A 55235-nucleotide genomic window follows, 5' to 3' on the forward strand; every position below is an offset into this window, starting at 1 on the left:
TACAAAGTCTAGTGATGATGGCAAAGAGGTCACACCCGTTCCCATACCGAACACGGAAGTTAAGCTCTTTAGCGCCGATGGTAGTTGGGGGCTTCCCCCTGTGAGAGTAGGACGTCGCTAGGCAAATAAGTAACCACTGAGAACTCAGTGGTTTTTTTGTTTATATAGAAACCTATAAAATGTTAAAGTTTAATAGAGCGATAAAAATAAACAAAGGGGTGCAATAGAGTGGCAACAGGACAATGCAGTAAGGAAATCAATATACAAAAAGAAAAATTAGAGAATTTTATTCAAAATAGAGAACAATGGGCTGTTTTAATACCAGGTTATTTACATCACGAATTAATAAATGAAGTCGATATGATCTGGGTCTTCCAAGGAGACTTTGGCATAATTCAGAAAGCTGTTAAAGTAAAACTTAAAGTAAAAAAATCTGATGCTCATCAAATACAGTTTGATTTAGAGGGTTTATCTGATCCGATAATTGGTAATGGTTCTTTTGAAATAATACAAAATCAAAATGAATCACCACAACTGATTGGTAATTTAACAATGAAAGCTAGTGGATTTTTAGCAGGAATGATGAATCCTGTATTAGATAATTTTGTACCTCGACTGATAGAGCAATTAGTGGAAGCAATGGCCATTCAAGCATTACAAGACTAGTGATATGAAAATAAGTGGTGAACCGATTATTACAGATAACAGCAATAATCGGTTTTATTTTAATAAGCAACTCTTACTGCTGCAAAAAAGATGGTTTAGGTATAGATGACTCTATTTTTGGATGAAGCGTCAACGATAATGACATCAAGCTGTGATTAATTTTGATGAAAAGGTTGTTTACTAAATAAAGTGGATTACCTGTGAAAGGATAGCTTTTTTCTCTCCTTATAATTTCGTATAATTAAACGAGAATCTAACGAAAATGGGTGTTTGTTTTGCAAAAGAAAAAACCAATTATAGAAGGGTTAGAACGTTTTCGACAGCAACAAAATATTTCTTTTCATGTCCCAGGTCATAAGCATGGCGAACTGTCCCATCTTCCTCAAGCATTTAAGGATGTAATGCGTTATGATGTAACTGAATTATCGGGATTAGATGATCTACATTACCCTGAGGAAATGATATTAGAAGCCGAAAATTTATTGGCAGATACATATGGAGCAACGAAGAGCTTCTTTTTAGTAGGAGGGTCTACTGTTGGCAATTTAGCAATGATTTATGCTACTTGTAACAAAGGTGATACCATTATTGTTCAGCGTAATGCACATAAATCAATTTTCCATGCTATTGAACTTGTTGGGGCTAAGCCAATTTTTGTGTCGCCGCTATGGGATGAACGGACAATGTCGGCGACACATGTAACTTATAGAGATTTAAAAGAAGCCGTAGAAAATTATTCAGAGGCGAAAGCAGTAGTTTTAACATATCCTACTTATTATGGGATGACTTCGAATGAAATACAGCAACAAATTGCTTATTGTCATGAGAAGGGAATACCTGTATTGGTGGATGAAGCACATGGCGCTCATTTTAATGCATGTACGCTATTTCAGCCATCTGCATTGACACTTGGAGCAGACGTTGTTGTTCAATCAGCCCATAAGACTCTACCTGCTATGACGATGGCTTCTTTTATGCATGTTAAGTCGCAATTGATAGAGGCTGACAAAATACATCACTACTTACGCATGTTACAATCTAGTAGTCCATCTTACTTATTATTAGCATCATTAGATGATGCTCGCTATTATGTACAGACATATATGGAGAGTGATGGGGCATATATAATAGAAAAAAAGAATCAATGGGTAGATGCATTACGAGCAATTGGATCATTAGAAGTAATTGAAGTAGATGATCCACTTAAAGTATTGTTACGTGTTAATGGTTATAGTGGCTTTCAATTACAGGAGGCATTAGAGGCAAAGCATGTGTATGGGGAACTGGCAGATGCCAATCAGGTTTTATTTGTGTTACCTTTGCTGAAGCAAGGACATACCTACCCATTTGCTGAAATCAGGGTTCGTATAAAAGAGGCTATATCAACGCTATTAAACACAGCTAAAACAGATAGCATAACGGCTTCTCAAACAGCCTATCATTTTGTACCGATTACTGAGCCTCTATATACCTTTAATGAGGTTGCATCATTAAAGAAAGAATGGTTACCATATATGCGTACAATGGGGCGAATTTCAGCAAATATGATCATTCCTTATCCACCTGGGATACCATTATTAGTACCAGGAGAAAGAATAACAGTAGCTAAGTTAAGTCAATTGGAAGAGCTACTAGCAGCAGGTGCAACATTCCAGGGGAATCATCGTTTAGCAGAAAAAATGATTCAGGTTATTAAATAGTTGGAGGCAATCACAGCATGAATAGCAATTTATTTATTACATTTGAAGGACCAGAGGGAGCAGGAAAAACAACGGTCATTCAAATGATAGCAAAGCGATTAAAAGAAAAAAATATTGAAGTTCTAGCAACAAGAGAACCAGGTGGAATTGAGATTGCAGAAAAAATAAGAACGATTATTTTGAATCCTGCACATACTGCTATGGATGAACGAACAGAGGCATTGTTATATGCTGCAGCAAGAAGCCAGCATTATTTTGAAAAAGTACGTCCTGCATTAGATGCAGGGAAGTTAGTGATATGTGACCGTTTTATCGATTCCTCTTTAGCCTATCAAGGATATGCAAGAGGTATAGGTGTCAATGAGGTGCTTTCTATTAATGAATTTGCTATTGGGAAGAAATTACCTGACGTGACCATACTATTTGATCTTGCTCCAGAGGTTGGCTTAGCGCGTATTCATGCAACTGGCAATCGGGAAGTAAACCGCTTAGACGTTGAAAGCTTGCCGTTTCATCAGAAGGTACGTGAAGGATATTTACAATTAGTAGAGCAGTATCCAGAGCGAATACGTGTAGTCAACGCAGATCAAGATATTGAAAGTGTTGTGGAAGATGTATGGTTATTATTATTGGAAGCAATGCAGTAAATGCATGAAGTTGTCTACAACAATGTGATATAATGATACTATCCATTAATTTATCTTCACTAAGAGGGCATCATTTGTGGAAGTACCTATTAGGTCTGACACACCTTTGTGTAGATACATTATGTGTTTAGGGAACCTTGTAGATGTCTCTTTTAAAACTTTCTTATAGAGTTTTTATGTCAACATGCTGATGTTCCTCTAGTTCAACAGTAGTTTAAACTTCCGATGAACTAAGATAATTATTTATAAGTTAAGGCTTAAGAATAGAATTGAAATCTATCTAGTGAATTTTATAAAAGGGGTGAGTGCGAATGAAGTTAGTCGTAGCTGTAGTGCAAGATCAGGATAGCAGCCGCTTATCAAATGCTTTAACGAAAAATCAGTTTCGCGCAACTAAATTAGCGAGCACAGGAGGATTTTTACGTTCAGGAAATACGACATTTCTTATAGGAACTGAAGACTCTCTCATACCCAAACTTTTAGATATTATTCGGGATAATTGTCGGGCAAGAGAGCAAATGGTTGCACCCGTTTCTCCGTTAGGAGGAAATGCTGATTCCTATATACCTTACCCTGTGGAGGTAGAGGTGGGAGGAGCTACCGTATTTGTTTTACCGATTGAACAATTCCATCATTTTTAAAAAGTAGCCTCCGAAGCTAAATCATTAATTATTTGTTACTATTAAACATTTTATTTAAAAACGATTATGCCTAGGAGAAATAGATAAAACTGTGGGGGCGAAACTAGCTTGAAGATTAATCAAGATATACGTGTCGGGTTAAATACAAATCGCAAAGAGCCACTACAAAATAATAATCAAAATAACCGATTTGGAGATATGGTCGTCAAGCAAGGTAATAAGCTGCAAACAGAACAACTCACGCGTTTGTTAGGGGATATATCTACTGCAGGGGACCGAGTAGCTAGATCACGTAATTTACGAGAACTTGCTAGGTTTAAAATGCTTGTTAAACGATTTCTACAAGAGACAGTAGAACATGGTATGGAGTTAAAACAATCACATACTTGGAATCGTTTTGGTGAAGGAAGACGTCTGAAAATCATTGAAACCATTGATACACGTCTTGTCGAACTTGCACAGGATCTTTTAGACGAAGAAAAGGAAGCAATAGATCTTCTTGATAAAATCGGTGAAATTAAAGGCTTACTAATTAATTTATATATGTAAAACCCGTGTCTCGTTCTCATTTAGGCGCGGGCTTTTTTCAAATGTTGATGTGGCTACTCGTCATTAAAGTAAACAACTGCAATATTTCTTTACAAGAGTGCAAGAAAGTATCACTTTTTGTTGTAGAGACAGGAAGGAATTTAAATGTATGGCCAAGAATGTTGAAGAGCTACTCACACTGCAGCCAGTCGTAATGAAGCAGCTTCAAACAATATTTGACAAGAATAGATTAGCACATGCATATATTTTTGATGGCGAAAAAGGGACAGGCAAGGCAGATATTATGCACTTTTTTGTCAAATTAATGTTATGCGAGAAACCAAATGGAAATGTTCCATGTGAAACATGTCGAAATTGCAAACGTGTAGATTCGGGAAATCATCCAAATATTCATCAAATTTATCCAGATGGTCAATTCATAAAAATTGATCAGATGCGAGAGCTCATCGGAGAAATGAAAATGGTGGGTGTAGAAGAAGGACGTAAGATTTATGTGCTTCATCATGCAGACCGTCTTAATACAGCCTCTGCAAATATGATACTTAAATTTTTAGAGGAGCCAGAAGGAGAAGTAACTGCCATATTACTAACAGAGCAAATGCAGTCAATACTTCCAACTATCCGTTCTCGTTGTCAACATATCAAATTTCAAAAAATGCCACGTCATGTTTTGTTGAAGCATTTACAGGAAAATAATATTTCTCATTCAATGGCTTCAACAGTAAGCATGATGACAAACGAGGTAGAAACAGCGATATTTTTAGCAAATGATGAGCAGTTTGCACTCGCTCGAAAAACAGTGTTAAAATTAGTAGAGGCCATTCGGCAAAATGTACACGAAGCATTGCTTATTGTGCATGAAGAGTGGTTGCCTCACTTTAAAGAAAAAAGCGAGATGGAGCAAGCATTGGATTTACTACTATTTGCTTACCGTGATATAGTGTCAATAAAAGCTAATCCCGAGGCAGCTTGTACTTATCCAGACATGTTACCACTATTTAAAGAAGTTGCGCTATATTCCACTTATGAGAGATTATCAAATCAGATGGAATCTATTTTACAAGCTCGCGCCTCTTTACAGCGTAACATGAATAGGACGTTATTGATGGAGCAGTTAATGCTAAATCTGCAGGAGGGATATACATTTGTATAATGTAGTAGGAGTCCGCTTTAAAAAGGCGGGTAAAATATATTATTTTGATCCGGCATCATTTCTACTAGAAGATAGTCAATATGTTATTGTAGAGACAGCCCGCGGTGTAGAGTATGGAAAAGTAGTTGTCCCTCAAAAGGTAGTGGGTGATAATGATGTTGTATTACCACTAAAACAAGTACTTAGACCAGCAGATGATCGTGATCGTATACAAGTAGAGGAAAATGCAGCGGAATCAAAGCGTGCATTTGAGCTCGCTAGTACGAAAATTATAGAGCATAATTTAGAAATGAAACTTGTAGATGTTGAATATACATTTGATCGTAATAAAATTATTTTTTACTTTACAGCTGAAGGACGAGTTGATTTTAGGGATCTAGTAAAAGATTTAGCCTCGGTTTTTAGAACACGTATTGAACTTCGTCAAATCGGTGTGCGTGATGAAGCCAAGCTTTTAGGTGGTATCGGTCCATGTGGTAGAATGCTTTGCTGCTCCACATTTTTGGGTGATTTTGAGCCTGTTTCTATTAAAATGGCTAAAGATCAAAACTTATCATTAAATCCTTCAAAAATATCTGGCCTTTGTGGACGTTTAATGTGTTGCTTAAAGTATGAAAATGATGAATATGAAGAAGCAAAAGAGGGCATGCCAGATGTTGGTGAGATAACAATGACACCAGATGGCCGTGGGAAAGTAGTAGGGCTAAATGTGCTGGAAAGACTTATTCAAGTATATTTACATGAGCAGGAACGCACAGTTGAGTATACACTAGAAGAACTGCTAGCATGCGAAAAAAATCTTATTTAAGATAGAGAATTTAACGAGGTGGCTTGGGTGAAGGACCGTAATTTCTTAGATACCGTTATGGAGTTCGAACAACAGCTCGAAGCAATGCAGGAGCAATTTGGTGCATTGAAACAATTTGTAGCGTTAATGATGGAAGAGCATAAGGCGCTTGAAACAGAGAATCATCACCTACGTACACGTCTAGAAGAACTACTTTCTAATACAAACTCCGTACAAGCTGCTGAAGTAAAGAAAGAGAGTCCGCTAGATATTGGTGAGGGATATGATAACTTAGCTCGCCTCTACCAAGAGGGCTTCCATGTTTGCCATGTTCATTTTGGAAGTTCACGTAAGGGTGAGGATTGTCTGTTTTGTCTATCATTTTTAAATAAACAAAATGTGTAATAAAAGGCTGATTCCCGCTACGGTGGTGTCAGTCTTTTGTTTTGTAGTGTAGGAGGAGTAAGCATGGAAAAATGGCTAAAAGGTGACGAGCGGTTAGATTATTTGTTGGCTGAGAATTTACGTATTATTCAAAGTCCCTCTGTCTTTTCGTTCTCATTAGATGCAGTACTGCTTTCGAAGTTTGTCAGTATTCCTTATCATAAAGGAAAAATGGTTGATTTATGTTCAGGAAATGGTGTGATACCACTTTTTTTAAGTGCACGTACAAAGGGACAGATAACGGGAGTAGAAATTCAGCCACGTTTATTTGAGATGGCAGAGAGAAGTATCCGTTACAATCAGCTAGAACAGCAAATTCAAATGATTCTTGGAGATGTTAAAGAAATACCGAAACAACTTGGCATTGAAAAGTATGATGTGGTTACCTGTAATCCACCCTATTTTTTAGCACATGAAGCAAGTGATAAAAACCTTAGTGAGCATCATGCCATTGCACGCCATGAATTGTATTTAACATTGGAAGAAGCAATTCAATCAGCAAGTAAATTATTAAAGCAAGGGGGCAAGGCCGCATTTGTCCACCGACCAGGGCGATTATTAGATATTGTGACAGCTATGCGAGCAAATCGCTTAGAGCCTAAACGGATGCAGCTCATTTATCCGAAGGAAGGGAAAGAGGCGAATACATTATTAATAGAAGGAATAAAAGATGGAAAGCCTGATTTAAAAATTCTGCCGCCGTTGTATGTTTATGATGCTAATAATGAATACACGGCAGAAGTGAGAGAAATTCTTTATGGAAAAGAGCAATAATCACTACTTTTATGTGTTAGAGTGTGCTGATCAAACTCTTTATGCAGGGTATACAAATAATATAGAAAAACGTGTTGCTGTACATAACGCTGGTAAAGGAGCAAAATATACAAGAGCTAGAGGTCCAGTGAAATGTATTTATAAAGAAATATTTGAGACAAAGCAAGCAGCAATGCGTGCTGAATATGCCTTTAAGCAATTAACAAGAACACAGAAAATTAATTATATAAGGAGGGGCGAATCGTGAAATCACAAAAAAGTACAATACACGAACAGACAGGTTGTTTATATCTGGTAGGAACACCTATTGGTAATTTAGAAGATATGAGTGTGCGTGCACTTCGCATTTTAAAAGAAGCCGATATTATCGCGGCAGAAGATACTAGAAACACCAAAAAGCTGTGTAACTACTTTGAGATTGAAACACCGCTAATCAGCTACCACGAACATAATTTAGCCGTAGGTGGAGAAAAATTGTTAACATTACTACAGGAAGGAAAAACAATTGCATTAGTAAGTGATGCAGGTTTACCTTGTATTTCTGATCCAGGTGCAGATATAGTTGAAAAAGCAATTGCTCAAAACTTTTCTGTTGTACCAGTGCCAGGGCCTAATGCAGCGATTTCAGCATTAATTGCATCTGGGTTATCGCCACAGCCATTTTTCTTTTATGGATTTTTGAATCGCGGAAAAAAGGAACGTCGCCAGCAATTAGAACAATTAAAAAAACGCCAAGAAACGATTTTACTATATGAGGCACCACATCGCTTAAAGGATACATTAAAAGATATGGAAGCTATACTGGGGGAACGTCGTATTGTTTTAGCTCGAGAGCTGACAAAGAAGTTTGAAGAGTTTTTAAGAGGTACTTTGTCTGAAGCTATAGAATGGTCACAAACAGAGGAAATACGAGGAGAGTTTTGTATTGTTCTTGAAGGTAATAGCTGTGTAGAAGAGGAAGATCATGAAGAAGCCTATTGGCAAAACATGTCCATTGTTGAACATGTTGATTTCATTATCAATCAATCGAATGTATCTTCAAAAGAAGCCATTAAAGAAGTAGCTAAGTTAAGGCAAGTGTCAAAGCGAGATGTTTATAATGAATATCATAGTGATTAATAGTAAAGAGTTACCTTAATAGGGTAGCTCTTTATTTTTATTTAGTTAATGACTTCGAAACTTAAAAGTTGAAAAGTAATAATTTTGAGACACAATTTTAAATTGATAATAATTGTAAATAATAGTAACCTAAAATAGAAAGGTCTGACATGGACATTATAAGGGATTAAGAAATTGGTTATATTAATAAACAGAAACACCTAAATCACTGTTTTGATTTAGGTGAGTAACTAATTATTTTTTTAAGTTAGATTGAATTTCTTTAACTAACATTTCAGCGCCTTCTGGACTTAAAATTAATTTGCCTCCAACTAGACGGAAGTTATCATCTGAAACTTCACCAGTAACAGCACATGTCATATTAGGCATATATTTTTTTAAGATGATTTTATCATCATCCACATAGATTTCTAAAGCGTCCTTTTCAGCAATACCTAGCGTACGGCGTAACTCGATAGGAATTACTACACGACCTAACTCATCGACTTTACGAACAATCCCTGTTGATTTCATAATAGATTTCCTCCTAATTTATAAAAGTTATATTGGTATTTCGTCAAATTTCGACATTATTTCTTTGTCTGATAGTTATCATACCAAGTAATGCCATAAACGTCAATTAATTAATGCACTAATATTATGGTTTTTAAAAAAATTTTTTGAGAAGAATGCTGGTATTTTAATTTTTTTAAAAGGTTTTTAATAAATATTTTTGTTAATAGTAAAAAAGGTTCTTATTTAAGTCATTTAATGGATTAAATATATTATTCGACAATTTTCGCGTTTAATAAACTTTCATTGAAACGAATTTCGTACTTCGTTAGAATAGAAAGTATATTGTAAAACAATGGAGGCAGTTCTAGTGAGTGAACAACAAAAAACATTCTATATAACAACACCCATTTACTATCCAAGTGGGAAATTTCATATTGGTACGGCATATACAACAGTAGCATCTGATACTATTGCACGCTATAAACGTTTAAAAGGTTATGATGTACGCTTTTTAACAGGAATGGACGAACATGGCCAAAAAATTCAAGAAAAAGCAGCAGAAGCGGGTAAACATCCTCAAGATTATGTAAATGAAATTGCAGATGCTGCGAAAAAACTTTGGGGGTTAATGGATATTTCTTATGATGACTTTATTCAAACAACCCAGGATCGACATACGAAAGCTGTCGAAAAGATTTTCCAAAAGTTTTTAGATAATGGTGATATTTATAAAGGTGAGTATGAAGGCTGGTACTGTACACCGTGTGAATCATTCTTTACTGAGACTCAACTAGTTGACGGGAACTGTCCTGATTGCGGTCGTCCGGTGCATAAGGTTAAAGAAGAATCGTACTTCTTTAATATGAAGAAATATGCAGATCGTTTATTAGCTTATTATGAAGAGAACCTTGAATTTATTGAGCCAGAATCACGAAAAAATGAAATGATTAACAACTTCATTAAACCAGGACTAGAGGATTTATCGGTATCAAGAACATCCTTCGACTGGGGAATTAAAGTACCAGGAGATCCAAAGCATGTTATTTATGTGTGGGTTGACGCATTAACGAATTATATTACAGCCTTAGGATATCTATCAGAAGATGAATCATTATTCAATAAATATTGGCCAGCAGATGTACATGTAGTTGGGAAGGATATTGTTCGTTTCCATACGATTTATTGGCCAATTTTCTTAATGGCACTAGATTTGCCATTACCGAAAAAGGTATTTGCTCACGGTTTTATTATGATGAAAGACGGTAAAATGTCTAAATCAAAAGGTAATGTAATTTATCCTGAAATGTTAATCGAGCGTTATGGTCTAGATGCGACACGTTATTTCCTATTACGAGAATTACCATTTGGCTCTGATGGGGTATTTTCACCAGAATCATTTATTGAACGTACAAACTTTGATCTGGCTAATGATTTAGGGAACTTATTAAATCGTACAATTTCAATGATTAATAAATATTTTGATGGTATTATTCCGACAGAAAATCTTCAACCGACAGAATTTGATGCAGCTTTAAAAGAGCAAGCTGAGTCGGTACGTATTAAATATGAAGAAAGTATGGAAAAAATGCAATTTAGTGTTGTTCTTGCAGACTTATGGACGCTTGTTTCCCGCACAAATAAGTATATAGATGAGACACAACCATGGGTGTTAGCAAAAGAGGAGTCAGACAAGCCAAAATTAGGTGCAGTTATGCGAAATTTGGCAGAAAGCTTACATCAAATCGCTGTCATGTTGCAACCATTTATGACAACAACTCCGAAACGTATGATCGATCAGTTAGGATTAGATGACAAATTCTTAGCATGGGATACAATTGAAACATTCGGCAATACTATTCCAGCAAACATTAAAGTGGTAGAAAAAGGGATACCGATTTTCCCACGCTTAGAAAATGAGGTTGAGATTACTTATATTCGTGAGGAAATGCGTGGCTCTGTGAAAACACCACAGGATGAAGAAATTAAAAAGGTAGCAAAAACTGAAGAAAATCCAGAAATTCCTGAAATTACTATCGATGATTTTATGAAAGTTGACTTGCGAGTAGCTACTGTGACTGCATGTGAAACTGTTCCGAAAGCAGATAAATTATTAAAGCTTCAAGTTGATCTAGGATATGAGCAACGTCAAGTAGTTTCAGGTATTGCGAAATTCTATACACCAGATGATTTAATAGGTCAAAAAGTAATTGTCGTAGCAAATTTAAAACCAGTGAAATTACGTGGTGAAATATCACAAGGAATGATTTTAGCTGGTGAGAAAGATGGAATTTTAAAATTAGCATCAGTTGATCCTAAACTCGAAAATGGTGCAAAAGTAAAGTAATGAACTTAAGGAAGGCCTGCTGAATATGAATTATTCAGCAGGCTTTTCAAATCTGTTAGAGAAAATGGGATTAAATTATTTTGAAATAATTTATGGTGCGTGAAAAATATACTTTTATGGGTTTAAAGAACTACTTTAGGTAATGTCGATTAAGTGGAATGTCACAATGTCGAATAGTTTGTAATGAAATTGTAATGACCACGAAAAATATGAAATAATAAATTTTAATAAAATCAATGTTAGGAGAATGAAGATGTTTATAGATACACACGTACATTTAAACGCAGATCAGTATGAGGAAGATCTTCAAGAAGTGATTGATAGAGCTCTTGAAGCTAAAGTAGAAAGAATGGTAGTTATTGGTTTCGACCGTAAAACCATTGAGAGAACAATGCAATTAATAGAGCAATATGATTTTGTTTACGGTGTCATTGGCTGGCATCCAGTAGACGCGATTGATTGTACTCAACAAGATTTAGAGTGGATTGAGCAATTAGCTTCACATCCAAAAATAGTTGGCATTGGTGAAACGGGATTGGACTACTATTGGGATAAGTCTCCAAAAGACGTTCAACAGGAACTTTTTCGCAAGCAAATTCAATTAGCTCAAAAGATCAATTTACCAATCGTTATTCATAATAGGGATGCAACAGGTGATGTTGTACAAATTTTACGTGAAGAAAATGCTGCATCCGTAGGGGGTGTTATGCACTGCTTTAGTGGAAGTGTAGAAACAGCGCGTGAATGTATAGCTATGAATTTTATGATTAGTCTTGGGGGACCAGTGACATTTAAAAATGCACGTCTACCAAAGGAAGTAGCGACAGAAATAGCTCTTGAGCACTTGATGATTGAAACAGACGCTCCTTATTTAGCTCCACATCCACATCGAGGTAAGCGCAATGAACCCGCTTTCGTGCCTTTAGTTGCTGAGGAAATCGCACGTTTGAAAGGGTTGACAATTGAGGAAATTGCACAAGCAACTACAGCCAATGCGAAAAATTTTTTTGGGATTGACAATTAACTAGCTTAGATGCCTCCAATACAGGGTTTGTGGTTGGCAAAAAACAAGAAGTCAATTTTCAGAGAAATACTTTCGGGTTGACAGTGCCAAAACTAGTCCGTATAATCCAACCTTGTATTAAGGAGGCGTTTTTTCATGTCAAATAATTCCATGAAAAACTTGTTCTTAGGATCATTGAGGAGTAAGCAAACAGTGATAAGAATTATTTCACTTGTCCTGTTTGTGTCTGTAATCTCTTTCGTGCTTTATCAGGGTACGAAAAAATCCGTTAAGCTTGAAGCAAATGGAGAAACAATCGAAGTATCAACACATGCCAAAACTGTAGAACAATTATTACAAAATCAAAATATAGATATAGCAGAGCATGACAAAATTTCACCCTCTCTGAACACCAAAATTGTTAATGGATTAGCAATTACATGGGAACAGGCAAAAGAAGTAACTATTTCAGTTGATGGAAATCAGTCAAAAGTTTGGACAACTGAAACACTTGTGAAGGACATTTTGAAGGAAGCAAATATTAAAGTATCTGAACATGACTCTTTAGCGCAAGGTCTAGATACTGAACTAGGAGCAGAAAACAAAATCGATATTCAAAAAGCGTTTCAAGTAGCGCTTGTCGATGGCGTAAATAAAAGACAAGTATGGTCCACTTCGACTACGGTCGCTAACTTTTTAAAACAACAAGGAATTCAGCTAAATGAATTCGATCGTGTCGAAAATAACCTGGAGAACGTTATTACTCCGGAGAGTAAAATCACAGTAGTTCGCGTAGAAAAGGTTATCGATGTAGTGGAAGACTCTTTAGATTTCGCAGTTGAAAAGAAGCAGGATGCTTCATTGCAAAAGGGGAAACAAAAAGTAGTAGCAACGGGCGAGAAGGGTTCGGTTTCTCGTACGTATGAGGTTGTCAAAGAAAACGGTAAGGTTGTGGCAAAAAACCTGCAATCTGAGAAAGTATTAAAAGAGCCGAAGAAACAAGTGGTTGCAGTAGGCACAAAAACAATCGTTGCAAGTGCAGCAACTGTGTCACGTGGTTCTGCAGAGCCTGCTAACGGTAAAGAATTTTACGTAACGGCAACAGCATATACACCATATTGCAACGGTTGTACTGGTACATCAGCAACTGGTATAAACCTACGTTCAAATTCTGGCTTGAAGGTGATAGCAGTTGACCCTTCTGTTATTAAGCTAGGATCAAAGGTTTGGGTAGAAGGCTATGGAACTGCTATAGCTGGGGATACTGGTGGGTCAATTAAGGGTAATAAGATTGACATACTTGTACAAACAGATGCTCAAGCACGTAACTGGGGACGTAAGAAAGTGCGCGTTAAAGTATTAAATTAAAAAAATTGTAAAATTAATCAAAATGTTTTTCACAAATGGAGCTTTCCTGTTTTGACTGGCGGGAAGGCTTCTTTATTATTTTTTAGCAAATGATGCTGTAAGGTATGTAGAGAGTAAGTTGAATAAGATAAGCTCATCTGGACCTTGTATTCCTGTACAAATCGTATAGAGCAGTTGTAAAATGGTCAGAAGATAAGGTAGATAGAAAAGAGGAGCCTTTTTGCAAATTAAAGAAATTATTGTTGTTGAAGGAAAAGATGATACGACAGCTATTAAACGTGCTGTACAAGCAGATACTATAGAAACAAATGGATCTGCAATTTCTGAAGAAACGTTAAAGCGAATTCAGCACGCCCAAGAAAAACGTGGAGTTATTGTATTTACTGATCCAGACTATCCAGGACGTCGAATACGGGCCATTATCGAGGAGCGTGTAAAAGGGGTGAAGCATGCCTTTTTACCAAAAGCGAAAACGATTGCTAAAAACGGTAAAGGGTTAGGGATTGAGCATGCTGCTGATGAGGATATACGTGAGGCATTACAACATGTCTATACCCCTATACATGAGGTGCTAAACAAAGAGGTAATTACACTGGAAGATTTAATGACTGCTCGTTTAATTGGACATCCACAAGCAAAGCAGCGTCGTGATAGACTAGGGGAAATCTTAAATATAGGTGCTACAAACGGTAAACAACTTCATAAAAGATTGAAAATGTTTCAGATTACAGAGGAGCAATTTGGTGCGGCTATCGCACAGTTAGATCAGGAGGAAAATGATGCATAAGGATATTGCGACACCAATTCGAACACAAGAAATTTTAAAAAAGTATGGGTTTTCATTTAAAAAAAGTTTAGGTCAAAACTTCTTAATTGACCCGAACATTTTGAGAAATATAGTGAGTCACGCCAATTTAACTGAGAATAGTGGCGCAATTGAAGTTGGTCCTGGGATTGGGGCATTAACTGAGCATTTGGCGAGAAGCGCTAAAAAGGTAGTTTCCTTTGAAATTGACCAACGTTTATTACCTGTACTAGAAGATACGCTTAGTCCATATAATAACGTGTCTATTATTCATTCTGACATACTTAAGGCAGATGTGGAGAAAGTAATTGCAGATGAGATGCCAGGTATTGATGATATTATGGTTGTAGCAAATTTACCGTATTATGTAACGACTCCAATTTTACTGAAATTACTCAATGACAGATTACCGATCCGTGGTTTTGTTGTGATGATGCAGAAAGAGGTAGCAGACCGTATAACGGCTAAGCCAGGGACGAAAGAATATGGTTCTTTATCAATTGCAATACAATATTACGTGAAAGCAGATATTGCGATGACAGTGCCAAAAACAGTTTTCATGCCTCAACCTAACGTCGACTCTGCAGTAATTCGCCTTATCAAGCATGAGGAACCACCGGTAAAAGTAATAGATGAGGATTTTTTATTTGTTGTAACGCGTGCCTCATTCGTTCAGCGAAGAAAAACAATCTATAATAACCTGCAATCTGGTTTACCAAATGGAAAGGCACAAAAGGATCACATTTTACAGGCATTAGAGCTAGCGAAAATTGAGCCAACTCGCCGTGGAGAAACACTTTCAATTCAAGAGTTTGGGAAATTAGCCGATGCACTGCATCCTGTTTTTGCAAAGTGAAAATTTTTGTTAACAATTTTTCGGATATGTAAAAAAATATATATTTTTTTATAAAAAATAAGTTGACAAGATTTATAAGAGGCTGATAAAATATTATATTTTGTTGACATTTTTGGGCCATTAGCTTATACTTGTTATTAGTGAGGTGTAAGCGAAAATGCCAAAAACTTTAGCGGACATTAAAAAGTCGTTGGATTGTCATTTGGGTAAACGTTTGCAATTAAAAGCAAACGGTGGTCGCAAGAAAACGGTTGAGTGTGCAGGGATACTACGTGAGACATATCGCGCCATCTTTGTAGTAGAGCTCGATCAAGAAGACAATACGTGCAAGCGCGTATCGTATAGCTACACAGATATTTTAACTGAAGCAGTAGAGATTACATTTTTAGACGAAGCAAAGGCTGCTGTCGCAAAATAGTTTCTAGTACTTATTTCTATATTTTAGAAACACTCATGTATATTTAAAATACATGAGTGTTTTGCGTTTTCACGGGCATACTAAATTCGTCAGTTGTTAAAGGAGGAGTTTATATGCCTAGAAAAGGTATCATGTCACCTCGTTTAAAAGAAGAGATCGCAAAAGAACTTGGATTTTATGATGTTGTGCAAAAGGAAGGCTGGGGCGGCATAAAAGCTCGTGATGCTGGTAATATGGTCAAACGTGCCATAGAAATGGCTGAACGGGCAAGTAGTGAGCAAGAGCGTAAGTAGGCTGTTTTTGCTAAAATAGTCATCTTATAAAGTTTCATTCAGCAGGGATGAAAATCCTTACTGACACAACAAATACAACTGACGAGAGAGAGCCGTTACTCCGAATAGGGTAAACGGTTCTTTTTTTCCATTTTCGTATTCTCAATATGGTAAAATAAAATGAATAATCTTGCGCGAAAAAAAGAACTGTTTATACGTGTAGCTATAAGGAGGAAGAAATATGCTTTATGTAAAGGCGCCTGCAAAAATCAATTTAACATTAGATGTACTTTATAAAAGACCCGATAATTTTCACGAAGTGGAGATGGTTATGACAACAGTCGATTTAGCTGATCGTATCAGTCTTGAATCTCGAGAAGATGGTGTTATTCAAATCACTTCAACAGATAATTTTGTACCAAATGACCATCGTAATTTTGCTTATCAGGCAGCGCGTCTCATTAAAGATACATATGGCATTAGACAAGGTGTATCCATTACGATTGAAAAGGAAATACCCATAGCAGCAGGACTCGCAGGAGGTAGTAGTGATGCAGCTGCAACATTAAAAGGGCTAAATGAACTGTGGGATTTAGGTTTATCAATAGATGAATTAGCGGAGCTTGGTGCTAAAATTGGTTCGGATGTTTCGTTTTGTGTTTACGGAGGCACGGCACTCGCTACAGGGCGAGGCGAAAAAATAAAAGAATTACCAGCTCCACCTAATTGTTGGGTTGTACTAGCTAAGCCTAAAATTGGTGTGTCGACAGCAGAAGTTTATGGGGGTCTTAAGGTTGAAGGACTGCAACACCCCAATACACAGCAGATGATACAAGCTATAGAGACAAAAGATTATGAGCTATTATGTTCATCATTAGGAAATGTTTTGGAAACTGTAACATTTAAGCTACACCCAGAAGTTGTGATGTTAAAGGAACAAATGAAGCGCTTTGGGGCAGATGCTACGTTAATGAGTGGAAGCGGTCCAACTGTATTTGGGCTTGTGGATAGTGAAGCTCGTGTAAGTCGCATTTATAATGGTTTACGTGGTTTTTGTGAGGAAGTTTATGCAGTACGAATTTTAGGTGAGCGAAATACGCTTGCTTAGAAACGCAAATTTGTGTTAATTTTACCTATAAATATTCGTGTTTAGGAGAGGGTCGCATGAAATGGAAGCGTAGTGAACGACTAGTTGATATGACGTACTACTTACTAGAACATCCACATCAGCTGATCCCGCTAACTTATTTTTCAGAACTATATCAATCTGCTAAGTCATCCATTAGTGAAGATTTAACGATTGTAAAAGAAACTTTCGAAGAAAAAGGAATCGGGTTATTGATGACAGTGCCGGGTGCTGCAGGAGGAGTAAAGTATATTCCGAAAATGTCCGAGGCTGAAGTACGTTTAGTGATTCAAGATTTAAAAGCAGAGTTAGAACATTCAGATCGATTGTTACCAGGTGGATATTTATTTATGACAGACCTGCTTGGAAACCCAGATTTAATTAATCGTGTAGGGAAGGTCTTTGCTTCTGCCTTTGCAGATCAACAAATCGATGTCATAATGACAGTAGCAACTAAAGGGATATCCATCGCCCATGCCATCGCAAGACATTTAAATGTACCAGTGGTAGTTGTGAGAAGAGATAGTAAAGTAACGGAAGGTTCTACAGTAAGCATTAACTATGTATCTGGTTCTTCCAGAAGAATTCAGACAATGGTATTATCAAAAAGAAGCATGAAGAGTGGACAACGTGTATTAATTACGGACGACTTTATGAAGGTCGGCGGTACAATGAATGGCATGAAAAACCTCTTAGAGGAGTTTGACTGTCAGCTAGCAGGCATTGCAGTGCTTGTGGAGGCTGAGCATGCGGACGAAACATTAGTAGATGATTATTATTCACTTGTAAAGCTTCATGAAGTTAATGAAAAAGATCGAACAATTGCATTAAGTGAAGGTAACTATTTTTCTAAAAGGGGACATGACAAATGAAAGTAGTAGCAACAACAAATGCACCAGCAGCAATCGGACCATATTCACAAGGTATTATTGTTAACGGAATGTTTTATAGCTCTGGTCAAATTCCATTAACAGCTACAGGTGATTTAGTGGAAGGCGATATAACTGTACAAACAAATCAAGTATTTGCTAATTTAAAAGCGGTTTTAGCGGAAGCTGGAACTTCTTTAGATAATGTTGTGAAAACAACGGTCTTTATGAAAGATATGAATGACTTTGTAGCGATGAATGAAGTTTATGCAAATCATTTCGGTGATCATAAACCAGCTCGTTCAGCTGTAGAGGTAGCCCGTCTTCCGAAAGATGTAAAAGTAGAAATCGAAGTAATCGCAATCGTAAAATAATTAAAACTTGTTAAGCTCACTAAAAAGATCCTTTATTCTTTTTAGTGGGTTTTTTTACGCTGACAAACAATTGTCAAAAATTACGTATATAAGAAAAAATATTATTCTAATAAGTATTCAAATTTTTTAGAAAATTTGATAGACTATGAAAAGGAAAATATTCGGTAATTGAGAATATGATATTTTCATTTAGGCATCCAAGAAGAGAGGTGGTGAGAAAATGGAAGTTACTGATGTGAGATTACGTCGGGTACAGACGGATGGTCGCATGCGTGCGATTGCTTCCATTACACTTGATAATGAGTTTGTTGTTCACGATATTCGTGTCATTGATGGAAATACTGGTTTATTTGTAGCTATGCCTAGTAAACGAACACCAGATGGGGAGTTTAGAGATATTGCTCATCCAATTAATTCTGATACTCGAAATAAAATTCAGGAGATCATTTTAAACGAGTATCATAACTCTAGTGAAGTAGAGGAAGCTGGTAAAGAGGAAGAATTAGAGGGAATCGGTGTGTAATAAATAGTAAATAACTTACTTTTTAAGGATATGTTACAAACTGATGGTAAAAAAGATAGGAAGAACTCTTCTAGTTGGAAGGGTTCTTTTTATTTTGATAAAAAGATAATATGAGCAATTTCAGGATATACTTCATGACATTCGAGCATAAGGTGCATTGGATTTAGGAATTCATGTTTTTGTCAACTCTACATGCCTTGAAAATAGATGAATTTTGCTATATAGTCATAAGAGAAAATGAGCGTATTGGAGGACTTACTGATGAGCAATGTTTTTGCTGTCATTTTGGCTGCAGGTCAAGGTACACGTATGAAGTCCAAATTATATAAAGTGCTCCATCCAGTATGTGGGAAACCAATGGTACAACATGTGGTGGATCATATTCAGACGTTAGATGTGAATCGCATTGTAACGGTTGTCGGACATGGTGCTGAAAAAGTGCAACAACAGCTTGGTGAAAAAAGTGAGTATGTGCTGCAGGCTGAACAACTAGGTACAGCGCACGCTGTGCAACAAGCAGAGGCCATTTTAGGTAATGAAGAAGGTACAACGTTAGTTGTATGTGGAGATACACCACTAATTCGTCCTGAAACGATGCAAGCTCTATTCGAACATCATCATGCAAAGAATGCTAAAGCAACTATTTTAACTGCAATTGCTGAAAACCCAACTGGCTATGGCCGTATATTACGTGGCAATAACGGACAGGTGGAGCAAATTGTTGAACAAAAAGATGCTTCAGCAGAGCAGCAATTAGTAAAAGAAATAAACACAGGCACATATTGCTTTGATAACAAATTATTATTTGAAACATTGAAACTTGTGAAAAATGATAATGCGCAAGGTGAATATTATTTACCAGATGTCATTGAAATTTTACAAAAGCAAGGTGATATTGTTGAAGCATATGTCACTGATGATTTTGAAGAAACACTAGGTGTTAACGATCGTGTGGCTTTGTCACAAGCCGAGACATTAATGCGTACAAGAATCAACGAGAAACATATGCGGAATGGTGTAACAATTATCCATCCTGAAACAACGCATATTAGTGCAGATGCAGTTATTGGGCGTGATACGGTGATTCAACCTGGCTCAATGATTGAAGGTGCTACTGTGATCGGTGAAGATTGCATTATCGGTCCAAATACTCAAATCATAGATAGCCGCGTTGGTGATCGTACAACTATACATTCTTCAGTTGTCCGTGAAAGCGCTATTGCAGAGGATACTGCTATTGGGCCATTTGCTCATATTCGACCACTTTCAGACATCGGTAGTCATGTGAAAATTGGTAACTTTGTAGAAGTGAAGAAAAGCAAGCTAGATAATGGCTCGAAAGTTTCACATTTAAGCTATATTGGCGATGCCGAGATCGGTAGTAACGTCAATATTGGTTGTGGTTCCATTACAGTAAACTATGATGGAAAAAACAAGTTCAAAACGATTATTGAAGATGATGTATTTGTAGGATGTAATACTAACTTAGTAGCGCCAGTGAAAGTTGGAAAAGGTTCATTTATTGCAGCAGGTTCTACAATTACAAAAGAAGTTCCTGAAGATGCACTTGCCATAGCTCGTGCAAGACAAGAAAACAAACCGAATTATGTAAGCAAATTAAATTCAAAATAATTATCAACTAAACAGGAGGCCATCATGCCGTATCATTATGCAAACTCACAATTAAAAATATTTTCACTTAATTCTAATAATCCATTAGCTCAAGAAATTGCGCAGGAAATGGGCGTAGAATTAGGTAAATCTTCTGTTAAGCACTTCAGTGATGGAGAGATTCAAATTAGCATTGAAGAAAGTATTCGAGGTTGTGATGTGTTTATCGTGCAGTCTACTTCTGCACCTGTAAACGAACATTTAATGGAGCTTTTAATTATGGTAGATGCAGTTAAACGTGCATCTGCTCGTACAGTAAACGTTGTAATGCCTTATTATGGTTATGCACGCCAAGACCGTAAAGCAAAAGCGCGCGAGCCAATTACAGCTAAATTAGTGGCAAACCTACTTGAAACTGCTGGTGCAACACGTGTTATCGTATTAGATTTACACGCACCTCAAATCCAAGGTTTCTTCGATATCCTAATCGACCACTTAATGGCAGTACCATTACTATCTGATTACTTCAAATCTAAAGGTATTCCAGGAGATGAGATCGTTATTGTTTCACCAGATCATGGTGGGGTAACACGTGCTCGTAAAATGGCTGAACGATTAAAAGCACCGATTGCAATTATTGACAAACGTCGTCCGAAACCAAACGTTGCGGAAGTGATGAACATTGTTGGTAATGTTGATGGTAAAGTGGCAATCTTGATTGATGATATTATTGATACAGCAGGTACAATTACGATTGGGGCAGATGCGTTACGTGCTGCTGGTGCAAAAGAAGTTTACGCTTGCTGTTCACATCCTGTATTATCTGGTCCAGCAATTGAACGTATTGAAAACTCTGCTATTAAAGAATTAGTAGTGACAAATACAATTCAGCTATCAGACGAGAAAAAATCTCCAAAAATTACAGAGCTTTCTGTAGCTAAATTAATGGCGGATGCTATCTCTCGCGTTTATGAAAATAAATCTGTAAGTACTCTATTTGATTAATAAATATTGTAAGTATAAGACCAATCTACTCTTTGAGTAGATTGGTCTTTTCAATATAAATTAGGCACTATTTTATCAAGGCGAAGAAATAGATGAGTGTTTTATGTGTGAGCCTTCTCACAAAGGGGTATAATAATAATGTGTCTTAATAATATTTACTCTACCTTAAACAAATAGAGCTAAATATTATCATAGCCTACAACGAATTATTGTTGAGGCGTAAATAATTTTCTTGGAAGGGGAATAAAGAAGTATGAGTACAGTATTAAGTGTTACAAAGCGCGAAACTGGGCATCGTTCAACATTAACCCAACTTAGAAAAGGGGGAGCCATTCCTGCAGTTATTTACGGCTACAAAGTAGATTCAACCCCAATTTCTATTGCTGCAAAAGATTTTAAAAAGTCCATTCAAAAAAATGGGCAAAATAGTGTGTTTTCGCTAGAGTTAGAGGGGAAAAAGGTGAATGCTGTTGTGTCAGAGATTCAGCAATGTTCATTGAAAGATGAAGTAAATCATATTGACTTTTTAGCCATTAATATGGCGGAAGAGCTAGAAGCTGATGTCCCGATTAAATTACTTGGACAGTCAGTTGGCGTGAGTGAGGGCGGTATTCTAATGCAGCCTAACTTAGAATTAAAAGTAAAAGTAAAGCCAACAGAGTTACCTGAATCAATTGATGTGGACATTTCATCGTTGAAAATTGGGGAATCCCTAACAGTAGCAGATATTCGCGATGCTACACCTGTTGAAATTATTAGTGAAGATGATTATATGTTAGTAACAATTGTGGCACCTGTTTCTGTAGAGGAAGAGGCTACAGAAAGTGAAGAAGGGCAAGAGACAGTATAAAAGTAATTGACGCTTAAGGCTAATAAGAAGGCTATAGCTTTCTTGTTAGCCTTATTTTTTTATGCCTTTTAATAATTGTACAAAATGCTTTCTAGGTGTGCTATATGGTAAAATAATGACTATTAGATTGGAAAGAAGAGAGGTACTTATGAAAATTATCGTTGGTTTAGGAAACCCAGGTAAACTGTATGAGCATACAAGACATAATATTGGCTTTGATGTTATTGATGCGTTAGCAGAAAAATGGGGAACACCTTTAACAAATTCAAAATTTAACGGGATGTACACTACTGTACATCGACCAGAAGGAAAGGTTCTACTTGTTAAACCATTAACATATATGAATTTATCAGGGGAATGTGTTGGTCCCCTAATGGACTATTTTGACATAGAGGTAGAAGATTTAGTTGTCATTTATGATGACTTGGATTTAGAGACAGGTAAATTACGTCTGCGACAAAAAGGGAGTGCAGGTGGTCATAACGGCATTAAATCGTTAATTCAACATTTAGGTACTCAGGAATTTAATCGTATTCGAGTGGGCATTAATCGTCCGCCAGCGGGCATGAAGGTAGCAGACTATGTTTTAGCTAAATTTTCGAAGGAAGACCAAGTTCTTATGCAAGACGCCATTGTAAATTCTGTAAACGCTGTTGAAGCATCTCTTTCAAAGCCGTTTCTTGATGTGATGAATCACTTTAACGCAAGCAAATAGATGGAAGTAATAAAATTTCTGTTAAAGTTTTTGGATAATTGGCATGGTGTAAGGTGAGTAATGAACTGCCTTACACTATTATTACAGCTAATACTTGTAGTGAATAGTCTTAGCTACAGGTAAAAATTAATTCTCTAATTTTCAAGTTATTACAATGATGATGACAGTGAAAAGTGCATAATCCTTTTTATAAATGTCTATACTTTAAGTAGAAAGCTGCTTAAAGGAGGATGATTTGGAGATGTCAGTTCGCTATCGATGTCGGCATTGTGAAGTAGAAATAGGGACACTACCATTTGATGCAGATGATACAATTCGAAAGTTGCATATTTTCGAATTAGGAGAAGCGGATGATTATGTTGAGAAAGATCAACATGGTCAAACGACTGTGCACTGCATTTGTGAGCAATGTGAGGATTCGCTGAGACAATATCCAGATTATCACGCACTCAATAAATGGATTCAATAATTGGAAGGATGCTTTGACACACTTATGTGTGTTCAAGGCTTTTTCCATTTCATAAAACAGCCATTAATAGAGATATGTAAAATAACACTAGAATAATAGAAATAAAAATATAGAATTTATGCTGAAAGGAGCTTGACTGTGGAGGTTTTACGACAGCTTGTGTCGCAAGATAAACATATTACATCATTTTTAAAGGAAATTCAGAGCGGTCAAACTGCATCACAGCTTATAACAGGTTTAACAGGAAGCGCACGCCCAGTAATGGTTGATGTGTTATTTGAATATGTAAAGAAGCCAATCTACATTATCTCTCCTAATCTATTGCAGGCACAAAAAATGGCGGATGAGCTTGTTGGACTATTAGGTGAGGAACATGTTCACTATTATCCTGCGGATGAATTTATTGCAGCCGATCTTTCTGTGGCTTCACCAGAACTTCGCGCGGAGCGAATCGCGACGCTCGATTGCTTAGCTAGAGGTGAGAAAGCCGTATATGTAATACCTGTGGCTGGTCTACGTAAAATAATGCAACCAAAAGAACACTGGCTACACTATTTTTTACAAACCGCATTAGGCGAAGATGTTGAAATTGATAAATGGTTGCAAACATTAGTTGAGATGGGCTATGTACGGAATTCAATGGTGACATCACCTGGAGAGTTCGCATTACGTGGAGGAATTTTAGATATTTATCCACCTTATTTAGAATCACCAATTCGTATTGAATTATTTGATACAGAGGTTGACTCCATACGAACATTTTCAGCAGATGACCAACGTTCTATTGATAAATTACAAAAAATTCGTATTCTCCCTGCTTCAGAGGTCATTCTTACAAAATCAGAAAGACAGGCATTAGCAGACCGTTTAGAAGTGGCATTAGCAGCCAGCCTAAAGAAGGTTAAAAAGCAGGAGACAAAAGAACTTCTGTATCAGCATATTCAATATGATATTGAGTTGCTACAACAAGGGAATTTACCTGATTATGTAAACAAGTATGGCTCATTATTATACGATAAAACAGCCTTTTTAGGAGATTACTTTGAACATGATGGTATTGTACTTTTTGACGAGCTTGGACGTATTCAAGAGGTAATGGATGCATGGGAGCGTGAAGAAGATGAGTGGTTTTTATCTTTAATCGAAGAGGGAAAAATGGTTCACGATGTCAAACCTGCCTTCTCATTAAAAGAAATATTGGCGATGTTGTCACAACAAAAGCTTTCATTTTCATTGTTTTCGCGAACATTTGCAGGGATTACGTTTAGTAAAACAACCAACTTTTCTTGCAAGCCAATGCAGCAATTTCATGGACAAATGTCCTTGCTTCAAAGTGAGGTTGAACGCTGGTTACTAGGCAAATTTACAGTTCTCATCATAGCAAGGGATAAAGAACGAGTGAAAAGAGTTCAGCAAATGCTTGAAGAATACGATATTCATACAACAATAGGTGAGCCAACAGAACCTGGTATTTATATTGTAGATGGTGGCTTGTCGAGTGGCTTTGAATTGCCCCTACAGCGTTTAGCAATTGTAACAGAAGACGAGCTCTTTAAACAGCAGGTAAAGAAAAAAACACGCACACAAAAAATGACCAATGCTGAACGTATTAAAAGTTATACGGAAATTAAGCCAGGTGATTATGTTGTACATGTTCATCATGGGATTGGTAAATATATTGGAGTAGAGACATTAGAGGTTAATGGTACACATAAGGATTATCTGCATATTCGATATCGTGCAGACGATAAATTATATGTACCTGTTGAGCAAATAGACTTAATCCAAAAATATGTGGCGTCAGAGGATCGAGAACCAAAGCTACATAAATTAGGTGGAGCAGAGTGGAAAAAGGCGAAAGCGAAGGTATCCTCTGCTGTACAGGATATTGCGGATGATTTAATAAAGCTGTATGCAAAGCGTGAAGCAGAGAAAGGGCATGCTTTTACACCTGATAACGATGACCAGCGTAATTTTGAAGCAATGTTCCCCTATGAAGAAACAGAAGATCAACTACGTTCAATTGTTGAAGTAAAACGAGATATGGAACGTGAACGCCCTATGGACCGTTTAGTCTGTGGTGATGTAGGCTATGGTAAAACAGAGGTAGCCATTCGTGCCGCATTTAAGGCTATTCAAGATGGAAAGCAAGTGGCATTCCTTGTCCCTACAACCATTCTAGCCCAGCAACATTATGAGACTATTCGTGAGCGCTTTCAGGACTTTGCCATTAATGTTGGATTGTTATCTCGCTTCCGTTCGAAAAAGGAGCAAACAGCAACATTAAAAGGCTTAAAAGAGGGCCGAGTCGATATAGTTATTGGAACACACCGTATTTTATCTAAAGATTTAATTTTCCAAGACCTTGGTCTGCTAATTGTGGATGAAGAGCAACGTTTTGGTGTGACGCATAAGGAAAAAATTAAGCAGTTAAAGACAAATGTCGATGTCTTAACTTTAACAGCTACACCAATCCCAAGGACACTTCATATGTCCATGGTAGGGGTCCGAGATTTATCTGTTATTGAGACGCCTCCTGCTAATCGTTTCCCAGTTCAAACATATGTGATGGAGCACAGCGGTGCATTAGTACGAGAAGCTATTGAGAGGGAAATGGCACGTGGCGGACAAGTATTTTATTTGTATAATCGGGTAGAGGATATGGCTCGAAGGGTTGAGGAGATTCAAGTGCTGGTCCCTGAAGCACGGATAGGCTTTGCTCATGGAAAAATGACTGAGTCAGAGCTAGAATCAGTGATTTTAGCCTTTTTAGAGGGCGACTATGATGTGCTTGTTACGACAACGATTATCGAGACAGGTGTCGATATACCGAATGTAAATACATTAATAGTCCATGATGCTGATCGCATGGGCTTAGCCCAGCTCTACCAATTACGCGGGCGCGTTGGACGTTCTAACAGAGTAGCCTATGCATATTTTATGTACCAACGCGACAAAGTTCTGACAGATGTAGCGGAGCAACGTTTACAAGCAATTAAAGAATTTACAGAGCTTGGCTCAGGCTTTAAAATTGCGATGCGAGATTTATCTATTCGGGGCGCAGGAAACTTACTTGGAGCGCAGCAACATGGCTTTATTGATTCAGTTGGCTTTGATTTATATTCACAAATGCTTCAGGATGCCATCGCGGAACGTCAAACAGGCGTGAAAAAAGAAGAAAAGCCAGATATTGAAATTTTGCTGAGTATTGATGCCTATATTCCAGACGCTTATATTCCAGATGGTTATCAAAAGATCCAAATGTATAAACGAATTAAAGCCATGGATCAGGTGGAGGAGTATGACGAAATCAGGGAGGAATTAGAGGATCGATTTGGCGATCTTCCAATTGAAACAGAGCGTTTACTTCGAATAGCACGAATGAAAGTTTGGGGCTTAGGTGCGGGAGTAGTATCTGTAAAGGAGAAGCAAAAACTTATTACAATACTATTATCAGAACGAGGGACGGCAAGTGTCGATGGCAGTAAGATTATTGAAGAATCGATGAAATTCGAGCGTGCTGTTGGTTTTGGTATGGATGGCATGCAGTTAAAATTAACAATAGATGAACGCAAGATTGGGAAATATCAACCCTTTGATATGTTGGAAGAACTAATGCAAATTATTGATAATGCAAAAAAGCAGCAATAGTAGTTAAAAGGCTCTTCTTATCTTTTACTGTAAAAGATAAGAAGAGCCTTTTTCATGTTGATTCAGTAATCACCATCTCTCTCATATTTGCTCACAGGAATAATGGAATTTTTCCAATATTTTTATGAATTAATTATAGAAACTTATTACTTGGGTAATCTAATAAGGAGTTGATTGATGTAATACCGTTTTTTTTGAAAAAATTGATGGTTGTGAAATCCTTTTTCTTCAGTTTTTGCATAGATTGCTCAAATAAAAACCATACTATCATTGAATAAAAATTTCATTGTAGCGAAAGCGAGGCATTAGAATGAAGGCAACAGGAATTGTTCGTCGTATTGATGATTTAGGGCGTGTAGTTATTCCAAAAGAAATTCGTAGGACGCTACGTATTCGTGAAGGCGACCCGCTTGAAATTTATACGGACCGTGAAGGCGAAGTCATTTTAAAAAAATATTCTCCCATCAATGATCTGGGGGAATTTGCAAGAGAATATGTTGAAACACTTTATGAAACAATGGGCACACCGGCATTTGTCACTGACCGTGATGAAGTAATCGCTGTTGCAGGGATTGGGAAAAAGGAATATATAAATCGTCGCATTACGTCCTTTGCGGAAAGCTTTATGGACGAGCGCTCCACAAAAATTGAAAAAATGGAGACAACGATTGAAATTGTCCCTGGACAATATGAGCAAGTGAAATCATATTGTGCGACACCTATAATGGTGAATGGTGATCCTATTGGCTGTATTATCGTCTTGTCTAAAGTACACTTTGTTGGTGAGGTAGAAGTCAAGGTAGTGGAAACAGCTGCAAACTTCTTAGCAAAACAAATGAATAGTTAATGCATGGAAAAGTTATTGCGATGACCTTTAAGGCTGAACAATAACTTTTTTGCGTACATAAAGATGAATCGTTATAGGAACAGTAGTGCCACCTTGCACGTCAAACTTTTGAGATATGCTATACTATTGGCATTGTTAAGAAGGAAAGAGGGCAATTTATGTCGCAACGTTTTGGTATGAAAAGCTACATGAAGGGTGCCGCCTTATTGACGATAGCAGCCCTTATTGTAAAAGTTCTTAGTGCCATTTACCGTGTGCCTTTTCAAAATCTAGTAGGTGATGAAGGCTTTTATATCTATCAACAGGTATATCCAGTTATTTCAATCTTCGTTGTTTGGACATCTAGTGGCTTTGCTATAGCCATTTCTAAAATGCTTGCAGACAATGATTGTATTGTTGATACAATAGAACGTGATGAAAGACGTCGTACTATAACACAGGTAGTTTTCAGGTATTTAACGGTATTATCACTACTGTTTTTTGCCATTTTATTTGGAGGTGCTGGAAGGATTGCCTATTTGATGGGAGATATTCAATTAGCACCACTTATTCGTACAGGCTCCTTAGTAGTATTGGTTATGCCAGCGCTGGCTATTTTAAAAGGTAGCTTTCAATCTAGAGCAATTATGGAGCCCATTGCTTATGCCCAAGTACTTGAACAAACAGTGAGAGTAACTGTCATATTAGCAGGTACCTTTCTTATTATGACAACGACGAAATCACTTTATGGTGCAGGAAGAATGGCTGTTATCGGTACAGTAATTGGAGAAATTACAGCATTGTTATTACTTGCTTATATCTCGCATAAACGATTTGGTCTACTGCAAGTTAAACAGCATCTACATCGTAATTCAAGTTTACCTATCATTAAAGAGGTCACATGGCTGAGTTTGAGTGTCAGTATGAGTGGTCTACTACTACTCGGCTATCAATTGGTCGATTCATTTACAATCTATTCTTCATTAATTGATAATGGCATGACTCCTACAATAGCGAAGGAAACGAAAGGGATTTATGATCGAGGACAACCGTTAGTTCAACTAGGTGTTGTCATTGCATCCTCATTGTCGTTGGCCATTGTGCCACTTGTCGCCCATTTGTCGAAAAAACAAGCGGGACGGAGTGCAGTGCCATTCATACAATTAACATACAAAGCATCCGTCCTGTTCGGCTGGTCTGCAGCACTAGGCTTAATGCTAATTATGCCTTATTTAAATGAAATGCTTTTTAAAACCAATTCCTTATCGGAGGTATTGATTGTCTATGTATTTCAAATTGTCCCTTTGTCAATTATCCTTACATTTACAGCGATCTTACAAGGCTATGGGAAATTAAAAAAACCTGCGTTATTTCTTATAATCGGTTTTCTAATAAAAATGATTTTAAATGTACGATTAATTGGTGGATTAGGTGTACTAGGAGCTGCCATCGCTAATGATATAGGATTATTATTATCAGCAACCTTGCTAATTATTTATTTAAAAACATTGACTGGCATTCAATTAGCTTCAGGCGCATTTTATAAAAAGGTAGGTATAGCCTCTTTCAGTATGACAATCGTCGTTCTTATATGGTTACAGCTAGTATCGTCCTTTTTAAATCACCTGATGTCTTCACGTATAATAGCCATGGTGGCGGGTTTGACAGCAGTATCTATTGGGGCGTTTGTTATGCTAACAATTATTGCAAAGAAAAGAGTACTAGTAGAAAAAGAATGGTATTTACTGCCGTTTGGACGTAGAATGGCCGTTTATCAACTTTGGCTAAATTCAAAGAAGTAGGTGTAAATATTGAATACATTATCAATTATTGGTTTAGGTGCAGGTGACTTTAATCAGCTGCAAATGGGTGTTTATAAAAAATTAAAGGCTGCAAAAAAATTATATGTACGGACAGTGGATCATCCGGTTTTAGAGGAATTAGCAGCAGAGGGTGTGGCATTCGAAAGTTTTGACAATGTGTATGAAAAACACGATACATTTCAACCTGTTTATGCGGAAATAGCTGATTATCTTATGAAAGCTACCGCTGTTGAGGATGTTATGTATGCTGTGCCAGGGCACCCATTAGTTGCAGAGCAAACAGTGCAATTACTTATTGCCGCAGCAAATGAAGGGAAAATTGAGTTAGTCATTGAAGGTGGTCAGAGTTTCTTAGATCCCATTTTTGGTGCCTTAAAAATCGATCCAATTGAAGGCTTTCAATTACTTGATGGTACTAGCTTTTCAATGCATGACATTAACATGCGTCAGCACATCTTGATTGCTCAAGTATACGATACATTCAGCGCATCAGAAGTGAAGCTGACGTTGATGGAGAAATATGATGATGAGTATCCTGTGACAGTTGTGACAGCGGCTGGATCTTCACAGGAACAGATTGTCACAGTGCCGCTCTATGAACTCGATCAAAGTGTAGAAGTAAATAATTTAACAACAGTCTATGTACCACCTGTAAAATCACAGGAGGAGTCATTAAGAGATTGGACAACATTCCGCCAAATCATTGCAACGCTGAGAGGCCCAAATGGCTGTCCTTGGGATCAAAAGCAAACACATGAGTCGTTGAAAAAATACTTACTTGAAGAAGCACATGAATACTTGTCAGCGGTTGATGCTGAAGATGATTTTGCCATGATTGAGGAACTTGGCGATGTGTTGTTACAAGTATTTTTACATGCACAAATAGGAGAAGATCAAGGCTACTTTACACTTGAAGATGTGTTAGCTTCAATTAGTGAAAAAATGATTCGTCGCCATCCACACGTTTTTGGGGATGTTGCAGTAGAAGATGCGGAGGGTGTTGTGGCTAATTGGGAGGCCATCAAGGCTGAAGAAAAGGGAACTAGCGATAAACCGTTATTAGGCGAAGAGTATAGAGCATCTTCTGCTTTACAAACAGCCTACAATTATCAAAAAAGAGCAGCACAAGTGGGCTTTGATTGGCCAGATGTGGAGGGAGCTTGGGATAAATTTACCGAGGAATGGCAGGAATTTCGCCATGAGGTGACGAAAGGCTCTAATGCGTCCCGTCTTGATGAATTTGGCGATGTATTGTTCACATTAGTAAACTTAGCGCGTTTCTATAAATTATCACCAGAAGAAGCCATGCTACATGCAAATGAGAAATTTGCAAGACGTTTCGGCTATGTTGAGCAACAGGTAAAGGCAAGTGGAAAACCATTTTCCGATTTTACATTAGAACAATTAGATGCATTTTGGAATGAAGCAAAGCAACTAGAAAAGGAGTAAGATTATGAGATTAGATAAGTTTTTAAAAGTATCACGTTTAATAAAACGCCGTACTTTAGCCAAAGAAGTGGCCGATCAAGGACGTATTACAATCAATGAAAAGATTGCAAAAGCAAGTAGTACAGTGAAAGCTGGTGATGAGCTTGCTATCCGTTTTGGTCAAAAAATAGTAACGGCACGTGTAGAAGAAATACGTGATACTGTGAAAAAAGAAGATGCAGCAAAAATGTTTACCATTTTGAAAGAAGAACGACTTGAAAAGATTGAGCCTGAATTTATTGATGATGAGGAATAAAGCTAAATTTATTTTCTGGCCCTCCTCATGTTGTCCCGCCTTTCTTTTTGTAGGTGTAAATATTACACAACTTAAATAAAGTTGTCATTCTTTGAAGGTTGTCCGCATAAAGTGAACAGAAGCTAGGACGACTAAAGGAGGAAAAAAATGACGCTACATCAAGAAAGTAATCGTTACACAATTCCATCTGGAGAGCATATTTTAACGATTCGTAATCGTAAAAGAATGGACATGACTTCTGTAAAATCAATTGAACGCTTTGATCAGGAAGAGTTTTTCATTAAGACGTCCCAAGGGCACTTGTTAATCCGTGGAGAGGAACTGCATATCGTTCATTTAGATGTTGACAAAGGATTATTGACACTTGAAGGGACTGTAAAAACTTTACAGTACGACGAGGAGGAAAGTGGCTTCTCGAAAGGTTTCCTTCATAAGTTATTTGGATGATTGTCAGTGAACAATTTTATCAATTAATTGTCATGGTTTTGAGCGGTATAGCAGTTGGTTTCATAATTGATAGTATAAGGCTCATTGTTTTTTCAACTCCAAAAAGGTCAAGCCTTCGAAAGTGGATGATGATTGTTGAGTTAATAACGTGGATTCTACTAGGAGGGTTGACATACTATTTATTATTTTGGCTAAAAGATGGCGCTTGGCGGGCTTACGACCCGCTAGCGCAAATAGCCGGAATTTTTTTGTATCAATCATTTTTTCAAACCTTTTTACGTTTCGTTGCTAGAATTTTGGTGAATATAACATGGAGACCCTTTTGGTTCATAGTACGCTTCATAATTACGATTATTCGACAAATTTTGCAATTATTAATAAATATTGTTATGTTTGTTATAAGACCTTTTGTCAAAATTTATTCGTATTTGTCCTACACTTTTTTTAAAAAATTACGATATTTGAAGTATAATAAAAAGCAACAATAATTATCGGAGGTGCGGACATGACTAGACGTCATTCATCAAATGATGAATCCCAAAACTTCACTAAGCTTGATAATGACTATGTCCGTAACACGGATAGAGCTATAAATCGCAAACAACAGGCTCGAAAACGTAAGATGCGTCGTATTGTCTTTTTTGCGATTGTACCAGTCATTATTATTGCTCTTCTCTTAAATGTGCTGTCACATCAGAATGAAACATTAGCAGCAAAAGAGAAATCCAAGGAAGAAGCGAATCGGCATCTCACTGAATTGAAAGAAGAACAAGATACATTAAATCTTAAAATCAAACAATTGCAGGATGATGAATATATCGCAAAGCTATTAAGAAAAGAGTACTACTTATCGGAAAAAGGTGAGATTATTTTCATCATTCCAGATAAGGAAGATAAAAAAGACGACTGAAAAGCTATGTATTGTTGACACTCTTTTATTGTTATATATAATGAAAAGAGAAGCTTATTGCAGTAAAAAGTTTGATTAAATTGATTACATGGCTCAAAAGAGTCGCTTAATTTTTAAGGAGGAGCATTTTTTTTATGTCAATTGAAGTAGGCAGCAAGGTACAAGGTAAAGTAACAGGAATCACAAATTTTGGAGCATTCGTTGAGCTGCCAGATGGCAAAACAGGCTTAGTTCACATTAGTGAAGTTGCTGACAATTATGTAAAAGATATCAATGAGCATCTAAAAGTTGGAGATGAAGTTGAAGTAAAAGTGATGAATGTTGAAGCGGACGGAAAGATTGGTCTTTCAATCCGTAAAGCAAAGCCTCAAGCTGAAAGACCAGAGCGTCCAGCACGTCCACGTCGTGATAATCGTTCTAATGATCGCAACGAACGCCACCAGCCAAAAGAAAATTTTGAGCAAAAAATGGCACGCTTCTTAAAAGATAGTGATGAACGTCTAGCAACACTTAAACGTGCTACAGAATCAAAACGCGGAGGTCGCGGAGCTAGAAGAGGGTAGTTTGCTGACTGTTTTAATCGTAGAAAAAGTGTATGAAATAGAGTTGGGAGTAGCTTTTTAAAAAGCTACTCCCTTTTTTAATATACCTATAAAGTAGAAGAAGGTCTCTTTTTCTTTTTTGTGGGTGTTATTGTTTTTTCATCGGTAAGACTAATGGATTCTTTCTTTACTGGATGGATAACCATTTTGACAAGTAAAGCAACACCATATACACTCACAGCTAGTCCACCAAGCAATAAGATTATTTGAACAAAAAACGGTAAGTTTATTAGAATTGAAATAAGAATAATCATTGAGCCACTTCCACAAATTAAAGCAGCTTTTGTTAATGCACTCAAGGGAATTAAACCTCCTAAAAACGCTGTTTTTACTAGTATGCCATACTTTTATATTCTGTCACATAGCTTTACTTGAGCGGACGGATAGAATTTGCAAAGAAGTAGATAGATGGTTAAATTAAAAATAGGTATCTCAGAATCTAGTTCTGAGATACCTATTTGATATGACCCGTACGGGATTCGAACCCGTGTTACCGCCGTGAAAGGGCGGTGTCTTAACCACTTGACCAACGGGCCTAAATGGTGGCGGCCGAGGGGATCGAACCCCCGACCTTACGGGTATGAACCGTACGCTCTAGCCAGCTGAGCTAGGCCGCCAAATTTAGAAATGGAGCGGAAGACGAGGTTCGAACTCGCGACCCCCACCTTGGCAAGGTGGTGTTCTACCACTGAACTACTTCCGCATGTCATTTAAGCAACAAGTTAAATAATACAAGCCAATCGTGCTAGTGTCAAGTATGTTTGAAAAAATATTTAAAGATATTTCAGGACATTTAACTATAGAAGAATATTTTAGCGGATTTTTTGTTCTTACGTAGAAATATATCCTAGAGAAGAGCTGAATCAAACCATTAATAGTACGTAAAATCCCTTCAAAATAGGCTTTAAGATGAATAGTAAGTGATTATTATATTGATTAAATAATTGAATTTTCCGATATTTATATTGATCAAAAGCCTCTTGCTATAGAAATTGTTGCCAATTCTCGTATTTATGAATAGCTATTAGTCGAAATATTTATATTTTTTTCTGTCAACGTCAGACAATCTTTCCACACATAATTTTTTATAATAACCAAAAGTGCGGAAAGGGGATAGTTAAATGACAAGTATTGAATGGTATAATACAACGAATGTAGATGACCAAAAAATAGGTTTGAAAAAGAAGCAGATCCTAATAGGCTCTCTCTTTTTTTTAACCGCCTTTTTCTTGGCTCAATCTGTTGTATTTGAAGCGGCTGTACCGTTCTCAGTTCCTTTTTGGGCCATTATTCGAACAAAATATAGGGAGTATGCCAAATTCGTATTATTTGGGAGTTTAGCGGGTTGCTTTTTCTTGGGCTTTGGACAAGTCTTAATTCTCGCTTTACAAATTATCCTGTATGAATGTATTATGCGTTTTCGTTACTGGCAACTGCCCCAAAGTATTGCGGTGTCTTTAGCTGTATTACTGGTACAAATAATGTGGCAAGGGGTGATGTATCAGGGTTTACCACCAGTGCTTGTACAATTTTATGTGGGCTGTGAAGCAGCTTTAGCTCTTATTATGACATTGTTTATGCAAGTATTATTTGTTAATTCGTATGAATGGTTTACGACGCATTGGACATATGAAAAGCTAGGTTCAGGATTAGTCGTCTTTGCAGCCATGCTTACTGGAATGCAAACGGTTGTAATAAGCTATTTTTCACTCCCTATTTTTTTACTACAGCTCTTTATCTGTTTTGGCGCATTGGTTGGAAGTGTGCCCTTAGCAACTGTCATTGGAGCAGTGCTAGGGACGCTTATAGGTGTGGCCAAGCTTTCGTTTACCGGTATGCTTTCGGTGGCTACCTTAACTGGATTATGTGCGGGTATGGGAGCGAAAGGTGGTAGATTTGGCGTTGCTATTGGTAGTATTTTACCTAGTGTATTTTTTTTATTTTATGACGCCACATTGCCCTTGGATAGTGTTTATTTCACCTCAATTGCCATTGGTAGTATTTTATTTCTAACCATTCCAAAGAAATATTCAGATAAGGTAAGGGACAAGCTCTTTCCACAACGAGAAGAGGTTTTATTAGCCCGACAGAATTGGTTAACAGAACATGTAACATATAAATTAGAGCACTTTCAGCATTTTGTGCAATTCATGAAGGAACTTGTGTTTGATCGCTTTATGACAGCACCCGTTGAAGCGGCGAAGGAAGTAGCACCAATGAATACTTGCTTAAGTTGTTTCCGTTATGATCATTGCTGGGGTGCGCAAAATAATGGTATGGACAAGCTGATGACAGATTGGTTTCATATGAAAGGAGTAGGCAAGGAATCAGCTATTCATCGTGTTGAAGAACAAATACGCTATAAATGTGTGAAGTCCACGAAAATCTTCGAGGAATTAGATACAGAACTTTATAGAGAACGAATCAACGGGCAGTATTTCCATGGTAAAAAAATGATTGCCCTTCAACTGCGCGATATGAGCAATCATTTAAATCAGTTAATTGCTGAGATGAAGGAAGATACAATTTCTTTTGTAAGTGTTGAGAAGGACATTGTTGAACGCTTAAAGGAAGCCAATATTGAATGTTTTCAACTTGATGTCCTAAGCAACAAGCCTGGGGCAAGAAAGATTGTTTGTGCCTTAGCACCAGCACGTGTCAACTGGGAGAAAGATACGACATTAGCTGAACGTATGATTTTGCCGATTCTTTATGAAATTTTTGATGAACCTTTTGAAATTGAAAAAGTAGTAGCCTGTGAAATACCATTTCGTCATGTTCAAATTTGCTTTAGATCAGCTATTAGCTTTGAAGTAGAGTATGATATATATAGCATGTCTAAAGATGCAACACTATATTCGGGTGATTCTCACGCCCTTTTCCAATTGCATCCAGGATTATTTGCGATATTGCTGTCTGATGGTATGGGGCAAAGTAAAGAAGCACAACATGAAAGTAGAAAATTGATTCATTTAATGCGAGAGTGTCTAAATTACAATATGAATCCAGAAACGGCGATGCATACGCTCCATTATGTCATGGCATTAAAGCAGCAAGATGATATGTATGCAACGCTTGATTTTGCACTTGTCGATTTACAGCACGGAGATTTGTGGTCGTGGAAGGCGGGTGGAATGTCAACCTACATTTTGCGTGGAAAAGAGGTACTGAAAGTTGAAAGTAATGCAGCACCTGTAGGATTCTTATCTATTTCAGCAGTCGAAGCTGAAAAAAGAAAACTGAAGGCAGGTGATGTTATTTTAATGCATTCAGATGGACTGTTCTCAAGTGTAGCTGATTGGGATGAACAAGAGGAAACATTTTTAGCTTTCGCACAGCAGGTAGCAAGTACAAATAAAACGATTCAAGAAAAACTAACAACCATTATGCAATCATTCCAAGGTTATTTTGAAATAGAAGATGATTGTACAGTATTAATGTTAGAGGTGACACATGTTGTACCGACATGGGCTGTCTTTAGACCAGCTCAGTATTCAATGAGTAAATCATCTTAAACTAACAACGAAAAGGGGAGGAGAAGCGTTTGTCATTTGAATTAAAGGTCAAAGCATTTATAGAAGAAGAGCAATTATTACAGCAAGGCGACCATCTTCTCATCGCCGTTTCGGGTGGGGTAGATTCTATGGCTTTACTTCATTACTTTATTCAAACACAGGAGCAGTGGAACATTCAGGTAGAAGCCGTACATGTTGATCATATGTTGAGAGGGGAAGCCTCTTCTGAGGATAGGGCTTTTGTTCAAAAATATTGTGACGCTAATAGTGTTTACTTACATGCCAAGGAAATTCCTATACCTACAATATTGGCACAGGAGAACGGTAATACACAGCTAATTTGTCGTAGGGAAAGGTATCAATTTTTCAAAGAAGTTCTGCAAAAAACAAATGCTAATAAGCTTGTAACTGCACATCATGCGGATGACCAACTGGAGTCAGTATTAATGGCCCTTACAAAAAATGCAACAATGAATAGCATGCAGGGCATACGTCCTCAAAGAATTTTTGGAGGAAAATCATTAATTCGTCCGTTTTTAACGGTTACAAAGTCTGAAATAGGGGAATATTTACTTAGAAAAGGTTTAGATTATCGAGAAGATGCTAGCAATTCTAAAGATACCTATGTACGTAATCGTTTTAGACATCATGTAGTGCCTTTACTGCAGGCAGAGAATCCGCGAGTGACTGAACAGGTGACCCATTTCACAAAGCAATTGCAAGAAGACGATACCTTTTTAATGACATTGGCCCAAGATGTATTTTCCCAAATCATCATAAGAAATAATGAAAATACATATCGCATGGAAATTGAGGCATTTCAATTGGTACCACTTGCTTTACAAAGGAGGCTCATTTTAATACTATTAAACTATCTTTACAAAGATTCAAATACGATACAAAGTTATGCCTTATTGACTTCAATTTTAAAGCTTTGTGATACAACAGCAGGGTATGCTGAAATTCACTTACCTGAAGATTTTCTAGCAGTTCGCCGTTATGGAAATTTAACGATTCAGAAAAAGGAGCCGTTAGAAGGCCTAGCTTCTCCTGAGAAACAGGTTATTTCGACTGCTAATGGCTGGACAACACTGACAAATGGTGAGCGCTTACGCGTAGTCAATTTGCATGATTTATCGTCTGAATTGCTGACGGATACTGCACAACTTTTTTATTTTAACGCTAGCAAACTCCACCTACCGCTCTATGTTCGGGCACGCAGGGATGGAGATAGAATGCTGTTAAAAGGAATGGATCAGCCAAAACGCTTATCTCGCCTTTTTATAGATGAAAAGATTCCTTTAAATGAGCGAAATAGCTGGCCGTTACTGATTTCTCAATCTGATGAGGTGGTAGCGGTAATTGGTGTGCGTATGGGAATATTTTTTTCAACCACTCCGCAACCAAACGATGATACAGTGCTCATCGTAGACTAAGGTCTTTGTAAAATATTTCACCGAAATAGGGTGAAGATTTTTTGATACATCACGAGGAGGAATCGATATGTTACAAAACGACATCGAAAAAATTATGATTACAGAAGAACAATTGCAAGAAAGAATTGCAGACTTAGGCGCGCAATTAACAGAGGAATACAAAGATGCATTTCCATTAGCTGTTGGCGTACTGAAAGGGGCAATGCCATTTATGACAGACCTCATGAAACGATTCGATTCTTTCATCGAACTTGATTTTATGGATGTGTCTAGCTACGGTAATGCTACCGTGTCATCTGGTGAAGTTAAGATTTTAAAGGATTTGAATACAAGCGTTGAGGGACGTGACGTATTAATTATCGAGGACATTATTGATAGTGGTTTAACTTTAAGCTATCTAGTAGATTTATTTAAATATCGCAAAGCAAAGTCCATTAAAATTGTTACATTACTTGATAAACCATCAGGTCGGAAGGTGAATTTGTCTGCTGACTATGTTGGTTTCGAAGTGCCAGATGGCTTTGTTGTAGGATATGGCTTAGATTACGCTGAAAAATATCGTAACTTACCTTATATTGGTATTTTAAAGCCTGAGGTATATTCTTTCTAAGATACAAAAGACCAGCTATAAAAAGTAAAGGTCTCCAGCGCAGGTCACGTATTTTTAGTTATGTTTAACATAATTCAAAATCTTGACACAATGTTTAGCTATATCGAGCCCGAGGAACAGGTACAATTACGCTGGGACATATAAAGATGGCCTAAAAACTGTTGTGATAACGGCAATAGGTGAACGAAACATTTTTTAAGTAGGGCTTTTCGTTGTATGATGAAATCATGATATGTTAAGATTTTACTTATAATTTTTCTGTTTGTAATGAGGAGGCTGGAGATGAATCGAATATTTCGATATACCATATTCTATCTACTGATTTTCCTAGTGATAATCGGTATTTTTGGTACTTTCAATGGTGGAAATTCCCCAACGAAAGAATTAACTTATCATGAGTTTCAAGAAGCTCTAGATAAGAAAGAAATAACAAGTGCTACAATTCAACCTGATAAATCAGTTTACGTCGTTGAAGGAACACTGAAGGGGTATGAAAAAGGGGAAAGCTTTACTACAAACATCCCTCGTGAAAACCAATCTTTAATGGACCGCATCGATGAGGCTGCTAAGGATAAAAATAGTAATATTAGTTTTTTAGCAGCACCAGAAACAAGTGGATGGATTCAATTCTTTACAGGAATTATTCCTTTCATTATCATCATTTTCTTATTCTTCTTCCTAATGAGTCAATCTCAAGGTGGCGGTAATAAAGTGATGAGCTTTGGTAAAAGTAAAGCTAAACTGTATGATGATCAGAAGAAAAAAGTACGTTTTACAGATGTAGCAGGTGCTGATGAAGAGAAAGCAGAGCTTGTTGAGGTGGTAGAATTCTTAAAAGACCATCGCAAGTTCACTGAAATTGGTGCCCGTATTCCAAAGGGTATCTTACTTGTAGGTCCTCCAGGCACAGGTAAAACATTACTTGCACGAGCAGTAGCTGGTGAAGCAGGTGTTCCATTCTTCTCTATCTCGGGTTCTGACTTCGTAGAAATGTTTGTCGGTGTTGGGGCTTCACGTGTTCGAGATCTATTTGAAAATGCTAAGAAAAATGCTCCATGTATCATCTTTATCGATGAGATTGATGCAGTAGGTCGTCAACGTGGTGCTGGTCTTGGTGGAGGCCATGATGAGCGTGAACAAACATTAAACCAGTTATTAGTTGAAATGGATGGTTTCGGTGCCAATGAAGGAATTATTATCATTGCCGCAACAAACCGCCCTGATATTTTAGATAAAGCATTATTACGTCCAGGTCGTTTTGACCGTCAAATTACAGTAGGGCATCCTGATGTAAAAGGCCGTGAGGCAATTCTTAAAGTACATGCACGTAATAAGCCTTTAGCAGATACAGTTGATTTAGCAGCTGTTGCTCAACGTACGCCAGGTTTCTCAGGTGCGGATTTAGAAAATCTACTTAACGAAGCGGCGCTTGTAGCTGCTCGAAAAAGTAAGCGCACTATAAATATGGCAGATATTGATGAAGCATCAGACCGAGTAATTGCTGGTCCTGCAAAAGCCAGTCGCGTATATTCTGCGAAAGAGAAGAAACTTGTATCCTTCCATGAAGCTGGCCACGTAGTCGTTGGTCTTGAGCTAGATGAGGCTGATACAGTACACAAAGTAACAATTGTTCCTCGTGGGCAAGCGGGTGGATATGCGATTATGTTACCGAAGGAAGAGCGTTTCTTTACGACAAAGCAAGAGCTTTTAGATCGTATTGCAGGTCTTCTGGGTGGTCGTGTAGCTGAAGAGATTGTTCTTGGTGAAGTTTCTACGGGAGCACATAACGATTTCCAAAAGGTTACAAGCATTGCCCGTGCTATGGTTACTGAATACGGAATGAGTGAGAACCTTGGAGCAATGCAATTTGGTTCAAGTCAAGGTGGTAATGTATTCCTTGGCCGCGACTTTAATTCTGACCAGAACTATTCTGATTCAATAGCCTATGAAATTGATAAAGAAATGCAAAAAATTATTGATACACAATATGAGCGTACTAAGCGTATTCTTACGGAAAAACGTCACCTGCTTGATTTAATTGCCAATACACTAATGGAAAAAGAAACATTAAATGCACAAGAAATTGAGCATTTACGTGATCATGGTGTGTTACCAGAACCTGAGGCTACAGAAAAAATTGAGGAGAACACTCCAAAGATTGAAGCAAAGCCTACATTAGATACTATTGGCGAACCAGTTGTTGAAAAAGAGCTACTAAGTAAAGAGTCAAATCCAACAACTTTGGATTTAGCAAAAGAACGTAAAGAACCGAATGATGCACCTAAGGGTATCGATGAAAAACGTGATTAAAAATAGGGAAGACTGTTTACTAGTTCAGTAAGCAGTCTTTTTCTTTGCCTTTTCTTATTAATAAGCATTAGGATAGAGTAGTAAAAAAGACAAGCTGCATACAACTCTGCCATTTAGAGAGATGTTAGCCAAAGCAGATAGGAGTGTATACGCGTGGGAAATGTTGTATTGAATAATGGTCTTAAAATGCCATTGGTTGGTTATGGTGTCTTTCGAGTACCCGAAGGAGATGACCTAGCTGAAGCAGTCAAAACAGCTATAGCAAAAGGTTATCGTAGTATTGATACAGCACAAGTATATCGCAACGAAGAAAGTGTTGGACGAGGAATACGAGCAGCCATTGAAGAAGGCTTAGTAACTCGTGAAGAATTATTTATAACATCGAAAGTTTGGAACGATGGACTTTCCTATGAAGAAACACTTGCGGCATATGACAGCAGTCTAGAAAAAATAGGATTAGACTATTTGGATTTATATTTAGTACATTGGCCTGGCATAGACCAAAATTATATTGAGGTTTATAAAGCACTAGAAAAGATTTACCAGGATGGTCGTGTACGTTCGATTGGTGTTAGTAATTTCCACGTACACCATTTAGAAAACCTTTTGAAGGAAACGACTGTCGTCCCTGTTATTAATCAAATTGAATTCCATCCGCACTTAATACAGGAGGAAGTACGTGCCTTCTGTAAGGATAAGGGCATACAGGTGGAGGCATGGTCTCCGTTGATGAATGGTTCTCTACTGGAAGAGGCATTGATTCAAGAGCTAGCATCTAAATATGGCAAAACGCCTGCACAGATTGTACTACGCTATGATGTGCAACATGATGTTGTCACGATTCCGAAAACAATGACACCAGCACGTATGGTTGAAAACCTAGCTGTTTTTGATTTTACGTTAACTGAGCAGGAAATGACACAGTTAGATGCAATGAACGATGGACTACGTTGTGGTCCAGATCCAGAAAAATTTAATTTCAAATGATTGTAAGAGAGGCTACCATATTTGGGGGGCCTCTTTTTAAAGAAGGATGATAACATACAATTGTTTTTAACAAAAAATATAGGTGTTTATCATCACTTGTAGTACAAACAACATCTGCTGAATCAAGATAAAAAGTATGGTATCATTTTCTAAAGTGTTTTATCCTCATTCCAGCTAGAGAGAATATTGTAATATGAGGATTGCAAAAGTTACAATGACGATATGGGAGGTGTCATTCTTGATTTTAGTTTTAGATGCAGGGAATTCAAATATTGTATTAGGTGTCTATGATGACAACGATCAATTAGCCTTCCATTGGCGTATGGTGACGGATCTTCATAAAACAGAAGATGAATATGCCATGCAAGTTCTTTCATTTTTTAATCATGCAGGCATTTCATTTGAACAAATAACAGGCATTATTATATCCTCAGTTGTGCCACCAATTATGTTTTCACTAGAGTCGATGTGCCAGAAGTATTTTAGAAAAAAGCCTTTGGTAGTAGGACCAGGTGTGAAAACAGGTTTAAATATTAAATACGAAAATCCACGTGAGGTTGGGTCTGATCGAATAGTGAATGCCATAGCAGCTCTAGATTTATATAAGGCCCCTTGTATCATAGTTGATTTTGGGACAGCAACAACCTATTGTTACTTGAACGAAAAGGGTGATTACATGGGTGGAGCTATTGCGCCAGGCATCACTATTTCTACAGAGGCTCTTTATACACAGGCTGCAAGATTGCCACGTATTGAAATCGTTCGACCTACACATATCGTGGGGAAAACGACCGTTTCTGCCATGCAGGCGGGAATTTTTTATGGCTTTGTCGGGCAAGTTGAGGGCATTGTTAATCGTATAAAAGCACAAAGTAAAGAGGAGCCATTAGTTATTGCTACAGGTGGATTAGCAAATCTAATCGCAGGGGAGACACAAATTATAGATGTTGTAGATCCATTTTTAACGTTAAAGGGTTTATATAAGCTCTATAAACGTAACCAATAGGAAATGAGGGACATTCCATTTATGAGTGATTATTTAGTAAGAGGTTTAGGATTTAATGGACAAGTTCGTGTGTTTGCAGCACGTACAACAGCTACAGTAGGAGAAGTGCAACGCCGTCACGATACATGGCCAGTTGTATCAGCAGCTTTAGGTCGTTCAATGACAGCGGCTGTGATGATGGGAGCCATGCTAAAAGGTGAAGAGAAAATCACTATTAAAATTGAGGGCAACGGTCCAATTGGCCCAATGGTAATTGATAGTAATGCACATGGAGAAGTGCGTGGATTTGTGACAAACCCTCATGTACACTTTGATTTAAACGAGCAAGGTAAGCTAGATGTTCGAGCAGGTGTTGGAACAGAAGGTGCTCTTACAATTGTTAAAGACCTTGGTTTAAGAGATATGTTTTCAGGACAAACACCAATTGTTTCAGGCGAAATTGCTGAAGATTTTACTTATTATTTTGCTACATCTGAGCAAGTACCATCATCTGTAGGCTTAGGCGTATTAGTTAATCCAAATAACACTATTCTTGCGGCTGGCGGATTTATACTTCAATTAATGCCAGGCTGTGAGGAAGAGACGATAACTGAAATTGAGCAACACCTTGCTACAATAGAGCCTGTTTCAAAAATGATTGAAAAAGGTTTTACGCCAGAGCAAATTTTAGAAGCTGTATTAGGAAATGGACATCTACAAATTTTAGATTCCATGCCAGTTGAATTTAAATGTCAATGTGCAAAAGAGCGGTTTGGTGCGGCAATTTTAGGTCTAGGAACAGCGGAAATTAGAGAAATGATTGATGAAGACGGCGGTGCAGAGGCACAATGTCACTTCTGCTTAGAGACATATAGCTTTTCTAAAGATGAGCTAGAAGGGTTTATCGATGAGCTCAACGCGTAATCGCCGACCTTCAACCAATGTAACACCAAACCAAACTCCTTTATTGCAACGTCGTTTAAAGACAAAGCCTGCTTTAGCTGTCATAGCCGTTTTATTATTAGGAAATGTATTATGGTTCATTAGTTGGTTGATCCCGAACAAAGGTCAGGAAATTGGTAGCGACGAACAAGTCGCTGCCATTGACGGGGATGTTATCACGCGCCAAGAGTGGATGATTGCTATGGAGGAAAGATATGGTAAAGAAACACTCCAAAATTTAGTCAATGAAACGGTAATGGAAAAGGCTGCCAAAACATATAAAATTAAAGTTACTGATAAAGAAATTGATCTTGAATTAGCGTTAATGCGATCAGCTCAAGATAAGTTTGATACAGCCATGCAAAATCTTTCGGCAGAGCAACTACGCCAAAAGATTCGGTCACAGCTGATATTGGATAAGGTACTCACGAAAGACGTAGTGATAGAGGAAGAAAACGTTGAAAAGTATTATGAGGAAAATCAAGGCTTATATAATACAAAAACAAGCTATCGTACGAATTTTATTGAGGTCGATTCAAAAAAAGCTGCTGATGAGGCACTGGGTGAATTGAAAAATGGCTCTGACTTTACAGTGCTGGCACGAGAAATTTCTGTTGATAGTGCTTCAGCGAGTTTAGGAGGGGATATTGGTTTCCTTACAGAAAATCAGGAAAATATAGACCCTGCAATTATTAATACTGTAAAATCCCTAAAGGCAAATGAGGTAAGTAAAGCCTTTAAGTTAGATAATGGTCATTATGGCATTGTTCAAGTACAAGAGGTATTAGAAGGACAATCCTTTACATATGACGATGTGAAAGAACATATTGAGCGAGAATTAGCTTTAGAGCAATTACCACAATCCGTTACGCCAGAGGCATTTTGGTCTGAATTTAATGCTACTTGGTATTATGGAGAGACTAAAAAAGAAAAATAATACATGAAAAGAGTCTGCAGGTTTTGCGGGGTAAAATGAGTCTGATCAAACTTACAGGCATTCGTAGTGAATTACCCAAAATGCAGGTTCTTTTTCTTTAGCAGAGGATAAGATTTTTCCTTTTCAAAGCAATGATAAATATTCTGAAAATATTAGTTTTATTTATTGACAATCGAATGGAAAAATTGATAAAATACAAAATAAGTAAAACCTATAAAAATAGTAGGGATTGGGAGTGGATTAGTAAATGAGTAGATTAGCAAACTCGGTAGCTGAATTAGTTGGTAAAACACCAATTGTAAAATTAAATCATGCAACAAGTGAAAATGAAGGTACTGTGTATGTAAAATTAGAATATTTTAATCCGGGAAGCTCGGTGAAAGACCGTCTAGCTTTAGCCATGATCGAAGCTGCCGAAAAAGACGGGACATTAAAACCAGGTGGTACAATTATTGAGCCGACATCTGGTAATACAGGTATTGGTCTTGCAATGATTGCCGCTGCTAAAGGTTATAAAGCCATTTTAGTTATGCCAGAAACAATGAGCTTAGAGCGTCGTAATTTATTGCGTGCTTACGGTGCAGAGCTTGTATTAACGCCTGGTCCAGCAGGTATGAAAGGTGCAATTGCTAAAGCAGAAGAACTATCTGAAGAACATGGCTACTTTCTACCACAACAATTTACAAATCCTGCGAACGCGGTAATTCACCGTTTAACAACAGGCCCAGAAATAGTAGAAGCATTTGATGGCCTAACACTTGATGCTTTTGTAGCTGGTGTTGGCACAGGTGGTACAATTACTGGTGCTGGTGCGGTCTTAAAAGAAAAGTATCCAAACATTGAAATCATTGCAGTTGAACCAAAGGATTCACCAGTTCTTTCTGGTGGTCAACCAGGGCCTCATAAAATTCAAGGAATTGGCGCTGGATTTGTACCAGCAGTTTTAGATACGGAAGTCTATTCTTCAGTATTCCCTGTTGAAAATGAGGTTGCTTTTGAAGTAGCACGTAAAGTAGCGCGTGAAGAAGGAATCCTATGTGGTATTTCATCTGGTGCTGCAATCTATGCTGCAATTGAAGCGGCAAAACGTTTAGGTAAGGGTTCGAATGTCCTTGCTATTGTGCCTTCTAATGGTGAGCGTTATCTATCAACACCTTTATATCAATTTGAAGACTAATTCAATTTTTTTATGTAAGGGCTCCTTTATAAAGGGGCCCTTTTTTTAGTGCAAAAACTTGGACACTATGAAAATTATAAAAATATTCGCTTCTATGTAATAATCAAGTTAAGATGGAATCACAGCATATGTTTAAAGGGGAAAATAAACTTGAAAACAATACTTACAAAAACATTAACGATGGATGCAGATTCATTTTTTTATAGCTATAAAAGGCAGACAGAGACTCAGCAAGCGCATGTGTTTTTAGAAAGTGGACGTGGTGGACATTTTTCAATAGCTGCGTGGAATCCATTAGCTACCGCACGATCAGTAGAGGGTGGGCTTTTGGTCAATTGGAGAAATGGCAGACAGGAAGTTTTACAAGGTGAGCCCCTCGACTTACTGGAAGAGCTTGTGGCGGAATATCAGGTTTCTTATAATGGAGAGCTACCTGTTTTTCAGGGAGGGGCTATTGGATTTGTGTCGTATGATTATGCTCGTAAAATTGAGGAGCTTCCTAATACAGCAACAGATGATTTACAAGTGCCAGATATCTATTATTATATCTTTGATTGCTGGGCCGTACATGATGTGAAAACGAATACCGTGACACTTATGAAGTTAGAAGAGAATGAGGTTAACTTGGAAGAATGGGCTAACATCTGGCAGGTTGCAGCACAGGCTGGATTAGACGCGCGCAAATTTGAGAAAACAACCGCTATAGAAGTTAAGAATGATGAAAATGAGTTGCTTGTTTCATTTGCAGGCGACGATTTCGAGGCAGCGGTTAAAAAAATCCAAACGTATATCGCGCAAGGTGATGTCTTTCAGGTGAATTTATCTGTGCGTCAGTCTAAGAAACTCAATGCAACTGCACTAGATGTCTATGAGGCACTACGAGCGTTTAATCCGTCACCATATATGGCTTATATTGAAGCACCTGATTTCTCTGTTGTTTCTGGATCGCCAGAGTTACTAGTCAAGCGTCAAGGCAATGAGTTGTCGACGAGACCAATAGCTGGCACTCGACCAAGAGGAAAGTCCGAAGAGGAAGATTTAGCATTGGCTCAAGAATTAATTGATAATGATAAAGAACGTGCTGAGCATGTGATGTTAGTGGATTTAGAGCGCAATGATTTAGGACGTGTATCCACCTATGGAACAGTGAAAGTGGATGAGTTTATGGTTATTGAGCGCTATTCACATGTTATGCATATCGTTTCGAATGTGCGTGGAGAAATAGCAGAAGGGAAAACGAATGCAGACGTTATTCGTGCGATGTTCCCAGGTGGCACAATTACAGGAGCACCAAAAATCCGCACTATGGAAATTATTGAAGAATTGGAGCCTGTAAGACGTGGTTTATATACAGGCTCGATCGGTTGGCTAGGCTTTACAGGTGATATGGAGTTTAATATTGTAATCCGTACAGCGTTTGTAAAAGATGGGGTTGCCCATATTCAAGCTGGAGCAGGTATTGTCATTGACTCTGTTCCGGAAAGAGAGTATCAGGAATCTTTAAATAAAGCGAAGGCAATGTGGCAGGCAAAGGCAATGGCAGAGGAGCGAGTAAAATGATTTTAATGATCGATAACTACGATTCATTTATTTATAACATCGTCCAATATTTGGGCGAATTTGGTCATGACATAGTAGTAAAACGTAATGATGTTATTACAGTAGAAGAAATAGAACAACTTGCGCCAGATATGATTGTTATTTCTCCAGGGCCATGTAGTCCAAATGAGGCAGGGGAAAGCCTGAACATTATTAAATATTTCGCGGGAAATATTCCGATTTTAGGGGTTTGTCTTGGACATCAGGCACTTGCACAAGTGTTTGGTGGTCATGTTATACAAGCGGAACGTTTAATGCATGGGAAGACATCACCCGTGCTGCATGCTGAAGTAGGTTTGCATAAAGGCATGCCAAATCCATTCCAAGCAACTCGCTATCATTCTCTTATTGTCGATAAGGAGACATTACCAGCGTGTCTAGAAGTAACAGCTTGGACAGAAGAAGGAGAAATTATGGGTTTACGTCATAAGGAATATCCTATTGAGGGTGTACAATATCATCCGGAATCCATTATGACCGAGCAAGGGAAACAACTACTTCGCCAATTTATAGAAATGTATGTAGAAGGAGTGAAATAGATGCAGTGCTGGATGAACGGAAACTATATGGCGGCCCAGGATCTGAGAATTTCGCCATTTGATCATGGATTTTTATATGGATTAGGATTTTTTGAAACGTTCCGAACATATGGTGGTCAGGTATTTTACTGGGAAGCACATATGGAAAGATTACAGCGTGCTTTATCACAATATCACATTCATTTAAACTATCCTGAAAGTGTATTACTTGAGGCTGTGCAACAACTAAATCAACTTGCTGGCGGTCAGGATGGTTACTTCCGTTTAAATGTATCTGCGGGTGAACATAATATTGGATTACAACCAACAGAATATAGACAACCTAATATCATCATTTTTCGCAAGGAACTTCAAGACACACCGCGTGGTACTGAAAAGTTTGCACAATGGCTTACCATACCACGCAATACACCTGAACAAGCCTTTCGTGTTAAATCGCACCATTACGGCAATAACGTGCTTGGTCGCTTTGAAATGCCATCACTGGCCCAACAAGAAGGTTTCTTTTTAACAGAATCAGGCTATGTAGCTGAAGGTGTGACATCAAATATATTTTGGATAAAAAATGATATACTATATACTCCTTCCTTGGAGACAGGTATTTTACCAGGAATTATTCGTGCATGGGTTATAGAAAAGGCTAGTGCGCTAAACCTTGACGTACAGGAAGGCTTTTATACAAAAGAGGATTTACTACAAAGTACGGAATGCTTCATTACCAATTCAGTACAAGAACTTGTGCCTATTAGTAGCTTGGAGAACCAGCCATTTTTAGGCAATAAAGGACCTATTTATTCCATTTTGCATAGCGCATTTGTTCAAGAAGTGGAACGAGGATAGAAGGAGCGTTTACATGCTAGAAAAATATACGAAACCATTAACGATTAATGGTATTACATTAGACTATAGACAAGAAACATTTGTTATGGGGATTCTAAATGTTACACCGGACTCCTTCTCTGATGGAGGAAAGTATAACAATGTGGAGGCTGCTGTTACTCAAGCAAAAAAAATGGTGGCCGAAGGAGCAAAAATTATCGATGTAGGTGGAGAGTCTACACGTCCTGGGTACGAACGAATTTCAGATGAAGATGAAATTGCACGCATCGTGCCTGTTATTCAAGCGTTAGCACAGGAAGTAAAGGTCATTATTTCAGTTGATACGTATAAAGCAAGTGTGGCGCGTGCCGCAATTGAAGCGGGCGCACACATCATCAATGATATTTGGGGAGCAAAGGCAGAACCAGAAATTGCTCAGGTTGCTGCAGACTTACATGTTCCGATCATTTTAATGCATAATCGTGAAAATATGGATTATGGTGTTGATTTTTGGACGACTGCAAAGGCAGATTTAGAAAAAAGTATTGCCATTGCACAGCAAGCGGGAGTTCCCGATCATCATATCATCTTAGATCCAGGTATCGGCTTTGCTAAAAATACTGCACAAAATATAGCTATGATGCAACACTTATCGGATTTAGTGGCTATGGGCTATCCCGTATTATTAGCAACATCACGTAAATCAATGATTGGTAATGTCCTGAACTTACCTGTTGAGGAGCGACTTGAAGGGACAAGCGCAACAGTGGTTTATGGAATTGAAAAGGGTTGTCATATGATAAGAGTTCATGATGTAAAGGAAATGGCGCGGGCAACGTATATGACGGATGTATTAGTGGGTAAACGTTTGTTTAAGGAGGAAGCGTGATGGATTATATTCATTTAAAGGACATGCAGTTCTATGGTTATCATGGTGTATTAGCAGCTGAAACTACTCTAGGCCAACGCTTTCGAGCAAATGTTTCGCTTGCAGTAGACATGACAAAAGCTGGTGAAACGGATGATCTTTCTTATACCGTTAATTATGCAGAGGTATATGCGTTATGTAGGGATATTGTAGAGGGCGAACCGTTTAAGCTTATTGAGGCTCTTGTTGTGAAAATAGCAAATGTGATTTTAGCAAGCTATCCTGATAAAGTAAAAGGAGTTCGTGTAGAGCTCATTAAACCAGACCCCCCTATTCATGGCTATTATAAAGAAGTCTCTGTTGAGGTTACGAGGGGTGTTTTCTAATGAAGGATGTCTATTTATCTATCGGAACAAATATGGGGGAGAGATATGAGAATCTTCAGCACGCAGTAGACCTTTTAAAGGAAAAGAAGGAACTAGAGTTGATTCGTGTTTCATCTGTCTTTGAGACAGCTGCTGTAGGTTATACGGATCAGGCAGATTTTTTAAATATAGCTGTTCATCTAAAAACACCTATATCGTCTGTTGAGATGTTGAATATTTGCCAAGAAATCGAACGGGAATTAGGGCGTGTAAGAGAATTCCGCTGGGGCCCAAGAGTTATTGATCTTGACATTTTACTTTACAATCAAGAGAATATTGAAACGGAGAATTTAATTGTTCCTCATCCAAGAATGTACGAGCGAGCGTTCGTCCTAGTACCACTTGTAGAGATTACACCATCACCATTCGATGAACAGCTACAACAAGCGCATGATCTGTTACAGCAAATGGATCGTGAAAAGGAAGGCGTAATCTTCTGGAACCACTTTAATGAGCCGTCAGCGGTAAATTAAGTATTTGTATAGGAATGAATTATCAGCGTATAGCATTAACGATAGATAGAGAAAATAGGTAAAGCCTATAGAGGAGGAAGAAAAACGTTGGGTCAGTCAACAGAGAAGCCATTTCAAATTGGCGATATTGTCATGGACAACCGAGTAGTATTAGCGCCAATGGCTGGGATTTGTAACTCTGCTTTCCGATTAACGGTTAAGGAGTTTGGGGCAGGTCTCGTATACGCTGAAATGATTAGTGATAAGGGCATTGTCCAAAAAAATGAAAAAACATTAAGTATGCTTTATATCGATGAACGTGAAAATCCTCTTTCACTGCAAATCTTTGGTGGAGATAAAGAAACCTTAGTGGAAGCAGCGAAATATGTGGATGAAAATACGACTGCTGATATTATTGATATCAACATGGGGTGTCCTGTTAATAAAATTATAAAATGTGAAGCGGGAGCACGTTTACTACTTGATCCTAATAAAGTATATGAGATGGTAGCGGCTGTTGTGGATGCTGTTAAAAAGCCTGTTAGCGTAAAAATGCGTATTGGTTGGGATGAAGAACATATCTTTGCAATTGAAAACGCTCAAGCTGTTGAGCGTGCAGGTGCAGCTGCAGTAGCAGTTCATGGTCGTACACGTGTACAAATGTATGAAGGTAAAGCGAACTGGGATTACATTCGTCAAGTGAAGGAAAATGTCAGCATTCCTGTGCTAGGTAATGGTGACGTGGAAACACCCCAAGATGCTAAACGTATGCTGGAAACTACAGGTGTAGATGCAGTAATGATTGGACGTGCTGCTTTAGGTAATCCATGGATGATCTATCGTACGGTTCAATACCTAGCAACTGGTGAATTAAAAGAAGAGCCAAGTGTACGAGAAAAAATGGACGTATGTTTACTACACTTTGAACGACTTCTTCAATTAAAGGGAGAAGGAATTGCAGTACGGGAAATGCGTAAGCATGCATCATGGTATTTAAAAGGAATCCGTGGCAATGGTAAGGCCCGCAATGCTATTAACCAAACAGAAACGGCGGCAGAACTTCGAGTACTATTAAATAGTCTTGTACAGGAGTATGAAGAAAGCGAAACTAAATTGATTGTTCCAGAAGTCAAAGAATTAATTATATAGTTTTTATTATGGGCGTCTCTATAATTTGATAGAGGCGCCTTTTCAGCAACACCTTTAATTTTTAGAATTATTAATTATTTTGCATTGGATTGAAAATAAATTGAAACAGATGATTACAGCACTGAAATTGTGTACAATAGAAATATTATGGACGTAAACGCGGACAATTTACTTAAGGAGTGAAACAAGTGTCAAATATAGAAGAATTAAATGATCAACTATTGGTGAGACGCCAAAAGATGACAACGATACTAGAAAATGGACAAGATCCATTTGGAAGCCGTTTTGAGCGTACACATTTATCAACAGAAGTACGTGAGCAATTTGCAGATCAAACAAAAGAACAGCTTGAGGAAAACCTTCAAGAGGTAATTATTGCGGGCCGTATTATGACGAAACGTGGTAAAGGAAAAGCTGGCTTTGCACATATTCAAGATTTAAATGGTCAAATACAAATTTATGTTCGTCAAGATCATGTAGGCGAAGAAGCGTATGAATTATTTAAACAAGCTGATTTAGGAGATATCGTTGGTGTGCGTGGTAACGTGTTCCGTACACAAGTGGGAGAACTTTCTGTAAAGGCTGAGGAATTCACATTCCTTACAAAAGCGCTACGTCCTATGCCAGAGAAATTCCACGGCTTGCAGGATGTTGAGCAACGTTATCGCCAACGTTATCTAGATTTAATGACAAACGAAGATAGCAAAAAGACATTTATCACGCGTTCGAAAATTATTCGTGCAATACGAAATTACTTAGATAATGCTGGATACTTAGAAGTAGAAACACCAATGCTTCACACAATTGCTGGTGGCGCAGCTGCTCGTCCATTTATTACGCATCACAATGCCCTTGATATGGAATTATATATGCGAATTGCCATCGAATTGCATTTAAAACGTTTAATAGTTGGTGGTTTAGAGAAAGTTTACGAGATCGGACGTGTGTTCCGTAATGAAGGAATTTCTACACGCCACAACCCTGAATTTACAATGATTGAACTGTATGAAGCATTTGCTGATTATCAAGATATCATGTCTCTAACTGAAAACCTTATTGCACATGTAGCCCAAGAAGTTCTTGGTACAACATCCGTTCAATATGGTGAAGATGAAATCAACCTTGCTGTAGGCTGGAAACGAGTTCATATGGTTGACGCTGTAAAAGAGGCAACAGGTGTAGACTTCTGGCAGCCGATGACAAAAGAACAAGCACAAGCACTTGCTAAAGAGCATGGAGTTGAAGTAAAGGATGTTCACGAAGTAGGTCATATTATCAATGAATTCTTCGAACAGAAAGTAGAAGAGACGCTTGTACAGCCTACATTTGTATATGGTCACCCGGTAGAAATCTCACCTCTTGCGAAGAAAAATCCAGAGGACGAGCGTTTTACAGATCGCTTTGAGTTATTTATCGTTCGTCGTGAGCACGCCAATGCTTTCACTGAGTTAAATGACCCTATCGACCAACGCCAACGCTTTGAAGCACAATTGGCAGAAAAAGAAGCAGGTAATGATGAGGCACATGAAATGGACAATGATTTCATTGAAGCATTAGAATACGGTATGCCTCCAACAGGTGGTTTAGGTATTGGTATTGACCGTTTAATTATGCTACTAACAAATTCACCATCAATTCGTGATGTATTATTGTTCCCAACAATGCGTCATATTACAAAATAAATTGCTGCGTAGGCTCTTTATAGAGCTATTAAAGAGCAGTCAATGGATTAAGAGGAGAATTCACATGATAGTGAGTTCTCTTCTTTTTGTTCAATGAAAAAAATTAAGTTGTTTAAACGTGGTTTATATTTAGGTTATACTTTTATAGTTCTATGTTTTTCAAATACAATAAGTATAAAAAAGAAGTATTTTATTGGGGGCTTATAATGAATTACAAAATTATTAACAAACAAGTATATGAACAGGCACAATTACGTTCTGTTTCTGATGTTCCGTTTACAGAGGAAGAACTCGAGCATGGTATGAAATTAGTCGTTGCTAAAAAAGACGAGACTCTTACTTTATATTTAGTAGAAATAGATGGCCATAAGAAATTTGATGTTCGTTGGGACGATTCTTCTGAAATCTTTAGTGGCTGGTATTCTGCATGGGATAACTTCTTGTGGTGTTTAAATATAGTTGACCCTCAAGGTAATGAAATAAAATAGGGACATATTAGAAATAAGCAGGCGCTAAAGTACTTCTACTTTAGCGCCTGCTTATTTTCATTTATTGCATTTTTATAAAACCTTCTAAGACTTAAACAACATATTTAAATTTGTAGTTTTTTATGAGCTATATTTAACTTGAAAAGTAAGTAGTATTGTAATTTAAGATATTGAGATTTAATAGAAAGAGATGTATAGTAAAACAAATAATAAATAAGGAAAGATACTATGATTCACGATTCTCGTAAATTCGCAAAATAGCTTATTAAAGCAAGTTTATTAAATAAAATTAGATTTTGTTTAAAAAACACTTGCGAAGTGCTTTCCAACGTGATAAATTATTACTTGTCGTTAAGACAATGCAATCAACGACATCGAACTTCAAAAACAATTTGAAAAAAGATGTTGACATAAACAATTGATTATAATATAATTTAAAAGTTGTCTCCGATGATTTGAAAAATATTTCAAAAAAGTGTTGACAACGAAAAAGAAGAAATGTTATAATTTAAAAGTTGCTGTCGAGAGATGGTTGCTAAATGAACCTTGAAAACTGAACAAGCAAAACGTAATCAATAAAGTTTTAAGTAACTAGCTTCGGTTAGTGAACGAAACACAATTTTGGACATCAAACATGATGCCAGCAAAACAATTTGAGCTAATCAAATTTCTTTTATGGAGAGTTTGATCCTGGCTCAGGACGAACGCTGGCGGCGTGCCTAATACATG

At 37.5% G+C, this 55235-nt stretch carries 56 protein-coding genes, 3 tRNA genes and 1 rRNA gene; 55 read left to right on the forward strand and 5 right to left on the reverse strand.

The genetic code is table 11. From position 1 onward, the window contains the following. Window positions 1-7 precede the first annotated feature (7 nt). The 12 genes from rrf to rsmI all read left to right on the forward strand — a co-directional run bounded on the left by rrf (window position 8) and on the right by rsmI (window position 8480). Window positions 8-123 (forward strand): 5S ribosomal RNA (gene rrf / locus RCJ95_RS22430). A gap of 105 nt (window positions 124-228) precedes the next feature. Further along, window positions 229-666, forward strand: a complete 438-nt coding sequence (locus tag RCJ95_RS22435; protein ID WP_274771113.1) for an SRPBCC domain-containing protein — start codon at window positions 229-231, stop codon at window positions 664-666. 275 nt (window positions 667-941) lie between these two features. Next, complete coding sequence (locus tag RCJ95_RS22440; RefSeq protein ID WP_255601758.1) at window positions 942-2366, forward strand: aminotransferase class I/II-fold pyridoxal phosphate-dependent enzyme; 1425 nt, start codon at window positions 942-944, stop codon at window positions 2364-2366. Between the two features lie 17 nt (window positions 2367-2383). Next, window positions 2384-3013 carry a dTMP kinase gene (gene tmk, locus RCJ95_RS22445; protein ID WP_221683390.1) on the forward strand — a complete coding sequence of 210 codons (630 nt, stop codon included), beginning with the start codon at window positions 2384-2386 and terminating at the stop codon, window positions 3011-3013. Window positions 3014-3324: 311 nt separating this feature from the next. Beyond that, complete coding sequence (locus RCJ95_RS22450) at window positions 3325-3654, forward strand: cyclic-di-AMP receptor (protein WP_004229230.1); 330 nt, start codon at window positions 3325-3327, stop codon at window positions 3652-3654. Between the two features lie 108 nt (window positions 3655-3762). Further along, window positions 3763-4203 carry a YaaR family protein gene (locus tag RCJ95_RS22455; RefSeq protein ID WP_004229228.1) on the forward strand — a complete coding sequence of 147 codons (441 nt, stop codon included), beginning with the start codon at window positions 3763-3765 and terminating at the stop codon, window positions 4201-4203. 148 nt (window positions 4204-4351) lie between these two features. After that, entirely contained in the window at window positions 4352-5356 is a 1005-nt protein-coding gene (holB, locus tag RCJ95_RS22460) for a DNA polymerase III subunit delta' (RefSeq protein WP_221683391.1), read from the forward strand. Continuing rightward, entirely contained in the window at window positions 5349-6164 is an 816-nt protein-coding gene (locus RCJ95_RS22465) for a PSP1 domain-containing protein (protein WP_048395431.1), read from the forward strand. Before holB ends, RCJ95_RS22465 begins: the two co-directional genes overlap by 8 nt. A gap of 27 nt (window positions 6165-6191) precedes the next feature. After that, on the forward strand, window positions 6192-6548 hold the full coding sequence (gene yabA / locus RCJ95_RS22470) for a DNA replication initiation control protein YabA (protein ID WP_004229222.1): 357 nt from the start codon (window positions 6192-6194) through the stop codon (window positions 6546-6548). A gap of 63 nt (window positions 6549-6611) precedes the next feature. Then, window positions 6612-7361, forward strand: coding sequence for a tRNA1(Val) (adenine(37)-N6)-methyltransferase (locus RCJ95_RS22475; RefSeq protein ID WP_221683392.1), 750 nt, complete (start codon window positions 6612-6614; stop codon window positions 7359-7361). Continuing rightward, window positions 7345-7608: a GIY-YIG nuclease family protein gene (locus tag RCJ95_RS22480; RefSeq protein ID WP_274771117.1), complete on the forward strand. Its 264-nt coding sequence runs from the start codon at window positions 7345-7347 to the stop codon at window positions 7606-7608. Before RCJ95_RS22475 ends, RCJ95_RS22480 begins: the two co-directional genes overlap by 17 nt. Further along, on the forward strand, window positions 7605-8480 hold the full coding sequence (gene rsmI, locus RCJ95_RS22485; RefSeq protein WP_221683393.1) for a 16S rRNA (cytidine(1402)-2'-O)-methyltransferase: 876 nt from the start codon (window positions 7605-7607) through the stop codon (window positions 8478-8480). Before RCJ95_RS22480 ends, rsmI begins: the two co-directional genes overlap by 4 nt. Window positions 8481-8714: 234 nt before the next feature. On the opposite strand, the gene RCJ95_RS22490 is transcribed toward rsmI, so the two are convergent. Then, window positions 8715-8993, reverse strand: a complete 279-nt coding sequence (locus RCJ95_RS22490; RefSeq protein ID WP_004229214.1) for an AbrB/MazE/SpoVT family DNA-binding domain-containing protein — start codon at window positions 8991-8993, stop codon at window positions 8715-8717. Between the two features lie 334 nt (window positions 8994-9327). Between RCJ95_RS22490 and metG the strand changes: the two genes are divergently transcribed. The 25 genes from metG (at window position 9328) to RCJ95_RS22615 (ending at window position 33547) form a co-directional block, all read left to right on the forward strand. After that, window positions 9328-11319: a methionine--tRNA ligase gene (metG, locus tag RCJ95_RS22495; RefSeq protein WP_237497404.1), complete on the forward strand. Its 1992-nt coding sequence runs from the start codon at window positions 9328-9330 to the stop codon at window positions 11317-11319. Between the two features lie 253 nt (window positions 11320-11572). After that, window positions 11573-12343 carry a TatD family hydrolase gene (locus RCJ95_RS22500; RefSeq protein WP_048395439.1) on the forward strand — a complete coding sequence of 257 codons (771 nt, stop codon included), beginning with the start codon at window positions 11573-11575 and terminating at the stop codon, window positions 12341-12343. A gap of 135 nt (window positions 12344-12478) precedes the next feature. Next, window positions 12479-13690: a G5 and 3D domain-containing protein gene (locus RCJ95_RS22505; RefSeq protein WP_009374180.1), complete on the forward strand. Its 1212-nt coding sequence runs from the start codon at window positions 12479-12481 to the stop codon at window positions 13688-13690. A gap of 220 nt (window positions 13691-13910) precedes the next feature. Then, the gene (gene rnmV / locus RCJ95_RS22510) at window positions 13911-14477 is read left to right on the forward strand and encodes a ribonuclease M5 (protein WP_004229206.1); all 567 of its coding nucleotides are present in this window, start codon (window positions 13911-13913) and stop codon (window positions 14475-14477) included. Then, entirely contained in the window at window positions 14470-15351 is an 882-nt protein-coding gene (gene rsmA, locus RCJ95_RS22515) for a 16S rRNA (adenine(1518)-N(6)/adenine(1519)-N(6))-dimethyltransferase RsmA (RefSeq protein WP_337976464.1), read from the forward strand. Before rnmV ends, rsmA begins: the two co-directional genes overlap by 8 nt. A gap of 157 nt (window positions 15352-15508) precedes the next feature. Next, a complete protein-coding gene (veg, locus tag RCJ95_RS22520) occupies window positions 15509-15769 on the forward strand; it encodes a biofilm formation stimulator Veg (RefSeq protein ID WP_004229199.1) in 261 nt (86 codons plus the stop codon). Between the two features lie 113 nt (window positions 15770-15882). Next, on the forward strand, window positions 15883-16062 hold the full coding sequence (locus RCJ95_RS22525; RefSeq protein WP_004229193.1) for a small, acid-soluble spore protein, alpha/beta type: 180 nt from the start codon (window positions 15883-15885) through the stop codon (window positions 16060-16062). A gap of 220 nt (window positions 16063-16282) precedes the next feature. Continuing rightward, the gene (ispE, locus tag RCJ95_RS22530) at window positions 16283-17149 is read left to right on the forward strand and encodes a 4-(cytidine 5'-diphospho)-2-C-methyl-D-erythritol kinase (RefSeq protein WP_009374181.1); all 867 of its coding nucleotides are present in this window, start codon (window positions 16283-16285) and stop codon (window positions 17147-17149) included. 56 nt (window positions 17150-17205) lie between these two features. Continuing rightward, complete coding sequence (gene purR, locus RCJ95_RS22535) at window positions 17206-18039, forward strand: pur operon repressor (RefSeq protein WP_004229190.1); 834 nt, start codon at window positions 17206-17208, stop codon at window positions 18037-18039. Beyond that, a complete protein-coding gene (locus RCJ95_RS22540; protein ID WP_004229189.1) occupies window positions 18036-18410 on the forward strand; it encodes a RidA family protein in 375 nt (124 codons plus the stop codon). The genes purR and RCJ95_RS22540 overlap by 4 nt, the downstream gene beginning before the upstream one ends. 220 nt (window positions 18411-18630) lie before the next feature. Beyond that, window positions 18631-18933: a septation regulator SpoVG gene (gene spoVG / locus RCJ95_RS22545; protein ID WP_004229187.1), complete on the forward strand. Its 303-nt coding sequence runs from the start codon at window positions 18631-18633 to the stop codon at window positions 18931-18933. Between the two features lie 261 nt (window positions 18934-19194). Continuing rightward, window positions 19195-20565, forward strand: coding sequence for a bifunctional UDP-N-acetylglucosamine diphosphorylase/glucosamine-1-phosphate N-acetyltransferase GlmU (gene glmU / locus RCJ95_RS22550; protein WP_221683395.1), 1371 nt, complete (start codon window positions 19195-19197; stop codon window positions 20563-20565). Window positions 20566-20589: 24 nt separating this feature from the next. Further along, window positions 20590-21549, forward strand: a complete 960-nt coding sequence (locus RCJ95_RS22555) for a ribose-phosphate diphosphokinase (protein WP_004229183.1) — start codon at window positions 20590-20592, stop codon at window positions 21547-21549. A gap of 253 nt (window positions 21550-21802) precedes the next feature. Continuing rightward, the gene (locus tag RCJ95_RS22560) at window positions 21803-22399 is read left to right on the forward strand and encodes a 50S ribosomal protein L25/general stress protein Ctc (RefSeq protein WP_221683396.1); all 597 of its coding nucleotides are present in this window, start codon (window positions 21803-21805) and stop codon (window positions 22397-22399) included. Between the two features lie 148 nt (window positions 22400-22547). Next, window positions 22548-23114: an aminoacyl-tRNA hydrolase gene (pth, locus tag RCJ95_RS22565; protein WP_257520909.1), complete on the forward strand. Its 567-nt coding sequence runs from the start codon at window positions 22548-22550 to the stop codon at window positions 23112-23114. 241 nt (window positions 23115-23355) lie between these two features. Continuing rightward, complete coding sequence (locus RCJ95_RS22570) at window positions 23356-23583, forward strand: anti-sigma-F factor Fin (RefSeq protein WP_016993788.1); 228 nt, start codon at window positions 23356-23358, stop codon at window positions 23581-23583. A 138-nt stretch (window positions 23584-23721) separates the two neighbouring features. Next, window positions 23722-27234, forward strand: coding sequence for a transcription-repair coupling factor (gene mfd, locus RCJ95_RS22575; RefSeq protein ID WP_221683398.1), 3513 nt, complete (start codon window positions 23722-23724; stop codon window positions 27232-27234). A 310-nt stretch (window positions 27235-27544) separates the two neighbouring features. Continuing rightward, window positions 27545-28081: a stage V sporulation protein T gene (spoVT, locus tag RCJ95_RS22580; protein WP_004229174.1), complete on the forward strand. Its 537-nt coding sequence runs from the start codon at window positions 27545-27547 to the stop codon at window positions 28079-28081. A 158-nt stretch (window positions 28082-28239) separates the two neighbouring features. Then, window positions 28240-29862 (forward strand): putative polysaccharide biosynthesis protein, encoded by a 1623-nt coding sequence (locus RCJ95_RS22585; protein WP_221683399.1) that lies wholly within the window; start codon window positions 28240-28242, stop codon window positions 29860-29862. Between the two features lie 9 nt (window positions 29863-29871). After that, on the forward strand, window positions 29872-31332 hold the full coding sequence (gene mazG / locus RCJ95_RS22590; protein WP_221683400.1) for a nucleoside triphosphate pyrophosphohydrolase: 1461 nt from the start codon (window positions 29872-29874) through the stop codon (window positions 31330-31332). A gap of 4 nt (window positions 31333-31336) precedes the next feature. Beyond that, a complete protein-coding gene (locus RCJ95_RS22595) occupies window positions 31337-31627 on the forward strand; it encodes an RNA-binding S4 domain-containing protein (RefSeq protein ID WP_004229169.1) in 291 nt (96 codons plus the stop codon). 147 nt (window positions 31628-31774) lie between these two features. Next, complete coding sequence (gene yabP / locus RCJ95_RS22600; protein ID WP_004229167.1) at window positions 31775-32074, forward strand: sporulation protein YabP; 300 nt, start codon at window positions 31775-31777, stop codon at window positions 32072-32074. Next, complete coding sequence (gene yabQ / locus RCJ95_RS22605) at window positions 32071-32562, forward strand: spore cortex biosynthesis protein YabQ (protein WP_320940070.1); 492 nt, start codon at window positions 32071-32073, stop codon at window positions 32560-32562. Before yabP ends, yabQ begins: the two co-directional genes overlap by 4 nt. Before the next feature lie 17 nt (window positions 32563-32579). Then, entirely contained in the window at window positions 32580-32984 is a 405-nt protein-coding gene (locus RCJ95_RS22610; RefSeq protein WP_048395333.1) for an FtsB family cell division protein, read from the forward strand. A gap of 134 nt (window positions 32985-33118) precedes the next feature. After that, entirely contained in the window at window positions 33119-33547 is a 429-nt protein-coding gene (locus RCJ95_RS22615; protein ID WP_004229154.1) for a S1 domain-containing RNA-binding protein, read from the forward strand. Window positions 33548-33633: 86 nt separating this feature from the next. Here RCJ95_RS22615 and RCJ95_RS22620 read toward each other — a convergent pair whose 3' ends face one another. The 4 genes from RCJ95_RS22620 to RCJ95_RS22635 form a co-directional block, all read right to left on the reverse strand. Beyond that, the gene (locus RCJ95_RS22620) at window positions 33634-33885 is read right to left on the reverse strand and encodes a hypothetical protein (RefSeq protein WP_202342951.1); all 252 of its coding nucleotides are present in this window, start codon (window positions 33883-33885) and stop codon (window positions 33634-33636) included. Window positions 33886-34050: 165 nt separating this feature from the next. Then, window positions 34051-34122 (reverse strand) — tRNA-Glu (locus RCJ95_RS22625). 4 nt (window positions 34123-34126) lie between these two features. Further along, window positions 34127-34203 (reverse strand) — tRNA-Met (locus RCJ95_RS22630). An 11-nt stretch (window positions 34204-34214) separates the two neighbouring features. Next, window positions 34215-34289: transfer RNA gene (locus tag RCJ95_RS22635), tRNA-Gly, on the reverse strand. A 418-nt stretch (window positions 34290-34707) separates the two neighbouring features. On the opposite strand from RCJ95_RS22635, the gene RCJ95_RS22640 reads away from it, so the two are divergent. The 18 genes from RCJ95_RS22640 (at window position 34708) to RCJ95_RS22725 (ending at window position 54506) form a co-directional block, all read left to right on the forward strand. Then, window positions 34708-37101: a SpoIIE family protein phosphatase gene (locus RCJ95_RS22640; RefSeq protein ID WP_048395327.1), complete on the forward strand. Its 2394-nt coding sequence runs from the start codon at window positions 34708-34710 to the stop codon at window positions 37099-37101. A 29-nt stretch (window positions 37102-37130) separates the two neighbouring features. After that, on the forward strand, window positions 37131-38537 hold the full coding sequence (gene tilS / locus RCJ95_RS22645; protein ID WP_337976462.1) for a tRNA lysidine(34) synthetase TilS: 1407 nt from the start codon (window positions 37131-37133) through the stop codon (window positions 38535-38537). 67 nt (window positions 38538-38604) lie between these two features. Further along, a complete protein-coding gene (gene hpt, locus RCJ95_RS22650) occupies window positions 38605-39147 on the forward strand; it encodes a hypoxanthine phosphoribosyltransferase (RefSeq protein WP_004229145.1) in 543 nt (180 codons plus the stop codon). Between the two features lie 282 nt (window positions 39148-39429). Continuing rightward, window positions 39430-41457: an ATP-dependent zinc metalloprotease FtsH gene (gene ftsH / locus RCJ95_RS22655; RefSeq protein WP_221683403.1), complete on the forward strand. Its 2028-nt coding sequence runs from the start codon at window positions 39430-39432 to the stop codon at window positions 41455-41457. Window positions 41458-41610: 153 nt separating this feature from the next. Further along, window positions 41611-42444, forward strand: a complete 834-nt coding sequence (locus RCJ95_RS22660; protein WP_313150724.1) for an aldo/keto reductase — start codon at window positions 41611-41613, stop codon at window positions 42442-42444. A gap of 238 nt (window positions 42445-42682) precedes the next feature. Then, window positions 42683-43450: a type III pantothenate kinase gene (locus tag RCJ95_RS22665; protein WP_221683404.1), complete on the forward strand. Its 768-nt coding sequence runs from the start codon at window positions 42683-42685 to the stop codon at window positions 43448-43450. A gap of 21 nt (window positions 43451-43471) precedes the next feature. Then, window positions 43472-44353: an Hsp33 family molecular chaperone HslO gene (hslO, locus tag RCJ95_RS22670; protein ID WP_446722806.1), complete on the forward strand. Its 882-nt coding sequence runs from the start codon at window positions 43472-43474 to the stop codon at window positions 44351-44353. Next, complete coding sequence (locus tag RCJ95_RS22675) at window positions 44337-45308, forward strand: peptidyl-prolyl cis-trans isomerase (protein ID WP_221683406.1); 972 nt, start codon at window positions 44337-44339, stop codon at window positions 45306-45308. The genes hslO and RCJ95_RS22675 overlap by 17 nt, the downstream gene beginning before the upstream one ends. Before the next feature lie 247 nt (window positions 45309-45555). Beyond that, window positions 45556-46485 carry a cysteine synthase A gene (gene cysK / locus RCJ95_RS22680; protein ID WP_004229133.1) on the forward strand — a complete coding sequence of 310 codons (930 nt, stop codon included), beginning with the start codon at window positions 45556-45558 and terminating at the stop codon, window positions 46483-46485. Window positions 46486-46635: 150 nt separating this feature from the next. Next, the gene (gene pabB / locus RCJ95_RS22685; RefSeq protein WP_373880530.1) at window positions 46636-48045 is read left to right on the forward strand and encodes an aminodeoxychorismate synthase, component I; all 1410 of its coding nucleotides are present in this window, start codon (window positions 46636-46638) and stop codon (window positions 48043-48045) included. After that, entirely contained in the window at window positions 48042-48623 is a 582-nt protein-coding gene (pabA, locus tag RCJ95_RS22690; RefSeq protein WP_202342947.1) for an aminodeoxychorismate/anthranilate synthase component II, read from the forward strand. The genes pabB and pabA overlap by 4 nt, the downstream gene beginning before the upstream one ends. Further along, window positions 48624-49463, forward strand: a complete 840-nt coding sequence (pabC, locus tag RCJ95_RS22695; RefSeq protein ID WP_274771153.1) for an aminodeoxychorismate lyase — start codon at window positions 48624-48626, stop codon at window positions 49461-49463. Window positions 49464-49476: 13 nt separating this feature from the next. Beyond that, a complete protein-coding gene (folP, locus tag RCJ95_RS22700; RefSeq protein ID WP_221683410.1) occupies window positions 49477-50331 on the forward strand; it encodes a dihydropteroate synthase in 855 nt (284 codons plus the stop codon). Next, complete coding sequence (folB, locus tag RCJ95_RS22705; protein ID WP_221683411.1) at window positions 50331-50696, forward strand: dihydroneopterin aldolase; 366 nt, start codon at window positions 50331-50333, stop codon at window positions 50694-50696. The genes folP and folB overlap by 1 nt, the downstream gene beginning before the upstream one ends. Beyond that, window positions 50696-51208 carry a 2-amino-4-hydroxy-6-hydroxymethyldihydropteridine diphosphokinase gene (folK, locus tag RCJ95_RS22710; protein ID WP_274771156.1) on the forward strand — a complete coding sequence of 171 codons (513 nt, stop codon included), beginning with the start codon at window positions 50696-50698 and terminating at the stop codon, window positions 51206-51208. The genes folB and folK overlap by 1 nt, the downstream gene beginning before the upstream one ends. Before the next feature lie 87 nt (window positions 51209-51295). Continuing rightward, window positions 51296-52336, forward strand: a complete 1041-nt coding sequence (dusB, locus tag RCJ95_RS22715; protein WP_274771158.1) for a tRNA dihydrouridine synthase DusB — start codon at window positions 51296-51298, stop codon at window positions 52334-52336. A 179-nt stretch (window positions 52337-52515) separates the two neighbouring features. Continuing rightward, window positions 52516-54018 carry a lysine--tRNA ligase gene (gene lysS, locus RCJ95_RS22720; RefSeq protein WP_221683414.1) on the forward strand — a complete coding sequence of 501 codons (1503 nt, stop codon included), beginning with the start codon at window positions 52516-52518 and terminating at the stop codon, window positions 54016-54018. A 206-nt stretch (window positions 54019-54224) separates the two neighbouring features. Next, on the forward strand, window positions 54225-54506 hold the full coding sequence (locus RCJ95_RS22725; protein WP_221683415.1) for a hypothetical protein: 282 nt from the start codon (window positions 54225-54227) through the stop codon (window positions 54504-54506). Window positions 54507-55235 lie beyond the last annotated feature (729 nt).

The sequence above is a fragment of the Lysinibacillus sp. BSL11 genome (assembly GCF_052928325.1).

Coding starts and splice junctions, on each gene's coding strand:
- purR (WP_004229190.1), top strand. CDS start 17,206: ATGAAATGGAAGCGTAGTGAACGACTAGTTGATATGACGTACTACTTA.
- veg (WP_004229199.1), top strand. CDS start 15,509: ATGCCAAAAACTTTAGCGGACATTAAAAAGTCGTTGGATTGTCATTTG.
- RCJ95_RS22475 (WP_221683392.1), top strand. CDS start 6,612: ATGGAAAAATGGCTAAAAGGTGACGAGCGGTTAGATTATTTGTTGGCT.
- folK (WP_274771156.1), top strand. CDS start 50,696: ATGAAGGATGTCTATTTATCTATCGGAACAAATATGGGGGAGAGATAT.
- RCJ95_RS22560 (WP_221683396.1), top strand. CDS start 21,803: ATGAGTACAGTATTAAGTGTTACAAAGCGCGAAACTGGGCATCGTTCA.
- pth (WP_257520909.1), top strand. CDS start 22,548: ATGAAAATTATCGTTGGTTTAGGAAACCCAGGTAAACTGTATGAGCAT.
- RCJ95_RS22595 (WP_004229169.1), top strand. CDS start 31,337: ATGAGATTAGATAAGTTTTTAAAAGTATCACGTTTAATAAAACGCCGT.
- RCJ95_RS22525 (WP_004229193.1), top strand. CDS start 15,883: ATGCCTAGAAAAGGTATCATGTCACCTCGTTTAAAAGAAGAGATCGCA.
- RCJ95_RS22555 (WP_004229183.1), top strand. CDS start 20,590: ATGCCGTATCATTATGCAAACTCACAATTAAAAATATTTTCACTTAAT.
- RCJ95_RS22505 (WP_009374180.1), top strand. CDS start 12,479: ATGTCAAATAATTCCATGAAAAACTTGTTCTTAGGATCATTGAGGAGT.
- hpt (WP_004229145.1), top strand. CDS start 38,605: ATGTTACAAAACGACATCGAAAAAATTATGATTACAGAAGAACAATTG.
- tmk (WP_221683390.1), top strand. CDS start 2,384: ATGAATAGCAATTTATTTATTACATTTGAAGGACCAGAGGGAGCAGGA.
- cysK (WP_004229133.1), top strand. CDS start 45,556: ATGAGTAGATTAGCAAACTCGGTAGCTGAATTAGTTGGTAAAACACCA.
- RCJ95_RS22640 (WP_048395327.1), top strand. CDS start 34,708: ATGACAAGTATTGAATGGTATAATACAACGAATGTAGATGACCAAAAA.
- RCJ95_RS22490 (WP_004229214.1), bottom strand. CDS start 8,993: ATGAAATCAACAGGGATTGTTCGTAAAGTCGATGAGTTAGGTCGTGTA.
- ftsH (WP_221683403.1), top strand. CDS start 39,430: ATGAATCGAATATTTCGATATACCATATTCTATCTACTGATTTTCCTA.
- RCJ95_RS22615 (WP_004229154.1), top strand. CDS start 33,119: ATGTCAATTGAAGTAGGCAGCAAGGTACAAGGTAAAGTAACAGGAATC.
- spoVG (WP_004229187.1), top strand. CDS start 18,631: ATGGAAGTTACTGATGTGAGATTACGTCGGGTACAGACGGATGGTCGC.
- RCJ95_RS22500 (WP_048395439.1), top strand. CDS start 11,573: ATGTTTATAGATACACACGTACATTTAAACGCAGATCAGTATGAGGAA.
- holB (WP_221683391.1), top strand. CDS start 4,352: ATGGCCAAGAATGTTGAAGAGCTACTCACACTGCAGCCAGTCGTAATG.
- RCJ95_RS22480 (WP_274771117.1), top strand. CDS start 7,345: ATGGAAAAGAGCAATAATCACTACTTTTATGTGTTAGAGTGTGCTGAT.
- spoVT (WP_004229174.1), top strand. CDS start 27,545: ATGAAGGCAACAGGAATTGTTCGTCGTATTGATGATTTAGGGCGTGTA.
- yabP (WP_004229167.1), top strand. CDS start 31,775: ATGACGCTACATCAAGAAAGTAATCGTTACACAATTCCATCTGGAGAG.
- RCJ95_RS22725 (WP_221683415.1), top strand. CDS start 54,225: ATGAATTACAAAATTATTAACAAACAAGTATATGAACAGGCACAATTA.
- folP (WP_221683410.1), top strand. CDS start 49,477: ATGCTAGAAAAATATACGAAACCATTAACGATTAATGGTATTACATTA.
- RCJ95_RS22610 (WP_048395333.1), top strand. CDS start 32,580: ATGACTAGACGTCATTCATCAAATGATGAATCCCAAAACTTCACTAAG.
- metG (WP_237497404.1), top strand. CDS start 9,328: ATGGAGGCAGTTCTAGTGAGTGAACAACAAAAAACATTCTATATAACA.
- folB (WP_221683411.1), top strand. CDS start 50,331: ATGGATTATATTCATTTAAAGGACATGCAGTTCTATGGTTATCATGGT.
- RCJ95_RS22570 (WP_016993788.1), top strand. CDS start 23,356: ATGTCAGTTCGCTATCGATGTCGGCATTGTGAAGTAGAAATAGGGACA.
- glmU (WP_221683395.1), top strand. CDS start 19,195: ATGAGCAATGTTTTTGCTGTCATTTTGGCTGCAGGTCAAGGTACACGT.
- RCJ95_RS22675 (WP_221683406.1), top strand. CDS start 44,337: ATGAGCTCAACGCGTAATCGCCGACCTTCAACCAATGTAACACCAAAC.
- ispE (WP_009374181.1), top strand. CDS start 16,283: ATGCTTTATGTAAAGGCGCCTGCAAAAATCAATTTAACATTAGATGTA.
- RCJ95_RS22585 (WP_221683399.1), top strand. CDS start 28,240: ATGTCGCAACGTTTTGGTATGAAAAGCTACATGAAGGGTGCCGCCTTA.
- hslO (WP_446722806.1), top strand. CDS start 43,472: ATGAGTGATTATTTAGTAAGAGGTTTAGGATTTAATGGACAAGTTCGT.
- RCJ95_RS22540 (WP_004229189.1), top strand. CDS start 18,036: ATGAAAGTAGTAGCAACAACAAATGCACCAGCAGCAATCGGACCATAT.
- rsmA (WP_337976464.1), top strand. CDS start 14,470: ATGCATAAGGATATTGCGACACCAATTCGAACACAAGAAATTTTAAAA.
- pabA (WP_202342947.1), top strand. CDS start 48,042: ATGATTTTAATGATCGATAACTACGATTCATTTATTTATAACATCGTC.
- yabQ (WP_320940070.1), top strand. CDS start 32,071: ATGATTGTCAGTGAACAATTTTATCAATTAATTGTCATGGTTTTGAGC.
- RCJ95_RS22450 (WP_004229230.1), top strand. CDS start 3,325: ATGAAGTTAGTCGTAGCTGTAGTGCAAGATCAGGATAGCAGCCGCTTA.
- pabC (WP_274771153.1), top strand. CDS start 48,624: ATGCAGTGCTGGATGAACGGAAACTATATGGCGGCCCAGGATCTGAGA.